This window comes from Frigoribacterium sp. SL97 (genome assembly GCF_026625765.1).
Lineage (GTDB): Bacteria > Actinomycetota > Actinomycetes > Actinomycetales > Microbacteriaceae > Frigoribacterium.
In genome coordinates, this window is sequence record NZ_CP113062.1 from 1,020,908 (window position 1) to 1,077,023 (window position 56,116).

Sequence of the window (56,116 nt, forward strand, 5' to 3'; positions counted from 1 at the left end):
AGGCGACGTTCGTCAGGCTGGCGGCTCGCGCCGGGCCGGCGTGGACGACGCGGCCTCGGTCGAGGATGACGACATCGTCAGCGATCGTCTCGATGTCGCCGAGGTGGTGGCTCGACAGCAGGACGCCGCCACCGCACCGGGCGAAAGCGACGACGAAGTCGTTCAACCAGCGGAGTCCCTCGGGGTCGAGGCCGTTGCCCGGCTCATCGAGGATCAGCGTCGTCGGCTCGCCCAGCAAGGCGACGGCGAGGCCGAGGCGCTGACGCATGCCGAGACTCAGCGAGCCGACCCGACGGGCGCCCACGCTCGACAAGCCGACGAGACCGAGACACGCGTCGACACGATGCGACGAGACGCCGATCGCCAGTGCCGAGAGGCGAGCTGTCTCATGGACGGTGCGCCCACCGTGGCCCGCGCTCGCGTCGAGCAGGACACCGACGATGCGACCCGGTCGATCGATCTCGGCGAAGGGGAGGCCGTCGAAGAGCGTGGTGCCGCTCGTCGGGCGGACCAGCCCGAGCATTGCCCGAAGCGTCGTCGATTTGCCTGCCCCGTTCGGCCCGAGCAGAGCCGTCACCCGGCCCGCTCCGGCTTCGAAGCTCACTTCGTCGATGACGACCCGTCGCCCGTAGGTTTTGCTCAGGTTGCGGACCGAGACGGCCGCGCTTTCGCGGACGAAGGCGTTCACGCGCGAGCGGCGAGGAGGACAGACGTGATGGCGCACACGCACATGATGAGGAATGCCGCGATCGGTTGCGGTGCTCTGGGTGATCGACGGGCCGCCAGGCTGAGGAACCAGACGCCAGCGGCCAGCGGGATGAATGGCATGGGCCAGTGCTCCGTCATCGCGAAGCAGGTCAGCACCGAGAGCGAGACGGCCAGAGCGGACAAAACAGTGACCCGGGCGCGGGTGGCTTTCATTGACTCGTACTGAGCAGGCAACAGGACTTCTTCTTTCGTGATGTGCGGAGACGGGGGCGGGGCCCGAGGGCCCCGTCCCCGGAGATGATCAGTGGAAGTAGTTCCAGAGTTCCCAAGCCGTCAGCAGATTCGCGATGGCCCCCAGCGCTCGCGTCACGGCAGGCCACACGGTCGACACGAACGTGGAGTAGGCCTTCTTCGCACCGTTCACGACGGCTGTGAAGAGCGACGGAATCTTCTTGAGAGCGTTGAGGAGGTTCGTGAACCTGTTGCGGCTCTCCCGTTCCCCGGACGGAGTCGAGACGGGGGATTGCTCGGAGACCCCTGCAGGCGACGACGCCGTCATCGAGATCGTCGCGATGGAGGCTCGTGTCGCCGCCTCGGTCGCAGTCGCAGTCGCAGCTGACGGTGTGGCAGCCGTGGCGCTCGTGCTGACTCCCAGAATGCCGGGGGAGACTAGGACGGCGACAGCGACTGCTTTGTGCCAGACGGTCCAGCGGTTCTTGTCCATGTGTTCATCCGTTCTGCTTCTCGAGGCCCCGCCTCTCGGGACCTCGGGATGGGGCCGGTTCGGGTGCAACCGTCCGGCTCCGACGCGGGTGGGCCTCGTGCCCACCCGCGTCACCAATATGTCGTCTTTGTCATTGCGGATGCAAGGGGAAGATGTTCCTGTGGAAACTCCGTGCCTGATCGCCGTCAGGCTCGTGTGCGGGTGCGTGCTCGCTGAACCCGCCCGGCGACACGGACGACCTGAGCCGCGTGGGCGGGCCGTCCAGACCGGGCATGTATCTTCATGTCGAGAGACTTCTGCGCGGTAGCGTAGAGGCAGCACCACCGAGCACACGCATGCCCGACAACGAGGGAGCACCTGCCGCATGGCGAAGATCATCTACACGCTGACCGACGAGGCGCCCATGCTGGCGACCTACTCGTTCCTGCCCATCATCCAGGCCTACGCCAAGACCGCGGGGGTCGACGTCGAGACCCGCGACATCTCGCTGGCGGCCCGCATCATCAGCCAGTTCCCCGAGCGCCTCACCGACGAGCAGCGCCAGGGCGACGCCCTCGCCGAGCTGGGGGCCCTGGCGAAGACGCCCGAGGCCAACATCATCAAGCTGCCGAACATCTCGGCCTCGATGCCGCAGCTCAAGGCCGCCGTGGCCGAACTCCGGTCGCAGGGCTACGACCTTCCCGACTACCCCGACTCGCCCTCGACCGACGCCGAGCGCGACGTCAAGGCCCGGTACGACAAGGTCAAGGGCAGCGCGGTCAACCCCGTGCTGCGCGAGGGCAACAGCGACCGTCGTGCTCCGCTCTCGGTCAAGAACTACGCCCGCAAGCACCCGCACCGCATGGGCGCCTGGACGGCCGACTCGAAGACGAACGTCGCGACCATGGGCGTCGACGACTTCCGTTCGAACGAGAAGACGGTCGTCATCCCGGCCGACGACACCCTGCGCATCGAGTTCGTCGGCGCCGACGGCGAGACCCGCGTGCTGCGCGAGTCGATCCCCGTGCTGGCCGGCGAGGTCGTCGACGGCACCGTGCTGCACGTCGCCGCGCTGCACGAGTTCCTCGCCGCACAGATCGCCCGGGCCGAGGCCGAGGGCGTCCTGTTCTCGGTCCACCTCAAGGCCACGATGATGAAGATCAGCGACCCGATCCTCTTCGGTCACGTGATCCGCGCCTTCTTCCCCCGCGTCTTCGAGCAGTACGGTGCCGACCTGCAGGCTGCCGGGCTCGACCCCGCCAACGGTCTCAACGGCATCCTGCAGGGCCTCGCGGCACTGCCGAACGGCGACGAGATCAAGGCCGCCTTCGACCAGGGGATCGCCGACGGGCCCGACCTCGCCATGGTCGACTCCGACAAGGGCGTCACCAACCTGCACGTGCCGAGCGACGTCATCGTCGACGCGTCGATGCCCGCGATGATCCGCACGTCGGGCCACATGTGGGGCCCCGACGGCGACGAGCACGACACCCTCGCCGTCATCCCCGACTCGAGCTACGCCGGCATCTACCAGGCCGTGCTCGACGACTGCCGCGCGAACGGCGCCTTCGACCCCGCGACCATGGGCTCGGTGCCGAACGTCGGCCTGATGGCGCAGGCCGCCGAAGAGTACGGCTCGCACGACAAGACCTTCGAGGTGCCCGGCGACGGCACCGTCCGCGTCGTGAACCAGGCGGGCGAGACGCTCATCGAGCACGAGGTCGCCACGGGCGACATCTGGCGCGCCTGCCAGACGAAGGACGTCCCGATCCGCGACTGGGTCAAGCTCGCCGTCACGCGGGCCCGCGCCAGCCAGACCCCGGCGGTCTTCTGGCTCGACGAGACCCGTGCCCACGACGCGACCCTGATCCGGCTCGTCCGCACGTACCTCGCCGAACACGACACCGAGGGCCTGCAGATCGAGATCCTCTCGCCCGTCGACGCGATGGCGTTCTCGCTCGAGCGCATCCGCCGTGGCGACGACACCATCTCGGTCACCGGCAACGTGCTGCGCGACTACCTGACCGACCTCTTCCCGATCATGGAGCTCGGCACCTCGGCCAAGATGCTCTCGGTCGTGCCGTTGATCAACGGCGGCGGCCTGTTCGAGACGGGTGCCGGCGGTTCGGCCCCGAAGCACGTCTCGCAGCTCGTCGAGCAGGACTACCTGCGCTGGGACAGCCTGGGCGAGTTCCTCGCCCTCGCGGTCAGCTTCGAGCACCTCGCGACGTCGACCGACAACGCGCGGGCGCAGATCCTCGCCGACACGCTCGACCGCGCCACCGGCACCTTCCTCGACGAGAACAAGTCGCCCGGTCGCAAGCTCGGCTCGATCGACAACCGCGGCAGCCACTTCTACCTGGCCAAGTACTGGGCCGACGAGCTCGCCGCCCAGACCGACGACGCCGAACTGGCCGCCGCCTTCGCCGGGCTGGCCGCCACCCTCGGCGGGGCCGAAGAGGCGATCGTCGCCGAACTGATCGAGCCCCAGGGCACGGCCGTCGACATCGGGGGCTACTACCACCCCGACGCCGACAAGACCGAAGCCGTGATGCGCCCGTCGCGCACGCTGAACGAGGCGCTCGCGACGCTGTAGGTCGTCGGTCGCCGGGCGCAGGTCGCTCGAGAACAGGAGGCGCGGTGCCGGTCGGCACCGCGCCTCCCGTCGTCCGTCGGGTCGGGCCGTCCTCTGGTCGGTCGTCGACTGGTCGCGAATCGTCCTTCGGGGGCGCGTGAAGGACGATTCGCGACCACTCGACCACTCGACCGGCGGGGCAGGGCGTCAGGCGGGGCAGGGCGTCAGGCGGGCAGGCGTCAGGGGTGCAGGGCGTGGCGGGCGGTGGCACGGACGGCGTCGGTGACGGCCTCGAGGAGGGGCGAGGCGAGGGTCCAGCGCTGCCAGAAGAGCGGCACGTCGACCGGGTCGCCGGCGGCCAGTTCGACCAGACGGCCGGCGTCGAGTTCGGGGCCGGCCTGCGCCTCGGGCAGCATGCCCCAGCCGAGGCCGAGCACGACGGCCCGGGCGAAGTCGGCCGAGGCGGGCACGTGGTGCCGGGGCGCGAGCGGCTCGTGACCGGTGAGCCGGCGCGCGAAGTCGTGCTGCAGGTCGTCGGCGCGGTCGAAGACCACCATCGGGGCACGATCGAGCCGACCGTGGAGGCCCCCGCGCTCGGCGGTTCCCCCCGCGCTCGGTCGGGCGGCCAGCCACCGCTCGACGAACCCCGGACTGGCGACCGCGCGGTAGCGCATGACGCCGAGCGGCTCCGAGCTGCAGCCCTGCACGGGCTCCCGGGTCGCGGTGACGGCGGCGAGCACGTCCCCTGATCGCAACAGCTCGGCCGTGTGCTGTTGGTCGGCCCGGCGCAGGTCGAACACCACGGGCACCGTGGGCGGGACGGCGGCCAGCGCGTCGAGGAACCAGGTCGCCGTCGAGTCGGCGTTGACGGCGATGGGGAGGGTGGTGGGGACGGGGTCGTCACCGTCGTCCCCTCCGTCGGGTCGGCCGGCGCCGAGCCGGGCCAGCGCGTCCGACGTGAGCAGGTCGACCTGGCGGGCGTGACGCAGCAACACGTCACCGGCCTCGGTCGTGGTGACCGGTGTCGTGCGTCGCAGCAGCACCTGCCCGGCCGCTCGTTCGAGCTGCTTGATGCGCTGTGACACCGCGGACTGCGTGACGTGCAGGCGTCTCGCCGCCGCCTCGAACGTGCCCTCGTCGACGACGGTGCGGAGGGTGTCGAGCTGGTCGAGCGCGAAACGGGCCATGAGTCGAGCTTATGCAGCATCACGAACATGAGTTGGCGTGATGGCCTGGTGCGCCCCTAGCGTGTCGCCATGACCTTCGCGACCGTGCTGCCCGCCGCCCTCTTCGGTTTCGGTACGAGCCTCGCCCTGATCGTCGCCATCGGTGCCCAGAACGCCTACGTGCTGCGCGTCGGGCTCCAGGCCGTGACCCGCGTCGTCGTGCCGGTCGTCGTGGTCTGCGCGGTGAGCGACGCCGTGCTGATCAGCGCCGGGGTGGCCGGGGTCGGCGCGCTCGTCGAGGCCGCGCCTCAGGCGGTCGTCGTCGTGCGGATCGCCGGAGCGGGGTTCCTGCTGGTCTACGGCGCCTTCGCCGCGAAGCGCGCGATCCGGCCCGTGGGCGCGCTCACGGTCGAGGCCGGCGCGCCGCCCGCGCGGGTCGTCCCGGCCGTCCTGGGCGCCCTCGCCTTCACCTGGCTGAACCCGCACACCTACCTCGACACGATCGTGTTCCTCGGCTCGGTGGCGAACCACCAGCCGCCCGAGCTGCGGTGGTGGTTCGCGGGCGGGGCCGTCACGGGCAGTCTCGTGTGGTTCTCGGCGCTGGGGTTCGGCGCGCGCCTCCTGCGTCCCCTGTTCGCGAAGCCGGTCGCGTGGCGGGTGCTCGACGCGGTGATCGCCGTCGTGATGGTCGCCCTCGGGCTGCGGCTGCTGTTCGGGCTCTGACGGCCGGCCGCCCCTCGAGGGGTCGGGACGGGCCGCTCGGTTCCGCAGGGGAGCGGCACGTCGTGACGCCTCGCCGCCGGTAGGGTCGCCGCATGGTCAGCTTCGCCGACAAGCCCGTGCTCGACGTGACGGTCGAGCAGTGGCGCGAGTACCTCGAGGGCGACCCCGACGTGGGTGGGGTGCGACTGACGCTCCGCAAGGTGCGGTCGACGAAGCCCGGCATGACCTGGTCGGAGGCCCTCGACGTCGCCCTCTGCCACGGCTGGATCGACGGCCAGACCAGCCGGCTCGACGACGACTTCACAGTCACGGCGTTCCAACCGAGGCGCAAGGACAGCCCCTGGTCCCAGGTGAACCGCGAACACGTCGCACGCCTGACCGCCGAGGGTCGGATGACCCCCGCGGGTCAGGCCGAGGTCGACCGGGCGAAGGCCGACGGCCGCTGGGACGCCGCCTACCGCCAGAAGGACGCCGTGCCTCCTGACGACCTGCAGGGAGCCCTCGACGCCGACCCGGTGGCGGCGGCGCACTTCGCGACGATGACGAAGACCGAGCGGTTCCGGGTGTACTTCCGGCTGGCCGCGCTGAAGCGGCCCGAGACCCGGGCGGCCCGCATCCGCGACGTGGTCGCGGCGGCCGCCCGCGGCGAACAGCACTACCGCTGAGCCGCCCGCAGGAGGCGCGGGTCGCGTCAGCGGCGCGAGCGCTGCTTCCAGAAGCGGCCGGCGAGGCGCGCCAGACCGACCAGCGCGACCGACAGCACGGCGAGTGCGACGAGCAGCACGACCATGTAGAGCGCCACGGGGCCGTAGCCGCCCAGCGCCTCCGGGTCGTAGAAGGGGTAGGGGTAGAACGACGTGACGGCGCCGCGGACGAGCGAGTACACGCTGTAGAGGACGGGCACGACGAGGCCGAGGCCCGCAGCGGCCCAGGGCAGGCGACGGCCGACGGGCAGCACGAGCCAGTCGACCAGCACGGCGACGGGCATCACCATGTGCACGACGACGTTGACCCAGGGCAGCACGCCGCCGGCCACCTCGGTCAGCAGCAGGTTGAAGACGAGGCCGACGAACACCATGTTCACGACCGCGATCAGCCGGACCACGTCCCAGGCCCGGCTGCCGGGACGACGGAGCAGGGTGCGGACGCCGCCGACGGTGAAGACCACGACGGCGAACAGGTTGCTCAGATTCGTGAAGAACGAGAAGAAGTTGACGACGCTGTAGTCGTTCTCGAGGGTGTCGGCGAACTGGGCGGAGACGGCCACGAGGGCGAGCGCGGCGAAGACGAACCGGTACGGGACCATGAGCTGAGCGCGCGTCATGTGCTCACCCTAGTGAGGCGGAGCCGACCCGTAGCCGCTCACGAGGTCATCGGGTCGACGCCGGCGTCCGGGTCAGGCCTGCTCGATCTTCTCGATCAGGGTCGCCTTGGTGTGACGCGACACGTTGGTGATGCCCTTGGTGCGGGCGAGGGCGCGCAGCGCGACGAGGGTCTGCGCGTGCAGGTCGACGTGGGCGTCGTGACCGTCGGACAGCTGGACGGTGGTCTCGTCGACCTCGGGCAGGGGCGGAGTGTAGATCGAGCGCGGCTCGGCCGGGGTGGGGGACGGCGTGCTCGACGACGAACCGCTCGACGCCGAACCCTTCGAGTCCTGCACGGCACCCTTGGCCGTCTTCTTGGCGTCCTTCAAGCCGGACGTGGCGTCGTCGAGGGCGTTCTCGAGCGGCTTCACCGACGGGCGGCTCTTCTTGGCGAGCTTCTTGGCGCGACGCTTGGCCTCGGCGACCGCGGCGCGGGCATCGGTGACGGCGTCCTCGGCCTTGTCGTAGGCCTTGGCGGCGGATTTCTTGAGCTTCTTCTGGTCGGCCATGGGATCGGCCCCTCTCTCGAACGTGCGGAAATCGTGCCTGTGAGCGTGGCACGCCCACCTGGGACGGCTGTCAGTCGACCGGCGTCGTCTTGCCGCTCGCGATGCGGTCCCGCTCGGCACGGAGCGACTCGATCGTCTCGGGATCGAGGAAGTCCACGAACGGGTTCGGCTGCCCCGTGCGGGCGGCCACCACCTCGGTGTAGGCGGCCGAGGCGCGGCGCACCTTCGCGGTGGCGCGACCGAGCCGTTTGGACGACGACGACTTCGCCGTGACGACCTCGGCGTGGTGCTCGAGGGCGTCGACGAGTTCGGCGAGCGCGGTGGGGATCTTCTTGGCCATGCGGGGGCCTCTCGGGTGAGGGAAACGGGTGGCGGGGCGTCCCGGACCGGTCGGGAGTGGTCACGGACGCCGACCGGATCATCACCCCACCCGGAGAACGGCAGGTGAACGGACCCGCGGCGCGGGTGCGGACGCGGCTAGGCTCGCCTGCCGTGACGGGCGCGCGGGTGTGGCTGGTCGACCTCGACCTCGACCTCGACCTCGGCCGAGAACGCGACGCCGGCGCGCCTCCGGCGAGCGAGGTCTGCGACGCGCACGAACGGGCCCGCGCGGCGGCCTTCGTGGACGCGACCGACGCGCGTCGGTACCTGGCCTCGCATCGTGCGCTGCGCCTCCTGCTCTCGTCCGTGACCGGCCGGGAGGCCGGGTCGATCGAGTTCGGACGCGAGGCCTGTCGCTCGTGCGGTGGTCCGCACGGTCGGCCGGTGCCGGTGCCGTCGGACGACCTGCACGTGAGCCTCAGCCGGAGCGGTCGCTGGGCCGCCGTGGCGGTGCGGGCCGGGGCGCCCGTCGGCGTCGACGTCGAAGGGGCCCGTCCGGCCGGTGCGCTCGATCACCTCCGGCCCGACGTGAGCCCCGAGGACGTCGACGTGGACGTGCTGCGCGCCTGGGTGCGGAAGGAGGCGCTGCTCAAGTCGACGGGGGAGGGGCTGACCACCGCGATGTCGGCGCTCCGTCTGGGGCCCGGGCCCGGGGGCACGACCACGGACGGTCGACGCGGACTGGTCCACGACCGGCGCTCGGCGACCGGGGTCCTCCTCGCCGTCGCCGGTCCGGCCCTGGACGCGGTCGAGTTCACCGACGTGACACCTGGGGTCCCTACCGTGCGGCCGTGAGCCAGACACTGCCCGGCGTGATCGCCGGTTCGCCCGCGGCCCCCGCACCCCGGACGCTCGTCGACGTCCTGCGGGCCACGGCGCTCGAGCACCCGGACGCCTCGGCCCTCGAGGACGAGCGGGGTGCGTGGAGCTACGCGGAACTCGTCGTCCGCGTCGGAGCCGCTTCGCGCGCGCTCGCCGACGCCGGGGTGCGCCGCGGCGACCGGGTGGGCGTGCGCATGCCCTCGGGCGACTCGTCGCTCTACCTGACGATCCTCGCCGTCCTGGCCGCCGGGGCCGCCTACGTGCCGGTCGACGCCGACGACCCCGACGAGCGGGCCGCCCTGGTCTTCGGCGAGGCCGGCGTCGTGGGCATCGTCTCGGCGGGGGGACGCTTCACCCCGCGTGACGCCGACCGGCCGGAGAGCCTCGTGCTCGCCGCACCGGCCGGGCACGTCAGCGGGCGGGGCACGGCGCTCGCCGACGACGACCGGTCGCCGACCCCGGACGACGACGCCTGGGTGATCTACACCTCGGGCTCGACCGGCACGCCGAAGGGCGTCGCCGCGAGTCATCGCTCGGCGGCCGCCCTGGCCGACGCCGAGGCGAGGATGTTCCTGTCGTCGCCCGGGGTCGATCCGCTGGGACCGGGCGACCGGGTGCTGGCCGGACTGTCGGTCGCGTTCGACGCCTCGTGCGAGGAGATGTGGCTGGCCTGGCGCAGTGGCGCCTGCCTGGTGCCGGCCCCTCGCAGCCTCGTCCGGTCGGGTGCCGATCTCGGGCCGTGGCTCGTCACCCACGGCATCACCGTCGTCTCGACCGTGCCGACCCTCGCGGCCCTCTGGCCGGACGAGGCCCTCGAGAGCGTCCGGTTGCTGATCTTCGGCGGAGAAGCGCTCCCGCCCGAGATCGTCGACCGCGTCGTCGGCGACGACCGTGAGGTGTGGAACACCTACGGGCCGACCGAGTCGACCGTGGTGGCCACCGGGGCGCTGGTGCGTGCCGGAGAGACGGTGAGGATCGGTCTGCCGCTCGACGGGTGGGACGTCGCCGTCGTCGACGCCGAGGGCGACCCGGTCGCCGAGGGCGAGGTGGGCGAGCTGATCATCGGCGGCGTCGGCCTGGCCCGCTACCTCGACCCCGCCAAGGACGCCGAGAAGTACGCCCCGCACGAGCATCTCGGCTGGCAGCGCGCCTATCGCAGCGGTGACCTGGTGCGGTTCGACCGGGCCGGACTCGTGTTCCAGGGGCGGGCCGACGACCAGGTCAAGGTCGGCGGGCGCCGGATCGAGCTCGGGGAGATCGAGACCGCGCTGCAGGCCCTGCCCGGGGTCGGCGGCGCCGCCGCGGCGGTGCGGACGACGGCGGCCGGCAACCAGGTGCTCGTCGGCTACCTCGCGGTCGCGTCCGCCGAGACCTTCGACCGAGGCGCCGCCCTCGCCCGCCTCCGGGACGGACTGCCGGCCGCGCTGGTGCCGCTGCTGGCGCTGGTCACCGGCGACCTGCCGACGAAGACGTCGGGCAAGATCGACCGCGACGCGCTGCCCTGGCCGTTGGTCGACTCGTCGACCGGTGGCGACGGGAGAGGTGGCCGGCCCGACGGTGCCGGTTCGATGACCCCGGTCGAGCAGCTCGTCGCCGACCGCTGGCGCGAGGTCCTCGGCGTGCCCGTCCCGGACGCCGACGCGAACTTCTTCGACCTCGGCGGGGGATCGCTGGCCGCCGCCCAGCTCGTGGCCCGGCTGCGCGAGCTCGACCCCGAGTTCACCGTCGCCGAGATCTACTCGCACCCCAGGCTCGGCGCGCTGGCCGAGGCGCTGACGGTGGCGGACGTCGACGACGAGGCCCCGCCGGCCGTGTTCCACCGGTCGGTGCCGACCCCGCGCCGCACCCAATGGCTGCAGACCCTGCTCGGGGTGCCCCTCCTCGTGCTGTCGGGTGCGCGCTGGCTGACCTACGCCCTGACCGCGAGCACCGTGCTGCGCTGGTGGAGCGGGTTCGACGCCCTGCCGGCGGTCGACGGCGGGCTGCTCGTCGTCGCGATCCTCGTGTTCGCGACCCCGCCGGGACGCAAGGCGATCTCGGTGTTGGCCTCGCGCCTCCTCCTCCGGGGGGTCGAGGCGGGCGATCATCCGCGCGGCGGCAGCGTGCACCTGAGGCTCTGGCTGGCCGAGCAGGTCGCGCACCAGATCGGGGCGGTCGGGCTCGCCGGCGCCCCGTGGATCAGTTACTACGCGCGGGCCCTCGGGGCTCGCATCGCACCCGACGTCGACCTGCACGCGCTGCCGCCCGTGACCGGCATGCTGCGCATCGGTCGCGGGGCGTCGGTCGAGCCCGAGGTCGACCTGGCCGGGCACTGGATCGACGGCGACGTCGTCCGCATCGGGGCGATCCGCATCGGTGCGGGCAGCACGATCGGCATGCGGAGCACCCTCCTGCCCGGCACCCGGATCGGCAAGGACGCCTCGATCGCGCCCGGGTCCGCGGTCTTCGGGCGGGTGCCCTCGGGTCAGCACTGGGCCGGTTCGCCGGCCGAGCGCATCGGCCGCACCCGCGCCTGGTGGCCGGAGGACCGACCCCCGGCACCCACCCGGTGGTTCGTCGCCTACGGGGCGTCGGCCGTCGTCGTCGCGTTGCTGCCGGTGGCGTCGCTGAGCGCAGGAGGCGCGGTCGTCGCGCTCGGCGTGCGGGGTGCGGGTTCGCTGACGGACGCGTGGTGGCGGGGCCTCGCCGTCCTGGTGCCGGGCACGCTCGTGGCCGGGCTGGTGGCCGCCGTGCTCGTCGTCGCGCTCACCCGCCTGTGGGCCCTCGGAGTGACCGAGGGCACCTTCGCGGTGCGGTCGAGGGTCGGCTGGCAGGTCTGGAGCACCGAACGCCTGCTCGACCTGTCGCGCACCCTGTTGTTCCCGCTCTACTCGAGCCTGTTCACGCCGGTCTGGCTGCGCCTGCTCGGGGCCGAGATCGGGCGGGACGTCGAGGCGTCGACCGTCCTGCTGCTGCCGTCGATGACGACCGTCCGCGACGGAGCCTTCCTGGCGGACGACACGCTCGTGGCGTCGTACGAGCTCGGCGGCGGCTGGCTGCGCGTGGCCCGGGCCGAGATCGGTCGGCGGGCGTTCCTGGGCAACTCGGGCATGACCGCCCCGGGCCACAAGGTGCCGAAGGACGGTCTGGTGGCCGTGCTCTCGTCGGCTCCGCGCAAGTCCAAGGCGGGGTCGTCGTGGCTCGGTTCACCCGCGGTGCGCCTGCGCCGCACGGTCGCCGTCGCCGACGAGACCCGCACCTTCCGCCCGGCCACGCACCTCCGGGTGGCCCGCATCGCGTGGGAGCTCAGCCGGGTCGTGCCCGTCGTCGTCACCTGCGGCATTGGCCTCGGCCTGGTCGTCGGACTGTGGGCGCTGGTCGACGCGATCGGGGTCGGCGCGACGGCCGCGGTCGGCGGCGTCGTGATGCTCGCCGTCGGGGCGGCGGCCGCCGGGGTCACGACGCTCGCCAAGTGGGCGCTCGTCGGGCGCATCCGGGCCGGCGAGCACCCGCTCTGGTCGTCGTTCGTCTGGCGCAGCGAGGTGTCCGACACCTTCACCGAGATGTGCGCGGCCCCCTGGTTCGCCCACGCGGCGGCCGGCACCCCGGCCCTCGTGTGGTGGCTGCGCTCGCTCGGGGCCTCGATCGGTCGCGGCGTGTGGACCGACAGCTACTGGTTGCCCGAGGCCGACCTGGTGCGACTCGACGACGCGTCGACGGTGAATCGAGGATGCGTCGTGCAGACCCACCTGTTCCATGATCGAATCATGAGCATGGACACCGTCACCCTGGCCGCCGGCTCGACCCTCGGACCCCACAGCGTCGTGCTGCCCGCGGCCCGCCTGGGCGAACACGCCACGGTCGGACCCGCGTCGCTCGTCATGCGCGGCGAGGTCGTCCCCGTCGGCAGCCGGTGGAGCGGCAACCCGATCGGCCCGTGGCGGGACGTCACGTTCGCGGACTACCACGCCGTCTCGCAGTGACCGGTCCGGCGACGACCCCGGACGGCTACACGCCCGAGAGCGGCAACACCGGGTACGGCGTGCGCTCGTACGACCTCGTCGTCGGGTACCGCGTGGCGACGAACCGACTGGACGGCGTGGCGACGCTGACGGTCGTGCCGACCGAGGCCCTCCGCACGCTCGTGTTCGACCTGCTCCGCCTCCGTGCCGCGAAGGTGCGGGTGGACGGGCGCAAGGCGCGTCACGCGCAGTCGGCGACGAAGCTGACGGTGACGCTGCCCGAGGAGACCGTGCCGGGTGAGCCGGTCGAGGTGGTCGTCGAGTACGCGGGCTCGCCCGCACCTCGCCGCACCCGCTGGGGCACCCTCGGCTGGGAGGAGCTGACCGACGGTGCACTCGTCGCCTCGCAGCCGAACGGGGCGGCGACCTGGTTCCCGTGCAACGACGACCCGGCGGACAAGGCGACCTACCGGGTGCAGGTCACGACCGAGCAGCCCTACGCCGTCGTCGCCCACGGTGAGCTGACCGACCGGCACACGCGGTCCGGCCGCACGACCTGGGTCTACGAGCAGCCCGAGCCCACGGCGACGTACCTCGCGACGGTGCAGATCGGCCGCTACGAGTTGGTGCCGGTCGTGCTCGCGGGGGTGCCCGGCGTCTTCGCCGGGGTGCCCGCGATGCGGTCCCGCATCGGTCGTGACTTCGGCGAGGTGGCCGACATGATGGCCTGCTTCGTCGAGCGGTTCGGTCCGTACCCCTTCGCGTCGTACTCGGTGGTCGTCACCGACGACGACCTCGAGATCCCGCTCGAGGCCCAGGGCCTCGCGATCTTCGGGGCGAACCACGCCGACGGGGCGGGCGGGTCGCGTCGGCTGATCGCGCACGAACTGGCGCACCAGTGGTTCGGCAACAGCGTGGGCCTGACGACCTGGCGCGACATCTGGCTGAACGAGGGCTTCGCCTGCTACGCCGAGTGGATCTGGTCCGAGGCCTCTGGCGGTCCGTCGGCCGCGCGCATCGCCGCCCAGACCCGCGCGCGGCTGGCCGGTCTGCCCCGCGACCTGCTCGTCGGCGACCCCGGCCCCGACCTCATGTTCGACGATCGCGTCTACAAGCGCGGGGCGCTCGCGGTGCACGCGCTGCGCTCGGCGGTCGGCGACGTCGCGTTCTTCGACGTGCTGCGCGCCTGGACCGCCGAGCACCGACACGGCGTGGCGACCACGGCCGACTTCGTCGCCCTCGCCACCCGCGTCTCCGGCCACCCCGTCGGACCGCTGCTGCGTCCCTGGCTCGACGAGCGGGCCCTGCCGCCGTCGCCGTGACGATAACGTGACGGCATGACCGCCCCGACGCTGTCCGCACCGCCCGTGATCGCCCTGCTCCGCGACCTCGTCGCGATCGACTCGACCAGCGGCTCACCGGGCGAGGCGGCCGTCCTGCGCCGCGTCGCCGCGGAGTTCGAGGGCGTCGAGGAGGCGCGGGTCGCCTTCGCCCCCGGGGCCGACGGTGAGCCCACGGCGCTGCTGGTCTCGCCGGTGGTCGTCGGCGCCGACAGGCCGCTGCTCGTCTTCGCGTCGCACGCCGACGTCGTGCCGGTGACCGACGCCTCGGCCTGGACCCACGATCCCTTCTCCTCGACCGTCGTGGGCGACCGCCTGTACGGGCGGGGTGCCTCGGACATGAAGTCTGGCCTGGCCGCCTCGATCGTCGCCGTGCGGGACCTCCTGCGCCAGGGTGCACCCGTCGCGCTCGCCGTCTCGACCGGTGAGGAGGTCGGCTGCCTCGGGGCTCCTGCCGTCGTCGACCTGCTCGCGGGCCTGCGCGTGGGGGCCGTGGTGATCCCCGAGTCGACCGACGGGCAGGTCGTGCTCGGTCACCGCGGCGCCCTCTGGGCGACCGTCCGCACCTCGGGCGTCGCCGCGCACGGCAGCACGCCCGAGCGGGGCCACAACGCGATCCTCGACCTGGTGACCGTGCTCGGGCGCCTGGACGACCTGCCGCTCTCGTCCCATGCCGACCTCGGGCGCGAGACGGTCAACGTCGGCGTCGTCTCGGGCGGCAGCGTGCCGAACATCGTGCCCGACGTCTGCGAGGCGCGCATCGACCTCCGCGTCGTCCGGGACGACGTCGACGAACTCGTCGACTGGTGGCGTGGCCAGCCCGAGGTGACCGACGTCCGCGTCGACCTCGACCTGGCCGCCGTGTGGACCCCGCGCGACCATCCCTGGCTCGCCGGGCTCGACGCCCCGGTCTCGGAGGCGCCCGCGTCGTACTTCACGGATGCCTCGGTCCTCGTGCGGTCGCTCGAGGACGGGGTGCCCGTCGTGGTCTGGGGCCCGGGCGACCCCACCGTCGTCCACACGGTGGACGAGTCCGTGTCGGTCGAGGCGGTCCTGCGGGCCGTCGAGCAGTTCGGCCACGTCGGCGGGCGGTGGGCCGTCGAGCACTGACCGACGCCCGACGGGGCGGACGGGCACTGACCGAGGCCCGACGGGGCGGTCGGGTCAGGCGGGTCAGGCGGGCTCGGGAGTCGACGACCGCGTGCTCTGCCGGCGGACGAGCCTCGGCGCGAACGAGACGCGCGCACCTCCGAGTCCTCCGTCGTCGGAGCCCCGCAGCGAGAGCAGTCGCAGCGCCTCGGCGGCCATGCGGTCGGTCGGCTGCGCCAGGGTCGTCAGGGCCGGGGTCACGTACGAGGCGAAGACGATGTCGTCGAAGCCCGTGACCTGCAGCTCGTCGGGCACCGACACCCCGAGCTCGCGGGCCGCCCTCAGCACGCCCATGGCGATCAGGTCGTCCGCGCAGACGATGGCGTCCGGGCGGTCGTCGGAGGTCAGCAGTCGGCGGGCCGCCGCGTCGCCGCTGTCGACCGAGTAGTCGCCGAGCACGACCCCGTCGCGCACCTCGCGGATGCCGAGTTCGGCCGCCCAGTGCCGGAAGCCCCGGAGGCGCAGGGTCGTCGACGAGTTCGTCAGCTCGGAGGTCACGAACGCGGCCGAGCGGGCACCGGTCCCGGCGAGGTGCGTCAGGACGAGCTTCATCGCCTCGGCGTCGTCGAGGCCGATCCAGTCGGTGCCGGCGACGTCGACCCGGCGGTCGAGCTGCACCAGCGGGACGGCCCGGGCGGACGCGGCGACGGCCGCCGCGCTCTCGGTGTCGTGCACGGGGCTGACCACGATGCCGTCGACGTGCCGCTCGATGAGCGACCGGAGGTGCTCGGCCTCGACGGCGGGGTCCTGCCGCGAGTCGCAGAGGAACAGCTGTTTGCCCTCGCCGTGCAGCGCGCTCTCGAGGCTGTCGACCAGGGTCGTGAAGAACGGGTTGAGGATGCTCGGGACGACCATGCCGACCGTGTCGGTGCGGCGGGTGCGCAGGGCGCGGGCGATGCCGTTGCCCGAGTAGCCCAGCTCGGCGGCCGCCAGCCGCACGCGGGCCTCGACCTCGCGGCCGACCGGGCGCGACGCCGACATGACGCGCGAGACCGTCGCGGCGGAGACGCCCGCCCGGCGGGCGACGTCCGAGATGGTGACGGCGTTCATGGGCTCCTCAGGGCGTGGCCGCCGGGGACGACGGGTGATGCCGTCATCGTATCGTCCCCTCGCGGGAAACCGATTGCCCGCCCCGGATCTCTTTTACACGTCGGAAACACAAAGGTGTTGACACTCGAAACACGAAGGCGTCACTCTTGACGCAGTTCCCGACGGAAATCGATTGCCCGTCGATCTCGACCCCACCGAGATCGCCCCCTCGCCAGTCCCGCATGCTCCACCTCGTCCTCCCCAGGAAGGCTCCTCATGCCCACGACCCGTACCGTCCTCGCCGCATTCGCCGTGGGCGCCATCGCCATCGGCACCCTCGCCGGCTGCGACTCGTCCTCGACCACCGCCTCCGGCTCCGCGTCCGGCGGCTCGACCTCGACCCGCCCGGCCCCCACCGACGTCCCCCAGGCCTGTGCCCCCGACGGCGGCGGCACCCTGCAGCTCGGCATGGTCGACATCAACGAGCAAACCGCCTTCTTCACCCAGATGAACGAGGGCGTCCAGGACGTCGCCGACGAGGCCGGTGCCGACCTGCAGATCGTCAGCGGCGACAACGACAGCGCCACTCAGGTCTCGGGCGTCGAGAACCTCGTCGCCTCGGGGGTCGACGCGCTCATCGTCGACCCGGTCGACGCGACCGCGCTGATCCCGGCGCTCACCGCGGCCAAGGCGGCCGGCATCCCGGTCGTCGCGGCCGACGGTTCGGTCGAGGACGCCTCGGCGATCGACTCGTACGTGGGCACGGCGAACGAGGACGGCGGCGCCCAGCTCGGGAAGGCCTTCCTCGACATCACCGGCGGCGAGGGCGAGGTCGGCGTCGTCGGAGCGCTCAACAGCGCGATCCAGATCCAGCGCCAGAACGGCTTCACCGACGCGGTCGAGGCCGGCGGCATGACCATCGGCACGATCGTCGACGGCCAGAACGTCAACGAGGACGCCCAGGCGGCGGCCGAGAACCTGCTGACCGGCAACCCCGACCTCGAGTACATCTACGCCACGGGCGAGCCCGCGCTGAACGGCGCCATCGCCGCGGTCAAGAGCCAGGGCGCCCAGGACCGCGTCACGATCGTCGGCTGGGACCTCTCGCCCTCGGCCGTCGAGGGTCTGCAGGACGGCTACGTGAAGGCCGTCATCCAGCAGGACACCTTCGGCTTCGGCTACGAGGCCGCGAAGGCCGCGATCAACCTGGCCTGCGGCACCGCCGACGTGCCGGCGACCGTCGACGTGCCGATCACGATCGTCACGCCCGACAACCTGGCCGACTTCTCGTACTACCTGGAGGGCTGATGACCGACGTCACCACCGGCGACCTGCTCGTCGAACTCGAGGGCATCCGCAAGTCGTACGGCGCCGTCGACGTCCTGCGCGGCGTCGACCTGCGCCTCGCGCGCGGCGAGGTGCTCGGCCTGGTCGGCGACAACGGCGCCGGCAAGTCCACCCTCATGAAGGTGCTCGCCGGTTCGGTCCAGCACGACGGCGGCCGCATCAGCATCAAGGGCAAGGAGGTGCGGTTCCAGTCCCCGAGCGACGCCCAGGCCGAGGACATCGGCATCGTCTACCAGGACCTGGCCCTCTGCGACAGCCTCAACGTCGCCGCCAACCTGTTCCTCGGCCGCGAGCCTCGGGTCGGGCCCTTCCTCAAGGTCGGGGCGATGCACGCCGAGGCCACGGCCGTGCTCAAGGAGTTCGGCGTCCGCGTCACGTCCACGCACCAGCTGATCTCGCAGCTGTCGGGTGGTCAGCGCCAGTCCGTCGCCATCGCGCGCGCCGCGTCGGTCGACCCCGACGTGCTGATCCTCGACGAGCCGACCGCCGCCCTCGCCGTCACCGAGGTCGAGTCGGTGCTGCGCCTCATCAAGGAGGTCGCGGCCCGAGGGGTCGGCGTCATCCTGATCACCCACCGGCTGCAGGACCTCTTCCGGGTCTGCGACCGCATCACCGTCATGTACGAGGGGCGCAGCGTCGACGACGCCCGCATCGACGACCTCACCATCGAGTCGCTCGTCGACATGATCACCCGTGAAGGGAGCGCTGCCGCATGACCGCGACGACCTCTGACCCCACCCGCACCGACGGCCCCGAGCCGGGTCGCGGACACGGCTCCACCGACGTGCGCGAGCGCCGCTGGGAAGCCCTGCAACGCGTCAACAAGTCCACCCTGTTGATGCTCGTCGTGACGCTGGTCGTCATCGTCGTCTTCTCGGTGGCGACCCCGACCTTCCTCACCGGCACGAACCTGCTGGAACGTCGCCGTGCAGGTCGCCCCCGCGGCGATCGTGGCCGTCGCGATGACCTTCGTCATCACGGCGGGCATGATCGACCTCTCGGTCGGGTCGACGCTCGCCCTCGTCTCGGTGATCGGGGCGGTCCTGCTGCGGGCCGGTCTCGAGTCGGTGCTGGTGATCGTCATCTGCCTGGCCGTCGGAGCCTTCTGCGGGTTGGTCAACGGCTGGTTCTCGAGTTACCAGGGCATCCCGTCGTTCATCGTCACGTTGGCCACCATGTCGATCGTGCGGGGTGTCGCCCTGCTGATCACGAAGGGCTACTCGATCGCCATCGGCTCGGGGCTGATCTTCGCCCAGGTCGGGCAGGGCCGGCTGTTCGGGCTCGGGTACCCGGCCTGGCTCGCGCTGATCATCGTCGGCGTCGGCATCGTGGGGCTGCAGCGCATGCGGTTCGGCCAGTACATCACCGGCATCGGCTCGAACGAGGAGTCGGTCCGCCGGGCGGGCGTCGACACCCGCTTCGTCAAGATGATGGCCCTCGTGCTCAGCGGCACGGCGGCCGGCGCGGCCGGCATCATCACCGCGGCCCGACTGGGGTCGGGCGACGCCAACTCGGGCGTCGACTTCGCCATGACGGTGATCACCGCCGTCGTCATCGGCGGCACGAACCTGCTCGGCGGCAAGGGCAGCGTCATCGGCACGGCGATCGGGGCGATCCTGACCGGCGTCATCACCAACGGCCTCACGCTGCTCGGCCTGAGCCCCTACATCGTGCCCATCGTGACCGGCAGCCTCCTGATCATCGTCATCTGGATCAACCTGCGGGGCGGCTCGTTCACCGACCTGGTGCGCAAGCGGGTGACCCGATGAGCCGCGTCGGAGGGTTCGGCGTCGAGACGACCACCGTCGTCGACGTGCAGACGGTCACCGGTCCGGTGCCGAGCGACCGACTCGGCTACACGCTGCCGCACGAGCACCTGATCAACAGCATCGAGGAGGGCGGGCTCGAACCCGACCCCGACTTCCCCGAGCTGTTCGACGCCCCGGTCACTCCCGAGATCGCCTGGTTGCTGCGCGACCGTCCGCTCGCCTGCCGCGACAACTGCGTGCTCGACGGCGACGACGACGCGGTCGACGAGCTCGTGGCGTTCCGCGAGCTCGGCGGCAGCACGGTCGTCGAGCTGACCTCGGACGGACAGGGGCGCGACCCCCGACGTCTCGCCGAGATCTCGCGCCGCAGCGGGGTCACCGTCGTCACCGGCGGCGGCTGGTACCTCGAGCGGTTCCACCCCGAGGCCACGGGCCGCGACACCGTCGACGACCTGGCCTCCCGCCTGGTCGCGCAGTACCGGGCCGACCCGGCCGAGACCGGGGTGCCCCGGTCGGGCGTGATCGGCGAGATCGGCGTCTCGCCCGGCTTCACCGAGCGGGAGGAGCGTTCGCTGCGCGCGGCCTGCCGCCTGCAACGCGAGACCGGCCTGCCGATGTTCGTGCACCTGCCCGGCTTCGTCCGGCACGGCGGCCGCGTGCTCGACGTCGTGCTGCGCGACGAGGGCGTCGACCCCACGGCGGTCGTCCTCTGCCACATGGACCCGTCCGGCAGCGACCCCGACTACCAGCGCAGCCTCGCCGAGCGCGGGGTCTGGCTCGAGTTCGACATGATCGGCATGCCGTACCGCTTCTCCCTGCCCGGCGAAGGGCAGTCGCCGTCGCCGGTCGAGACGGCCACGGCCATCGCCCGTCTGGCCTCGGCCGGGTTCGGCCGCCGTCTGCTCTTCAGCCACGACCTCTTCCTCAAGAGCATGTTGCGCAAGCACGGCGGCAACGGCCTCTCGTACGTCCCCGCCGTGTTCCTCGACCGGCTGACCGACCTCGGCGTCGACGCCGAGATCGTGCACGGCGTCGGCACTAGCAACGTCCGCGACCTCTTCGAGGGCGCCGCCCTGACCCGCTGAGGGGCGACGACGCGGCACCGAGCCGCTCGCGCCTCCTCGTCCCGAACCGTCCCGTCACCACCGGAAGGCCCCACCATGTCCCGCATCCTCATCGCCGGCGAGAGCTGGATCACCGCGACCACCCACACCAAGGGCGTCGACGAGTTCACCGCCCACTCGTACACCGAGGGCGTCGCGCAGCTGCGCACGGCCCTGCAGGCCGGCGGCCACGAGGTCGTCCACCTGCCCGCCCACCTCGTCGCCACCGGCTTCCCCGAGACGCAGGAGGCGCTGGACGCCTACGACGTCGTGGTGCTGTCCGACATCGGCGTCAACTCGCTGCAGCTCGCGCCCGCCGTCTTCGAGAAGAGCATCCCGGGTCGGGACCGCGTCCGCGAGCTCGCCCGCTGGGTCGAGGCCGGAGGCGCGCTGCTGATGATCGGCGGCTACCTGTCGTTCTCGGGCTGGCAGGGTCGTGCGGGCTACGCCCGCACCGAGATCGCCGACGTGCTGCCGGTCGAGATGCTGATCGGGGACGACCGCGTCGAGCGCCCGGCCGGCGTCGTCGCCACCGTGCTCGACGCCGAGCACCCCGCCCTCGGCGGCGCGGGCACCGAGTGGCCGCTGCTGCTCGGCTACAACCGCACCGTCGTGAAGCCGGGCGCGGTCGAGCTCGCCCGCCTCGACGGCGACCCGCTCGTCGTCGTCGGCGAGGCCGGCGCGGGGCGCACGGCGGTCTTCACGAGCGACTGCTCGCCGCACTGGGCGCCGCCGGCGTTCTGCGAGGAGTGGGACGGCTACGCCCGGGTGTTCAACGGCATCGTGTCGTGGCTGACCGGCCGCTGACGGTGGCGGGCACGACCCGGCCCGAGGGCGTCGGCACGGGCCGGGCGGCGGCGCTGGTCGCCCGCTGCTCGGCCGAGCTGGACGCCTCGGCGTCGGTGCCGCTGCTGGCCCGGATGGCCGACGGCACGCTCGACGACCCCGCCTTCGGTCGCTACCTCGCGATCGAGCAGGCGTTCGTCCGGACGGCGGCCCGTCTCGCCGGCTACTGCCTCTGGCAGCAGCCGGAGTGGTCCCGCGCCGAGCGCCACGCCGAGGCCGTCGCCGACCTCGTCGGTCCGCAGAGCCGGTACTTCGAGCGGTTGCTCTCGACGCGACCGGTCGACGACGTGACCTCGACCGACCTGCTGCGCCGCGCCTCCGTCCTCGAGGGGGCGGTGACGGCGGCACTCGCCGAGGGCGGCTACGCCGGGGTCGTCACCAGCCTCGCCGCGGCCGAGACGCTCTACCTGCGGTGGTGCACGCGGGCGGTCGAGCGTGCCGTGCCCCGACCGGACGACGTGCAACGGTGGATCGAGCTGCACGTCACCGACGGCTTCCGCGCCCAGGTGGCCTTCTTGCACCAGCTGGTCGACGAGCTGCCCGCCGACGTGACCGACGCACGACTGGCCGCCTGGTTCGTCGGCATGCTGCGCGCCGAGGACGCGTTCCACGCGAGCGCCCTCGTCGAGGTGGCCGCGTGACCGGGCCCACTGTCGACCCGGTCGGCCCGGTCGCGATCGACCTGCGCGCCGTCGAGGCCCGTCTCGCCGCGGCCGGCATCGCCTCCGAACGGGTGGTCGTCGGAGCCGACGCCGTCGTGGTCGTCTCGTCCTACGGCGGACGCGTCTACGGCCCCTTCTTCGCCGAGGGCGAGGCCGAGAACTGGCTGCCCGACGCGTTCGCCGACGACGACGCGTTCGGCGCGTTGGTCGGCTCCGGCGACTGGAACGTCGGCGGCGACCGGGTCTGGATCGGACCCGAGATCGCCTACATGATCCGCGACCGCAGCGACTACTGGGGCAGCTACGAGATGCCGCCGTCGCTCGACCCCGGCCGCCACGACCTCGGCCGCACGGGCGACCGCGTGACGCTGTCGCGGGTCGCCGAGCTCGAGGCGTTCGCGGAGCCGACCGGGCTCGTGCGGGCCGACCTGACGCTCGTCGTGCGGCCGGCGGCCCACCCGCTGCGACACCTGCGCGGGGCGTCGGCCGGGGGCCCCGGCGGCGCACCGCTCGTCGACGCCGTCGAGTACGGCGGCTACGTGACGGAGGTGCGGCTCGGCATCACCTCGGACGGCGCGCACGAGGCCGAGTCGTGGATGCTCGACCAGGTGCGGGCGGGCGGCACGGCGTTCGTCGCGGCCGTGCCCGACACCCAGGTGACCGACTACTACGAGCCGGTCGGCGACCTGCTCGCCGAGGTGCCCGGCGGCGTCGCCGTGTCGCTGACCGGTGCCGACCGCTTCAAGATCGGATTCGCGGCACCGCACGTCACCGGACGCGTCGGGTACGTGCGCGCGGTCGGCGACCCGGCCGACGACCGTGCCGTGCTCTTCGTGCGCGGCAGCCACAGCGACCCGTCGGCCGAGTACTCGGAGGAGCCCGACCCGTCCCCGGGGGTCCGGGGCGACTCGCTGCACCTGTACGACGACGACGGCGGGCCCGGCGGGTTCGCCGAGATCGAGGCCCGGGGCACGCCCGTCCTCGGCCCGCGACCCGAGGCGGTCACCGACCGGTTCGCCAGCTGGTGGTTCCGGGGGAGGACGGACGACGTCGCCCGCGTGGCCCAGCACCTGCTCGGGGTGCCCGCCACGACGGTGGCGCAGGCCGCCCGGGGGGCCGCGCCGCGCCTCCTCGGTCCGTCGGCCGCGTCGTCGACCGCCACCACGTCCCCGTCCCCGTCCCCGTCACCCACCCCAGAGCCGTCCCCGAGAGGCACGACATGACCCACGACACCGACCCGGCCGCGGCGCAGCGCGCGGAACGCGCCTACGACGACCTCGTCGCCCTGGTCCAGCACGGCCCGCGGTTCCACGGCACCGCCGGGATCGCGGCCGCGGCCGACTGGCTCGAGCAGCGACTGACCGCGGTCGGGTGGCCGGTCGCCCGGCAGCCCGTGACGCTGCCCGGCTGGCAGCCGGGCACCGTGCACCGGGTCGCGGTGCAGCAGCCGATCGCCCGTGAGCTGCCCGCCTGGCCGATGCTCTGGAGCGGATCGACCGGCGGTGCGCGCCGGGGCACGGTCGAGGCCGTCGGCCCGCAGGGGCTCTGGGGCGACTCGATGGTCTGGCAGAAGTTCGTCGTGCGGGCGGACGACGGCGACGTCGTGGCCTACCTGCACGCGCGGGACGACGGACCCGCCGCACCGCAGCCGCTGCCCTCCGGGTCGGACCACGACGTGGCCCACCTCGCGATCGGCCGCGTCGACGGTCTGCAGCTGACCGAGTGGATCGCCGACGGCAAGCCCGTCGAGGTCGAGATCGAGGCCGACGGCGGCCCGGTCGACGCCGCGACCAGCGACAACCTGGTCGTCGACGTGCCCGGCACGGGCGACGGGTCGGTGCTGCTCTGCGCGCACTACGACACGTTCTTCAACACGGTCGGCGCCTACGACAACGGCAGCGGCACGATCGCCCTGCTGCAGCTGGCCGAGCGGTGGGCGGCGGCCCGGCCGGTCGCGTCGGTCCGCCTCGTCTTCTTCACCGCCGAGGAGTGGCACCTGGGCGGGTCCCGGCACTTCGTCGACAGCGCCTCGTCCGACGAACTCGACGCCATCGACTACGTGCTCAACGTCGACGGGCTCGGGCGCGGAAATTTCGTGGAGGCGTTCGGCGCCCCCGAGGCGTTCTCGACGGCGTTCCGCGGGGCGCTGCTGGAGCACGCCGCGGCCACCCGGCCCGACCTCGAGCTGGTCACCCGGTTCCCGCCGACGACCGGCACCGACGACGCGTCGTTCTACCGGGCGGGCGTGCCCAGCGCGTTCCTGACCTTCAACGACCTGCACCGCCTGCACCAGCCCGACGACGAACCGAACCGCGGCATCGCGGCGAACGTCGCGTGGACCGTGCCGCTCGTCGAGCACCTCGTGGCGACCCTGGCGCGACCGACGCGGGCCGCGCCTCCCGGGGTGTTGTAGACCAGGCGGCACGGCACGGCACGTCGTGGCGTCGCAGCGTGCCCGGGTGCCGGGTGACGGGTGCCGGGCTCAGGCCACCGGCTCGGCGAAGACGATCCGGTTCTGGTCGTAGTGGCCCGAGCCGCGGTCGAAGACGCCGCCGCAGGTGATCAGCCGCAGCTGGTCGGTCGGCTGCGCCCCGAAGACCCGGGCGGTCGGGAACTCAGCCTTCGGCGCGTCGACGACCTCGGTGACGGCGTAGCCGACGACGTCCCCGTCGACCGTGGTCACGTCGACCCGGTCGCCGACGACGAGCTCGTCGAGGCGGGCGAAGACCGCGGGGCCCGACGCCGAGTCGACGTGGGCGGCGATCACGGTCGGCCCGCGGCCGCCGGGTCGTCCCCCGCCGGTGAACCACCCGACGTCGTCCGCGTCCACCGGTACCTCCATGGCACCGTCGTCGGCGATGCCGAGATCGATCAGCGGGGCGTCCAGCCCGATGGCCGGCACCGAGACGGCCGCCGGAGCGACGCCCTCGCCGACCACCTCGCCGCTGCCGTCGACCCCGCCGCTGCCGTCGACCCCGCCCACCGCAGGAGGTGCGGTGCCCGTCGCCGACGGAGCCGCGGTCGCCGAGGGGCTCGCCCCCGCCCCCGGGGCCGGCGTCACCGTCGGTGCGACCACCCCGGGTGACGCGCACCCGGCGAGGGCCAGCACGACGCCGACGACGACCACCGGGCGGAGGGAGCGGAGCACGTCAGGCTCGGGCCGCGCGCTGACGACGGGTCAGGACGTACGCACCCGCACCGAGCAGGGCGAGGGCCCCGGCGCCACCGGCCGCGAGGCCGAGACCGCCGGCCGACGCGCTCTCGGCGGCCGCGCCTCCGAGTCCGGTGTCGACGCCACCGACGGGCACCTGCGTCAGCTGGCCGCGGACGACGCCGGCCGCGAACGTGGCCGTGTGCGAGTCGCCCGTGAAGCCGGCCGGGTTCGCCTCGAGCTGCTTCAGGCTGAAGCCGGTGCCCGTGTCGGCCCCGGCGGCGCTCATGACGCCGGTCGTGAAGGGCCCCTGCAGGCAGCCGCTGCTCGTGCGCGTGCCGTCACCGCGGTCGACCGGGTTCGGGAACGCGATGCGCGGCGGGCCGGCCTGGCCCTTCGCCGCCTCGTGGATGTGCGTCGCGGTCTTCGCCGGGCTCTGGTACTCGCCCGTGACGCCGCGCAGGGTGATGTCGTAGCAGATCACCTCGGTGTCGCTGTTGACGCGGAAGTCGAACGTCCCCGTGGCACCGGCCTCGCCCGGGGTGGCGACCCCGTCGTTGTTGATCACCTGGTCGGGCGTCGCCATCACCGTGTAGGCGCTGGTGAAGGTCGCGGGCTCGGGCACCTCGGTCTCGGCGAACGCGGGCGTCACGCCGAACAGGGTGACGGCGGTGGCGGCGGCGCCACCGATCGTCAGGGTGCGGATGGCGGTCTTCTTGGTCGTGCGCGTCATCTTCGGCATGCTCCGGGTCCTCTCGACGGGGCGGCGCCCGGGCGGGTGCCGCTCGACAGGGCCTACGTCGTCGGGCCTCGATGCGTTCACCAGGTGCCGAGAAAGTTTTCTCGACGGTGCGGTGAACGCCGGAGGCGCAGCGGACGTAGACCCCGTCGGCATCCGCGAACGGCGTGGATAGGCTGGAGGGCAGGCGGATGATCGCCGTCATGGGTCGCGCGGGGCCCGTCCCGGGCCGCGTCGCAGATCGGAGCCCGATGAGCGAGGGGTCGTCCGGTCTCGACGTCCGGGCCGCGTTCGTCGAACACGGCTCGTCGCTGCTCGGTTTCGCCGTCAACGCCCTCCGCGACCGGGCGCTCGCCGAGGACTGCGTGCAAGAGACCTTCGTGCGGGCCTGGCGCGCCCGCGACTCGTTCGACGCCGACCGCGGCAGCGTCCGCACCTGGCTGTTCGCGATCGAACGCCGCGTCGTGCTCGACGTGTACCGGGCACGCACGCGCACGCCGTCGGTCGTGCCGCTCGAGCACGCCCCCGACCCCGTGGCGACCGTCGCCGACCCGCTCGAGCGCCTGGGCATGGCCGAGGGGCTCGCCCGCCTGAGCGACGACCACCGGGCGGCCGTGGTGGCCGTCCACCTCGAGGGCCTGAGCTACCGCGAGGTCTCCGAGCGCACGGGCGTGCCCGTCGCGACCCTCCGCACCCGCGTGTTCCACGCGCTGCGTGCCCTCCGCACCCACCTCGACGACCAGGAGACGACCGATGACTGACCGCACGCCAGGGGTGGGGGCCGGTGACGGAGCCGGTGCCGGTGCCGGTGCCGGGGACGGCGGGGGCGCCGACGGTGTCGGGGGCTCCGATGCCCGTCGTGACGAGTTGACGGCCGCGGCGCTCGCGGACGACCTCTCGCCGAGCGAACGCGTCGAGTTCGACGCGTTGCGGGCCGCCGACCCGTCGATCGACGCCGAGTTGGCGTCGCTGGGCGTCGTCGTCGGAGGGCTGTCGGACTTCGGTCGTTGGGACGAGGTCGCCCCGAGCGACGGACTCCGCGAGCGCGTCGACGCCGTCGGACGGGCCGGAGACGACCCGGCCGCGGGGCGGGCGACCGATGACGGCATCGCCCCGGGCACCGGCACCGCCTCGGGCGTCGGCACCGCCTCCGACGTCGGCGTCGTCTCCGATGCCGGCGCCCTGTCCGGCGCCGGCACGACGGGGGACGACCCGACGCTCCCGCGCATCGGTCCGCACGTCGCCACCGCCCGCTCGGGCCGGGGCCGTCGCCCGCTGCTGATCGCCGTCGCCGCCGCCGCATGCTTGGCGATCGGGGCCGGGGGCGGGGTCCTGCTCGCGATGCCTCGCGACACGGTGGTGGCCGGCCCGGCCGGCACCCTCGGCGCCGTCGAGCACGTGGACTTCGTCGGTCAGCCCGCCGGGGTCGACCTCGACGGAGACCTCGTCGCCCACACCTGGGGCACCGAGACCGTCCTCAGCATCGACGGCCTGCCGACGGGCTCGGCGTTCACGGTCGTGGTGGTCGGGGGCGACGGGCGTGAGTACGAGTCCGGTGCGTTCCTCGGGTCGGACGTGCGCGTCGACTGTCGGTTGAACGCCGCCGTGCTGCGGCCCGACGTGGCGTCCGTCGAGATCCGTGCCGCGGACGGCCACGACATCGCCGTCGCGTCGGTGCCCCCGGTCGCGAGTTGAGCCGCGCCTCCCGGCCGTGTCGACTCGCGCCTCCTGCTCTCGTCCGTCGAGATGTCACGACGTGCCGCTCACCTCGGGACGTGAGCCGCGAGTCGTGATGTCTCGGCGGGGTCAGACGACGGTCAAGGACGCGCGGGTCGCCTCGATCGTCGCGAGCAGCGACCTCGAGTCGGCCAGCGAGTGCAGAGGCGAGTCGCGCAGCCCGGCATCGACGTAGGACGCCAGGGCCGTCGCCTGGTAGGCCAGGCCCTGGCGGCCGGTCGGGACGGTCGGGTCGTTCCAGACGGCCGAACCGCGGCACGTGGTCAGCTCGAACGTCGCGGGGAAGACCAGGTTCTGCAGGGTGCGGATCGAGCCGGTCGTGCCCGAGATCGTGCCGAGTCCGGGCGAGGTCGTGAGCAGGCTGGTCGCCGCGGTGGCCAGCACCCCGTCGGCCGTGCGGGTGACGACGGCCGCGTCGAGGTCGACGCCGTCGGCCCGGGTCGAGCCGGTGGCGTGCCACTCGACGGGGTGACCGGTGGCGAACTGGGTGAACCAGAAGGCGTAGACGCCGATGTCGAGCAGGGCGCCGCCGCCGAGGGCCGGGTCCGTCATGCGTCCGCCGGCCGAGAGGTCGTTCGCCCAGGCGACGTCGGCGGTCGCCAGTCGCACGTCTCCGAACGCCCCCTCGGCGAGCAGTTCGGCGATGACGGTGGTGTGCGGCAGGTAGCGCGTCCACAGCGCTTCCATCGCGAGGACCCCCGCGGCGCTCGCCGCGGCCACGATCTCGTCGGCTTCGGCCGTGCTGGTCGCCATCGGCTTCTCGATCAGGACGTGCTTCCCGGCACGGATCGCGGTCAGGGCGTCCGGCAGGTGCCGGGTGTGAGGCGTGGCCACGTAGACGACGTCGACGTCGGGGGAGGCGACCAGCGCCTCCGCGTCCCCGTAGGCGGTGTCGACGCCGTGGGCGCGGGCGAACGCCTCGGCCCGGTCGAGGCTGCGCGAGGCCACGGCGACCACGCGCTGGTCGGTGTGCGCGTGCAGGGCGTCGGTGAAGTCGCCGGCGATCTCGCCCGGGCCGATCACGCCCCAGCGGAGGACCGGCCCGCCCCGCAACGGGACGGCCGTCGAAGCGGGGAAGCTCGGGGTGCTCTGGGTGCTCGGGGTCTGCGGGGACATGCGTTCTCCTCGGGGTCACGTCGTCGTGGGTGCATCCATCTTCGCGGGTGCGGGTGCGGGTGCGGGCGCGGGTGCGGGCGGCTGCCAGTGTGCGTGTGCGGCTGCGGGTGTCTGACGGTCGCCCCTCGCCCTCACTCGTGTTCGGCGAACCGCCCGATGCCGATCACGTCGAGCAAGCGCAGCTTGGCGTCGTCGTCGGACCCGGGCGTCGCCGTCAGCACGAGGAGCGTCTGCGACTGGTCCTCGGTGAAGAGGGCCTGGCAGTCCACCTCGATGCGGCCGAGCTCGGGATGCAACAGCGTCTTGCGGTCGTCGAAACGTTGGTGGACCGCGTGACGGCTCCAGATCGTCGCGAACTCGTCGCTCGAGGCGAGCAGCGCCTCCACCAGTTCGCGCGGTCGCCCGCGGCCGCCCGCCAGGCTGAGCGCCGCCCGCAGCCCGGACGCCTGCAGCTCGAGCTGGTGCGCGTGGTCCTCGACCGGGTAGGAGGCGCGCTCGGCCGGGTCGGTGAACCACCGGTGGAACGCGCTGCGGTCGAGACCCTCGTGCCGCATCTGGTCGCCGAGCAGGGCGACCGCGAGCCGGTTCTGCGCGAGCGTCTCGGCCAGGTCGCTGAGGACGAGCGCGGGGGTGTCGTCCAGACGGTCGAGCACCCGCAGCAGGGCGGGACTGACGTGGTCGCCGCCGCGTGTGCGGCGCGGCGGGTGGTGACCGGTCAGGCGGTAGAGATGGTCGCGCTCGTCGAGGCTCAGCCGCAGAGCCCGGGTGAGCGCGACCAGCATCTGCTCGGACGGCTGGGGGCCGCGCTGCTGCTCGAGCCGCGCGTAGTAGTCGGTCGACATGCCGACGAGCCCCGCCACCTCTTCACGACGCAGTCCCGCGGTTCGCCGACGCACGCCCTCGGGCAGCCCGACGTCGGACGGCCGGAGCGCCTCGCGGCGGTGGCGGAGGAAGTCGGCGAGTTCGGCGCGGTCCATCGCCCCATGCTGTCAGCCCCGTCGGCCGCCGACCAGGGAGTGGCGATCCCTGGACGAGCGCTCTCTGCCGCCGCGCGCCTCCCCGGGTCAGAGTGGGGTCGTCGCCCCGACCACCCTCGGCCCGGCGACCACCACCGGCCGCGCCGAGCGCGGCACACCCGAAGGAGCAACCGTGAAGATCAGCGGCAACACCGTGTTCATCCCCGGAGCCACGTCCGGCATCGGCCTGGGCCTCGCCCTGCGCCTGCAGGCCGCCGGCAACACCGTCGTCGTGGCGGGCCGACGCCGGGCCCTGCTCGACCAGATCGTCCGCGACTACCCGGGCCTCGAGGCCGTCGAGCTCGACACCACCGACCCGCAGGCCGTCGTCGACGTCTCGGCCGAGGTGCAGCGCCGTTGGCCCGAGACCAACGTCGTGGTCGCGATGGCCGGCATCATGCAGACCGAGGACGTCACGACAGGCGAGTTCCTCCCGACCGCCGAGGCGATCGTCACGACGAACCTGCTCGGGCCGATCCGCCTGATCGCCGCGTGGACGTCGTTCCTGCAGTCTCGGCCGGCGGCGTCGATCGTGACCGTGTCGTCCGGGCTCGCGAGCGTGCCGCTGCCGATCACGCCGACCTACAACGCGACCAAGGCGGCGATCCACTCGTTCAGCGAGGGCATCCGCGTGCAGCTCGCCGACACGAGCGTCCAGGTCGTCGAACTCGTGCCGCCGGCCGTGCAGACCACCCTGCTCGGCCAGCAGGACGACCCCTCGGCCATGCCGCTCGACGAGTACCTCGACGAGACCATGGCGCTGCTCGAGGCCCAGCCCGACGCCCACGAGATCCTGGTCGAGCGGGTCAAGTTCCTGCGCAACGCCGAGGCCGAGGGGCGCTACGACGAGGTGCTGGCGCGGCTCAGAGGTCACTGAGGCGGGCTGGGGGCCGCACCCTAGGCTGGGTGGATGAGCACATGGGGTGACTGGGGTCCGGCGGTGGTGGCGATCGTCGTGGCGGTCGTGTACCTCGTGATCGTCGTCAGCATCGTGCGTGCCGTCCGACGGCGTGCCGACACGACGCAGCTCGAGCGCACGGTCTGGACGGTCGCCGCCGTCCTCTTCCCGCTCGGTGCCGGTGCGGTCTGGCTGCTGCTCGGGCCGCACCCGCTCGGGCTGCGCATCGACCACGAGCACGACTGAGCCGGGCCCGGCCGGGTGTCGGTGGCCGCACCTAGCCTGCGGGGGTGACCAGCCCGACGCCCCGACCCGACGACACCTGCCGAGGAGGCACGGGGCGACTCGGCGGCGACTCCTGCGGTCGTCCGGTCGATCCGTCGTCCCCCGTGCCGCTCTGCGATCGGCACCTCGCGCTCGCTGCCGACTGGGCCGCCTCGCTCGAGGGGTCGGGCGAGGGAGTGACCGACCTGCTGCCGTCGCCGTGCCTCGCGTGCGGGTCGCGGCTCGGCGTGCACTGGCCGTCGGGGTGGCTCTGCGCCGTCTGCGAGTGGCGTCAGGGCGACGTGCCCGACGGCGAGCTCGGGGTCGTGCGGGTCGACGTCGTCTACTACATCCGCTTCGAGGACCGCATCAAGATCGGCACCTCGTCGAACCCCCGACAGCGGCTGAGGACGCTCTGGCACGACGAACTCCTGGCCTTCGAGCGCGGCGATCGCCTGGTCGAACGGCGCCGGCACGGCCAGTTCGCGACGTCCCGGTACGGTCGCACCGAATGGTTCGCCCGGAGTGCCGAGCTCGACGCCCACGTCGCGGCGCTCGCCGAGGGCATCGACGACCCGTGGCAGCGCTACGCCCGTTGGCGCAGCGAGGCGCTGGCCCTCCGCGGCTGAGTCCGCCTCGCATGGCTGGCCCACCTGGCCCGGCCGGCCCGCCTGGCCTGGCTGGCGCGCCTGGCCTGGCCTGGCTTGACTGGTTGGTCCGCCTGGCCTGGCTGGCGCGGCTGGCTCGGCTGCAGGTTCGTCCGGGGGTCGCGTCACACCACGTTCTGAACGTCGCACCGTGTTTCGTGCAGCGCACCGCAACGAGATCGGGTGCCGTGCACGAAACGCGGTGCGGTGTCGTGGTCCCGCCCGGCCCTGCCGTGCCGGGGGGCGCGCCGTACTCAGCGGCGCAGGTAGGCGTCGACGAGCAGCGGGCCGCGGATGTCACGCAGCTCGTCGAGCAGCAGGGGCACCGTCTGCCGCGTCAGCCCCGAGAGTTGCAGGTCGTGGGGGCCGAGCGGGGGCAGCTTTCCGGTCCGGAGCCGTACGACCTCCCAGCCGGCGGCCCGCAGCGCGGCGTCCTTGCGGCGGTCGGCGGTCTCGCGGTGCCCGACGTGCTCGAGCCCGTGCCGCCCGGTCGAGTCGTACTCGATCGCGACCCGCAGCTCGCTCAGCACGATGTCGGGCCACACCTCGACGTGGTCGAAGAAGGGACGCCCGACCCGCACCGCGTTCAGACCGGGCTCGAACTCGAGCCGGGCCGTCAGTCCGGCTCGCAGCTCGGCCTCGACCGCCGACGCCGGCTTGGGGGCACACGCGCTGACGAAGGGCGTACCGGTCGGCAGGGCCGGCGTCTTGTCGCACACCGGCCGGGAGGCGCGGGTCGGCCGAGGGGCGCGGGCCGGCCGGGACGCGCGTTCGGTGAGGGAGGTGCTGATGGGCAGGGAGGCGCGCTCGGTGCGGGAGCCGCTGATGGGCGGGGAGGCGCGAGCGGTGCGGGAGGCGCCGGTGGACGGGGAGGCATGCTCGGTGCGGATGTCGCTGACCGGCGGCGAGGTGGGGGAGGCGCGGGAGGGCTCGGGACTGCGGCTCGCCTCCGCGCGCGGCGTCGTCGACGGCAGACCCGTGCTCGAGTCGCGGCGACGCCGGGGCGGGGGTGACGTGGCCGCCGGCACCGCGCCTCCTGCGGTCTGGGCCGCCCAGGCCTGGCCGGACGCCGTCCCGGCATCGCCCGGTGCCGGCCGGGCCTGGCCCGGCGCACTCGCGCCCTGCGTCGGCATGCCCTCGGCCTGTGCGCGGACCGCCGCCGCCGGTGCCATCGGCGGTCTCATCGGCAGGGCGCGCGGAGCGGCGAGCTCGCTGCACTCGGGGCACCACGACGACCGCCGGCGCTCGCGCCCGGGCCGGTGCCGCTGTTCGTCGGGGGTGGCGACGAAGACGTGGCCCGCGTCGCAGAGCCAGCACAGCCACACGTCGGCCGCGGGCGGGATCTGGCTGAGCACGATGCCGCCGTTGTGTTCGGGCCGGTACTGCCGCACGAGCACCGGGTACGACGCCCAGGCCTCGCGGTAGCTGCCCACGGGGTAGGGCACGGCGAGGCCGCGCGACGACCGGCGTCGCGCCCACCAGGCGGCGATCGGCTCGGGCACGCGCACACGCTACGACGGGCCACCGACACTCGGCCCGCAGCCCCGCAGCCCCGCAGCCCGCCGACACCCCGCCGACGCCCCCGCCGACGCCGCACCGGCACCCCGACGGGCCACCGGCACCCGGGCCGAGTCCGTCGGACACCCGTAGCATCGACCGGATGCCCGACACCGCCCCTCCCGATGTGCCCGACGTGCCCGCCGACGCCCCCGCGGACGTCCACGCCCGCGGTTTCGTCCGCGTCCGCGGCGCTCGCGAGAACAACCTGCGTGCGGTCGACGTCGACGTCCCGCGCGACAGCATCGTCGCGTTCACGGGAGTCTCGGGCTCGGGCAAGTCGTCGCTGGCCTTCGGCACGATCTTCGCCGAGGCGCAGCGCCGCTTCTTCGAGTCCGTCGCCCCCTACGCGCGGCGGCTGATCGCCCAGGGCGGCGCCCCTCACGTCGACGAGATCACCGGCCTGCCCCCGGCGGTCGCCCTGCAGCAGCGCCGCGGCGCGCCGAGCTCGCGGTCGACCGTCGGCACCCTGACCACCCTGTCGAACTCGATGCGGATGCTCTACTCGCGGGCCGGCAGCTACCCCGCGGGGGCCGACCGGCTCGAGTCCGACTCGTTCTCGCCGAACACGGTCGCGGGGGCCTGCCCGCGCTGCCACGGGCTCGGCGTCGCGCACGAGGTGACCGAGGCGTCCGCCGTCCTCGACCCCGACCTGAGCATCCGCGACGGCGCGATCACCGCCTGGCCGGGAGCCTGGCAGGGCAAGAACCTCCGCGACGTCACGAGCGTGCTCGGCTACGACATCGACCGCCCCTGGCGTGACCTGCCGCAGGCCGATCGCGACTGGCTGCTCTACACCGAGGAGCAGCCCGTCGTCGAGGTGACCCCCCAGCGCGACCGCGTCGCCAAGCCGTACAAGGGCCGCTTCTGGAGCGCCCGCGCCTTCGTCCTGCACACCCTCGCCGACTCGCAGAGCGAGACCCAGCGGACGAAGGTGCTGCAGTACGTCGAGAGCGGTCCCTGCTCGCTCTGCGGCGGCAGCGGCCTGACCCGGGCGGCGCTCGCCGTGACCTTCGCCGGCCGGACGATCGCCGAGCTCAACGCCCTGCCGATCGCCGAGCTGGGCGACGTCCTGCGGCCGACGGCGACCCTGACGAGTGCGTCGGCGGCGGTGTCGAACGCGTCGTCGGGCGAGGTCACCGAGGTCGCCGTCCGCATCGCCTCCGACCTGCTGGCCCGGACGACCGTGCTCGCCGACCTCGGGCTCGGCTACCTCAGCCTCGGCCGTGCGACGCCGACCCTGTCGCCGGGCGAGATGCAGCGGCTCCGCATCGCGACGCAGCTGCGCTCGGGCCTGTTCGGCGTCGTCTACGTGCTCGACGAGCCGAGCGCCGGCCTGCACCCCGCCGACGCCGAATCCCTCGTCGAGGTGCTCGAGCGGCTGCGGGCGAGCGGCAACTCGGTGTTCGTCGTCGAGCACGACATGAGCATCGTGCGTCGCGCCGACTGGGTCGTCGACGTCGGCCCGGGGGCCGGCAGCCAAGGAGGCGCGGTGCTCTACAGCGGGCCCGTCGCCGGGCTCGCCGGGGTCGCCGACTCCGTCACGAGGCGGTTCCTCGACCCCTCCGCCGACGGTCGCGCCCAGGGCGGGTCGCCCGTCCGCCGCGAACCGACCGCCACCCTCGAACTGCGTGGCGTCACCCGGCACAACCTCGACGGCGTCGACGTCGACCTGCCGCTGGGCGTCCTGACCGCGGTCACGGGGGTGTCGGGCTCGGGCAAGTCGACGCTGGTCGGCGGCGTGCTGGCCGAGACGGCGACGAGCCACGAGCGGGTCGACCGCGTCGTGCAGGTCGACCAGAAGCCGATCGGCCGGACTCCGCGGTCGAACCTCGCGACGTACACGGGCCTGTTCGACGCGGTGCGCCAGGCCTTCGCCGCGACCGACGAGGCACGGGCCCGGGGCTACGGCGCCGGACGCTTCTCGTTCAACGTCGCCGGGGGCCGCTGCGAGGTCTGCCAGGGCGAGGGCTTCGTCTCGGTCGAGCTGCTCTTCCTGCCCGGCAGCTACTCGCCGTGCCCCGAGTGCCACGGAGCCCGCTACAACGCCGAGACGCTCGAGGTCACCTGGCACGGCGCGACCGTGGCGGACGTGCTCGCGATGACGGTCGACGAGGCGGCGACGTTCCTCGCCGAGGTGACCAGCGCCTCCCGGGCCCTCGAGACGTTACGGGAGGTCGGGCTCGGCTACCTGCGACTCGGTCAGCCGGCCACCGAACTCTCGGGTGGCGAGGCGCAGCGCATCAAGCTCGCGACCGAACTGCAGCGGGCACGCTCGGGCCACACGCTCTACCTGCTCGACGAGCCCACGACGGGCCTGCACCCCGCCGACGTCGAGCTGCTCGTCACCCAGTTGCAGCTGCTCGTCGACGCGGGCAACACGGTCGTCGTGGTGGAGCACCACATGGGCGTCGTGGCGGCGTCCGACCACGTCATCGACCTGGGCCCCGGCGGAGGGGACGCCGGTGGGCGCGTGCTCGCCGTCGGGACTCCCGAACGGGTGGCCGGGGCGACCGGTAGTCGCACCGCGCCGTACCTCGCGGCGGCGCTGCCCGCCTGAGCCGCCGGGGCCGCTGACCCGAGGAGCCGAGGAGGCGCGGTCAAGCCGACCCGCACCTCCTCGGTTCCGTCGTCGGTCGGGCTACGGCGAGACCATGCCGCCGTTGACGTTGAGCGTCTCGCCCGAGACGAAGCTCGACTCGGCCGAGGCGAGGAACACGTAGGCCGGTGCCTGCTCGGCGGGCTGGCCGGCGCGACCGAGCGGGGCCTCGCTCGAGCCGAACTCGGGCAGCGACTCGGGGTCGACGCCGTCGGTCACCTGCAGCACGGTCCAGGTCGGGCCGGGCGCGACGACGTTGACGCGGATGCCCTTCGTGATGAGCTGCTGCGCCATGCCCTTCGACAGGTTGTTGACCGCACCCTTGGTGGCGGCGTAGTCGAGGCGGTCGGGCGCGGGCGTGTGGGCCTCGGCCGAGGCGGTGTTGATGATCGTCGAGCCGGGGGCGAGGTGCGGCACGGCGGCCTTGACGATCCAGAACGGGGCGTAGACGTTGGTGCGGAAGGTCAGGTCGAACTGCTCGTCGGTGATGTCGGCGATGTCCTCGTGCCAGACCTGCTTGCCGGCGACGTTGACGACGGCGTCGAGGCCGCCGAGTCCGTCGACCGCCTTCTGCACCAGTTCGCGACAGAAGGAGGCACTGGTCAGGTCCCCGGGGAGGGCCACGGCCTTCTGCCCCGCGGCCTCGACGAGCGCGATGACGTGGTCGGCGTCGGACTGTTCGCTCGGCAGGTAGTTCAGGGCGACGTCGGCACCCTCGCGGGCGTAGGCGATCGCGACGGCGGCGCCGATGCCCGAGTCGGCACCCGTGATGAGGGCCTTGCGACCTTGCAGGCGTCCCGTGCCGCGGTAGGTCTCCTCGCCGAGGTCGGGGACGGGCGTCATCTGCGACTGCAGGCCGGGCTCGTCCTGGTGCTGCACCTCGGGGCTGATCGTGGGGTAGAGCGTGCGCGGGTCGGAGAAGGTGTACTGGTCGCGGGTCATGCGGGGTCCTCTCTGGTTCGGGGGTGCCCTGGACGCTACGCCGGGCCGCCTCCGCCGACGCGGCGCGTTCGGGGTACGGGCCCGGACGCAGCGGACGAGCGGCCGCGGATCGTGCCCGCCATCGTGGCGGAGGACGATCGGCGACCACTCGTCCGGATCGTCGGCGGAGTGCGGGGGCCCGTCGGCGGGGTGCGGGGGACCCGTCAGCGGGTGACGGCGAACGCCGGGGGAGGGGCGTCCACGATCGTCGCCGCGCCGCACGCGATCGCGCGGCTGATCCGCTCGACCAGCTGGTCGGGGACGGGGCGGCCCCAGCCGAAGGCGACGGTGTCCTTGGCGCGTCGGTGAGGGGAGACGTCGCCTTCGAGGGCTTCGTCGAACCGGGGCACGGGGTAGATGCCGAGGTGGCGCGTCCATGCCGCGAAGTAGAGCGTCTGCCCGTCCTCGAAGCGGATGGCCGGCATGCCGTACCGCAGGCTCTCGACGCCGTCTGTGCACCCGGCGTGGATGGCCCGCCTCACCCGTTCGAGCGCTTCGCGTCTCTCGGGCGGGAACCCCGCGATGTACTGATCGACCACGGTGTCGCTCATGACGAGTCCTCTCGTTCGCTGGGCACCAGTGTGCGACGGAACGAGCGCGGGCGCCAGCCCCCGGGCCGAGCGTTCGTGTGCGGCGTCGAGGTCTGCATCGGATCACATCGCTTCTTTCACGCCCGACCTGATGAGGAGCCAGTTGACGGGGTAGGAGGTCGCGAACCCGGCGAGCATGGCGATCTGCATGACGAACCAGAATTCCGGACTGACGACGTCCGCGCGCCCGCCGAAGAGTGAGGGCAGGACGAGGAACTGGGCCAGCGCCATGACCCCGTACATTCCGACCTGCCACGCCGAGATCGACAGGGCGTCGGCCTTGAGGGCGGCCACGATGCCGGCTCGGAGGCCGAGGCCGCGCATCGGGGCGATGGAGAAGTACTGGAACACGATCCCGAGAGCGAAGGCGAGGACGAAGTCGATGATCCAGCCGGCGAAGATCTCGTCGTCGTACAGGGTGCCCCGGCCGACGACGACGCCGATGACGGGGAAGGCGACGAGGGCGAACTCCGCGACGAGGTCGCCGATCGCGCAACCCGCGCCGCAGTGGCTGGTGCCCGTGGCGACGGAGACCGCCATCGAACTCCCGCGCTCGTCCCGGCTCAGTCCTCGCGGGGCGGCGCGCGCGGTCCGGCGATAGAACAGCAGCCACGCGACCCCGCCGAACAGCATCGTCACGGGCCACACCACGTTCATCACGGCCATCGGCTGAGGGCGACGGGCCACGTCTACCGCGACGCCGACCGCGCAGACGACACCGATGGCGATGAAGGTCCACGAGAGGAACGTGAACCCGACGGGGAACGCGCCGACGGTCAGGACAGGTGAGGCGGCGACCATCCATCGACCCAACACCCTGACGATGCCGAGCGTCGACGTCGACGAGAACGTCGTGAGGCCCGCTGTTCGACGCCGATCTGCTCGGCACGTGCCTCCGGCCCGATCCCGGGGGATGAATCGGTCAGGCCGCTTCCGTTTCTGCGATCAGTCGACGGAGGGTGATCAGGGAATCGCGGATGCGGGTCTTCATCGTCCCGATGGCGACGCCGGCCTCACGGGCAGCCTCGCTGTGGCTCAGCCCGCCGAAGTACACCAGCTCGAGGGCTTGCTGCTGCAGGTCGGTCAAGGTGCGCATGGCCTTCGTCACTCGCTCGTGCTCGACCCGGGTCTCGGCCGTCTCCGCCACGTCGTCCCGTGCGTCGACGAATTCCTTGGCACCGACCGCGAGGTCGCGGTCGCGTGAGGACTGGGAGGCGCGCACCCGGTCGACGGCGCGGCGGTGCGCCATCGTGAGCAACCACGACGATGCCTTGCCACGCGCGGGATCGAAGCGCCCGGCGGTCTGCCAGGCCTCCAGGAAGATCTCCTGCGTGACCTCCTCGGACTGCGCCGGATCGACCAGGATGCGACGGACCAGTCCGAGGACACGGGCAGCCGTCCGGTCGTAGAAGACCGCGAAGGCTTGCTGGTTGCCTTCGGCGACGAGGACGAGGAGGTCGTCGTCGGAGCGCTCGGTCCCCACGGGTGGCGCAGGTGCAAGAGACATGGCGTCCAGTCCGGGGGGCTCGGGATCGAGGTTTCGTGCCATCGACGGCACCCCTCGAACTCTATGCGCCGGAATTGAAAGCGGTGACCCCAGACCGAGGGTCACGAGTCGTGTCTGCGGTGGTCGTCAGCTGCCGGGCAGACGCGGAGGTGACGGGCGCGGTGAGCACGGCGCTCGTCACCCCCGCCGCGCCTCCTGACCCCCGGCCGTCAGTGCGCGAAGAACCCGGTTCCGAACGATGCACCCCGATTCTTCTGGGTGCGTCGTTCGAAACCGGGTTCACGGCCGCCTGACCCCGGGCCGGCCCCGGGCGGCAACGGAAAAACCCCGCCCCGTGCGTGAGCACGAGGCGGGGTCCACCGGGATCGCCGACCCCGTCGAGCAGGGCGGGGCCGGTGCGTCGTCACGGAGACGACCCGGGTTCCAGGCCGCACCTCGCGAGGCGGGGTGCGGCCCTGGGGCCGGGCCGGCGGGTAGCCGGCCAGACAGGTACTACTCCGTGGCGGCGGTGATCTTCGCGACGCCGACGAGCATCTCGTCCTGGACGGCGTCGGTCTTGAAGGTCTGGTTCAGCAGCGACGCGGCGTCGGGGCTGATGTGCACCGTGGTGCCCTCGAGGACGGCGTTGGAGCCCTCCATCTGGATCGGCTTGAGCGTGCCACCCCAGAGGTTGAACAGGTAGGCGTCTTCGGCGGCGACGGTGCCGTTGGCGGTCACGGTGCCGTAGAGCTTGCTCTCACCCGGGTCGATGCGGAAGTCGGTCAGTTCGACGACGGTGCCGTCGGCCGAGGTCAGCGACAGGCCGGAGCCGTCGTGGTCGATCTCACCCTGGACGTAAGGTCGCACGTCGCTGTCGGGGCCGTAGTAGTCGACGTTTCCGCCCGTGATCGGGAAGGCGAACGTGCCGTCGGTGAAGGTCGCGGTGCCGACGACGCCGGGGGTCAGGCCGAGCGAGGTGATCGCGTCGACGAAGGACTGGTCGACGGCGACCTGGGTGTCGACGCCGTTGCTGAGGTCGGCGATCGACGCAGCGGGCGTCGAGGCGGCGCTGGGCTCGGAGGACGTCGAGCTCGACGAGGAGGACGTGTCGGTCGAGGTGCCGGAGTCCATCGAGCACGCGGCGAGGGAGAAGATCAGGGCGCCCGAGGCGACGAGGCCGAGGGTGGTCTTGGTGATGTTCTTGCGAGTGAAAGCGTTCATGGTGAAGCTCCTTGTCAGTTGGTCCCGGTGGGGATGTACTGGGTTCGCCACCGGGCCCGAAAAGGATTGGAACGCATCTACTTCGTTACCCGGCCGTGACCTCCACCGCCGCGTTCAGCAGATCCGACGTGTCCTAGTCTCGGTCCGTGCTCTCGACCGTGCTCGCCCTGGTGCCGTGGCTCGCCTTCTCGGTCCTGGTCGGCGTCGTCGTCGTCGGTCCGGTCGCCGGACTGTGGCTCGTGGGACGCCGACGGACGACCGGCGTTCTCCTCGGCCTGGCAGTGCTCGCGGTCCTGGCGCTCACGCTGTACCCGGATGGCGCGCCCTACCCGGGCATCACGTGCAACCCGGGCCTGCCGTACCTCTCGCCCACTGCGGTGGAGTCGACCGCGAACGTCCTCTTGTTCGTCCCGGTCTCGTTCTTCGCGGGGGTGCTCTGGCGACGACCGGTGGTGGCAGTTCTCGGTGCCGTCGCACTGTCGGGTGCCATCGAGCTGCTCCAGGCGCTGGTGGTGGTGATCGGTCGGGCCTGCGACACGAGTGACTGGATCACCAACACCGTCGGTGCCGTCGTGGGGGGCGTGCTCGCGGCGAGTGCCCTCACCTGGCATCGACGCCGCACGCCCGGTGCGCGAGGCCGCCTCGGCGGCTAGTCGGTGGGGACCACGTCCCAGTGCTCGCGGATGAGGCCGCCGTCGATGCGGAACAGGTCGGCCGCGAGCAGCGGGTCCCCGGGCTTCGCGCCGACCGCCTGCGAGAAGGTCCAGACGATGTCGCCGTCCGAGAGCGAGATGACGGACTGCTGCGCCGGGAACTGCGCACCGCTTCCGAACAGCTGCTTCAGCGCTGCCGTCCCGTTCGGAGCCACCGGGTTGTGCTGCAGGTACGCGGGGTCGAACGCGCGGTCGAGGATCGACGGGTCGTGGTCCCGGAACAGCGTGTCGTACGCCGACACCGCGAGGACGCGATTGCGTTCTTCCTGACGTTCCGACGGCGCGGCGGTCGGACGCGCCGGCCGGTAGAGGTCGCTGAACATCGAGTTCGTGTTCCCGCTGGCCGGTGTGCCGGTCGGAACGGGCTGCTCGAGCGACCAGTGCTCGACGATCCGGCCGTGCTCGAGGCGGAACAGGTCGACGGCGGCGTCACCGCGTCGTTCGTCGCCGGGGTCCGGCGTGATCTGCCAGTGCACCGCGACGAGGTCGCCGTCGGCTGCGACGTGTTTGATCACGGCGTGGGCACCGGGAACGCGGATGCGGTCCGCCGCGAACTGGGCGAGGAGTCCCTCCGGCCCCGCGGCGGTCCCTGCTCCGTGCGCGACCGCGGTCGGGGAGACGAGCCGGGCTGCGAGCTCGCGGGAGGACGTGCCGTCCGGGTCGGCGAAGGTCTGGGTGAGGAGCGTCCGCACGGAGCAGGCGTTGCGGTGTTCGGTGGTGCTGTCCCGCCGGTCCGCGGCAGCCGTCACGGTCGACTTCGGTGGGGTCCCGGGAGCAGCGGCCGCCGGCGTGGCGACGCCGAGTCCGGTGAGGAGGGCGACTCCGGCGAGGACGGCCGTGCCGCGGGCGAGGCGGCGGGAGGGGCTGCGCGTGGTCAGGTCGTTCGTCATGTGTTCTCCTGCTCGTGTGGTCGGCGGGTGATCGCAGCATCGCAGGAAGCCCCGTCGTCGGCAGGTACGCACTTTCTCGTAAGCCACTCACGTGGAGGTCGGAATCGTGGAACCGCCTGCGCCGACCGCGCAGGATCGTGGCGCACTCGTTCGCGTCCCTGCGGCGTGTCCGACGCGAGTCGTGCTCACACCCGTCGCGAGTCGGCGGGGCGTGCTCCTGGCGTGCGGGCCGCCGGCACGCGCCGGCGCTGTCGTCCACGACGATCACGCCGTCTCTGCCGGCGCTCGCTCACGGGTCAGAAGGGCAGGGGCGTCAGCAGCCAGAGAAGCAGCAGACACCCGCTGACCGCCAGCCCGAGAAGGCCGAGCGCCATCCCGGCCGTGACGAAGCGCGGTCGGTCGTCAGGAGCCGACTCGACGTCGTCGCGGGCGAAGGCGACGGCGGCGACTCCGAAGAACACGGACACGACCGCCCAGAGGTCCAGCAGGATGCTCGCCCAGGGCACGAGTGGGGTGCCGATCAGCGAGGGGGCGTTGCCCGCGACCAGCAGGACCGGGCCGGACAGGCTCAGCCAGCCCAGGGCCCAGGCCCAAGACCGCGGCTCCGACGTCCTTCCCGGTGATGTCACGACGATCCCTCTCTCCCTCGACGACGACCCGTCCGCCTCCTCGTGACCCTCTCAGCATCGAGCCGCGGGCGCGTCCTCCCGACGGATGACACCCCCGGCGGGGTCGCGTGCTGCGGAGCCGCCGAGAGCGTTCCGCGGCAGTTGCCGTGCGACGGACGTCCCCGCCCGCCCGCCCCCTCGGCAGGAGGGGTGGGCGGACGGGGACGTCGGCGCGTCGGGGGCTACTCGGCCCGGCGACGGCCTCGGATCGGGCCGACCACGCGACGGCCGCGACGCGAGAGCGCCAGGCCGAGCGCGACCCCGAGCAGGGCCATGGCGGCGATGCCGAGCACCGACGCGCTGCCGGTGAAGGCCAGCTGCGTCGCCGACAGGATCATCGGGAACGACACCGTGACGACCGCCTGGACCGTCTCGCCGGCCGTGTCGGTCACGCGGTACTGCACCGACGCCTTGGAGTCGAAGCCCTTCGCGGGGGTGAAGACGACGGTTCCGTCGACGACCGTCCAGGTGCCCTGCTCGGGCACGGTCAGCGTGCTGACTCCGTCACCGGTGGCCGGGTCGACGATCACGACGGTGCCGCGGTCGAAGGTCGCACCCTCGGTGGGGGCGTCGTTCGCCGTGACGTCGACGGCGACCGGGTGGTCCGTCGTGCCGCGCTGCTCGTCGTCGACCGCGACGGCCGCGCCCAGAACCGTGATGGTCACCGTCGCCCGGGACGTCTGCCCCGAGGCGTCGGTCGCCGTGTAGTCGAACGAGTCTGCTCCCACGAAACCGGCGTCCGGCACGTACTCGTACGAGCCGTCGCGCGTCATCGTCACGGTGCCGTGGGAGGGCTTCGAGGCCAGGGCGACCCAGAGGGCCGACCCGTCGTCGTTGCCCAGCACGCCGCCGACCTTGCCCGAGACCAGGCGCTGACCGGCGATCGTCGTGCCCTCGTCGTCGATGGCCTTGACGCCCACGGTGATGCGGACCGTTGCGGTGGCGGTGCCGCCGTCACGGTCGGCGACCGCGTAGGTCACGGCGTCCGGGCCGGAGTAGCCGGTCGTCGGCGCGTAGACCAGGCGACCACCGGCGTCGATGGTGACCGTGCCGTGGGTGGCGGTGCCCGTCCCGGTGACGCACAGTCCCGTACCCAGGTCGTTGCCCAGCACGCCCGGGGCGGCCACGGTCAGCGTCGTGTCGGCCGGGGTCGAGGCCCCGTCGTCGACCGCCGTCGGCAGCACCGTGATGGTGACCGTGCCCGTGCGGATCTGACCCTCGGCGTCGGTGGCCGTGTAGGTGAAGGCGTCGACACCCGAGAAGCCGGGCTTTGGCGCGTAGACGTACGAACCATCCTTCGCCAGGTCGACCGTGCCGTGGGCGGGGCGCCCGTCGATCGTCGCGGTCAGCGAACTGCCCGAGTCGTTCGCGAGGACGCCGTGCGTGGCATCGACGGTCAGCGGCGTACCGGCGCGGGTGGCGCCGGCGTCGTCGACGGCGAGGGCGCCGACGACGATCGTGGCGACGGCCTTCGTGCCGCGGCCCGACGCGTCGGTCGCGGTGTACTCGACGTGGTCGGTGCCCGAGAAGCCCGCCTCCGGCGTGTAGGCGGCCGAACCGTCCGGCTGGGTGACGATCGTGCCGTGCGCCGGGGTGCCGACGCTCGTCACGGTCAGGCCGGTGCCGAGGTCGTTCACGAGCAGGCCGGGGGCCGGCACGGAGAGCGTGGTCGCCGCGGGCGTCGTGTAACGGTCGTCGATCGCGCGGGGCGTCACGGTGACGGTGACCGTCGCGGCGTCGGTTCCGCCGTCACGGTCGGTGACCGTGTAGACCACGATGTCGTCGCCCGAGAACCCGGGGGCCGGCGTGTAGTCGAACGTGCCGTCCGGCGCGACCGTCACGGTGCCGTGCGGCGCCGGAGTGACCGCGGTGACGGTCAGGCCGGAGCCGACGTCGTTTCCGAGCACGCCGGGGGCGGCGACCGTCACGTGACCGTCGGCCACGACGGTGGCGACGTCGTCGACGGCCTTCGGGGCGACCACGATGGTCACGGTGCCCGTGCCCTTCTGGCCGTTGCCGTCGGTGACCTCGTAGCCGAAGGTGTCCTTGCCCGAGGTGCCGGGCTTCGGGGTGTACGTGTACGAACCGTCGGGGCCCGTGGTCACGGTGCCGGCCTTCGGCTGGTCGGTGACCTTCGCCGTCAGGTCGGTGCCCTTGTCGTTCGAGAGCACCCCGTGCGCGGCGTCCACGACGAGGGGCTGGTCGGCCACGGTGCCACCGACGGGCGAGTCGTCGACCACGATCGGACCGACGTGGATCGTCACCGTCGCGACGTCCGAACCGCCGGATGCGTCGGCGGCGCGGTAGGTCAGCTGATCGGTGCCCGAGAAGCCGTCGGCAGGCGTGTAGGTGATGGTGCCGCCGGCCGCGATCGTGGCCGTGCCGTGGGTCGGGGCGTCGACGATCTCCGCGCGCAGGTCGGTGCCGAGATCGTTGCCGAGCACGCCGGGCTCCGCGACGGTGACCGCGGTGCCGGCCTTCGTCGACGTGACGTCGTCGACGGCGTCGGGCACGACGACGACGGTCACGATGCCCGTGCTCTTCTGCCCCTCGGCGTCGGTCGCCGTGTAGGTGAAGGTGTCGGTGCCCGAGAAGCCCGTCGCAGGGGTGTAGACGTACGAGCCGTCCTTCGCGACGGTCACGTCACCGTGGCGGGGGGCGCCGTCGAGGGCGCCGGAGAGGCCGGTGCCGCTGTCGTTCGACAGCAGGCCCTTCGCGGCGTCGACCGACAGCGGTCGGCCCGCGGTGGCGGTGCCCTGGTCGGCCGCGGCGAGGTCGCCGACGATCACCCAGGCGCGAGCCGTCGCGGTCTGACCCGAGGCGTCGGTCACCTGGTACTCGAACGAGTCGGTGCCCGAGGTGCCGGCGTCCGGCGTGTAGCTCCAGCTGCCGTCGGCGTCGACCGTCACGGCGCCGTGGGCGGGCGTGCCGTGGTCGGTCACGCGCAGCCCGGTGCCGAGGTCGTTGGCGAGCAGTCCGGCCGAGGCGGGCGTGGTCACCGTGGTGCCGTTCGGCGTGGTCGCCGCGTCGTCGACGGCCACCGGCTTCACGGTGATCGTCACCGTCGCGGTCGAGGTGCGACCCGCGGCGTCGGTGACCTGGTAGGTCACGGTGTCGGTGCCCGAGAAGCCGGGCGCCGGCGTGTAGTCGAACTCGCCGTTCGTGGCGACGGTCGCCGTGCCGTGCTGCGGCCCGGTCTCGACCGCGGCCGTCAGGCCGGTTCCGAAGTCGTTGCCCAGCACGCCGGGGCCGTCGAGGTGGGCGTTGCCGCCCGCCGTGACCTGAACCGCGTCGTCGACGGCCTCGGGGGCGACCGCCACGCTGGCCGTCGCGGTGCTCGTGACCCCGTTGCCGTCGGTCAGGGTGTATGTGAACGAGTCGGTCCCCGAGAAGCCCTTCTCCGGCGTGTAGACGAACGAGCCGTCCGGCGACACCACCACGGTGCCGTGCGAGGGGGCGGTGGCGACCGCGGCGGTCAGGGGGCCGGTGCCGCCGTCGTTCGCCAGCAGGCCACGGCCGGCCGGGACGTCGAGGGGAGCACCCGCCACGGCGTCGACCGAGTCGTCGGAGGCGCGGGGGGCGACCGTCACGGTGACCGTGGCGGTGTCGGTGCCGCCTTGGCCGTCGGTGACGGTGTAGTCGAAGGCGTCGGTGCCCGAGAAGTCGTCCGCGGGCGTGTAGACGACGTCGCCGGAGGGCGTCACCGAGGCGGTGCCGTGCCCGGGCGTCGAGACCGCGGTCACCGTCGTGTCGAGGCCGTCGTCGTTGCTCGTCAGGTCGCTGCCGGCGATGGTCGTCGGGGTGCCCGAGGCGGCGGTCGCCGTGTCGTCGACGGCGGAGGGCAGCACGGTGACGGTCACCGTGCTCGTGGTGCTCGCGCCCTCGGAGTCCGTGGCCGTGTAGGTGAAGGTGTCGGTGCCCGAGAACCCGTCGGCCGGGACGTAGCGGTACGAGCCGTCACGACCGAGCACGAGGGAGCCGTGCGAGGGTCCGGTCGCCACGGCGGCGGTCAGACCGGTGCCCGAGTCGTTCGCCAGGACGCCCGAGGCCGCGTCGACCACGAGGGCCTGGCCGGCACGGGCGGTCGCGACGTCGTCGCTGCTCACCGGGGTGACGGTGATCGTGACCGTCGAGGTCGACGTGCCACCGCCTCCGTCGGTCGTCGTGTACTGGAAGGTGTCGGTTCCCGAGAAGCCCGTCGCGGGCGTGTAGACGTACGAGCCGTCGGCCGCGACGGTGGCCTGCCCGTGCGCCGGCTGCGTGTTCGACGTCACGGTCAGGTCGGTGCCCGCGTCGTCGGCGAGGACGCCGGGCGCGCCGACCCTCAGCGAGGTTCCGGAGGCGGTGGTCCCGGTGTCGTCGGAGGCTGCGGCCGAGATCGCCGCCACGGTGTTCGCGAAGGTGCACACGACGTCGGTGCCGTCGGCGCTGGTCGCGGCCGGGAAGGTGAACTGCGCGGTGTTGCCCGAGCCCGACGCGACGGTCGCGTCGTCGGTGACGTTCGCGCAGCGGTACGTCGTCGAGTAGTCGGCGAGGCGCGTCGAGCTGTTGCCCGCCGTCTGCGAGACGGTGTACGTCCGGGCCGGGATCGCGAGCGCGGCGCCGGCCTTCTGGGCCTGGACTCCGTTCGCGGTGCCGGAGGTCGTCGCGGTGGACGGCGACGACAGGTTGCCGCCGTCGACCTTGAGGGCGAACTGGTCGCCGGACTTCCAGCGGCCCGTGACGTCCGCCTTGCCCGTCAGGGTGTTGGCGTAGTTGCAGCTCGCGAGGTCGGAGTACGAGGTGATGTTGCTGATGGCCGGGGTCGTCATGCGGCTGACCTCGGTACCCGAACTCGAGTCGAGCTTGATGATCTGCATGCCCGACGAGACGTACAGGTAGCCGTCGGACGAGAAGGCGATGCCGGGGCTGTTGGTGCCCGTGGGCAGGTCGGTCAGCTTGGTGGCGGCGAGGGAGGTGGTGCCGGCCGTGGTCGGGATCGTCTCGTCGTTCAGTCGGTAGACCGCGTTGCTCGCCACGACGAAGAGCAGCCCCTGCGTGCTGAAGGCGAAGTCGCCGTTGCCGGCCTGCAGGCCGGGGATGCGGCCGACGACGCCGATCTTGTCCCCGGTCTTCGGGTCGTACGCCGAGATCGTCGACGGGTCGCCACCGGTCGCGTAGTAGTAGATCCCGGTCACCGGGTTGACGGCGCCCCGCAGGGTCGAGGCGGGTGCGCCCGACGGGTTCGCGTTGGCGACCGTCGTGACGGCCCCGGCCGCCGAGTCGTAGCGCGCGAGCGTGTTGCCGTTCGAGTTGTTGGCCGCGCCGTTGGTGAAGGCGTAGGCGTCGAGGCCGTTCCGTCCGACGCCGAGACCGTTGTTGGCCGGTGAGAACGGGTTCGCCGTCCCCGCGATCACGTCGGACACCGTGTTGGCCGCGACGTTGATGGCGACGAACTGACCCTGACCGGCCGTCGCGTAGATCGTGTTCTGGTCGCACGAGAGCGCTGCGGCGGCCTGGGCCGGCGCCGGCGAGACGGCCTGGGTCACGGCGACGGCCGCCAGCAGGGAGGCGGTGGCGAAGGCCGCGAACGAGAGGGCGCGACGACGGGGGCGCACGGAGGCGCGGAGAAGCGACATGGGGGTGTCCTCGGGTGGGGGCGTCCGGCCGGGTCGGATCCGGTCGGACGTCGGTCCTGCTCGACACGCGGGGGTTCAGGTGCCCGCGTGTCGCCCCCACGGGTACGGGGGCTCCACGGAAGTGGATGCTTCGACAATAAAGCTTCTCGTTTGTCGAGTGGAGTCCCCAGAGCAGGGGTGATTTCGTCCGCCTTGTGGGGGACATCGGGGTACAGGGTGGCGGATGGCGGTGCCGAGGACGCGACCCGCGCCTCCTGCGTCCTACCGGCGGGGGCGCCGCCCGCCGCGGCCCTGGCCCACGGTCGGGATCGACGTCGTGACGACCGCCACCGACGAGGTGATGACCGCGAGCGACGAGGTCGACAGGGTCGCCTGCGCGTGACCGGTCAGCGGGAACCCGCGTCGGCCCGCCACGATCACGACGAGGCTGATCGCGACGATGGCCGCGGCGGCGAACGGCACCGTGGCGAGGCCCGACATGCCGTAGACCTGCCCGCCGATCGCGGCACCGGCGGCGATGCCGACGTTCGAGCCGGCGTTGATCAGCGCGCCCGCGATGTCGGGGCTGACCCCGCCGGTGCGGATCGCGGCCGCCATGAAGAGCGTCCCGGTCGTGCCGTTGGCGGCCATCCACAGCCCCGCGACGACGAAGGTGCCGACGAGCGAACCGTGCACGAACGGCAGGGCCGCGAGGGCGCCGATCATCACCGCGACCGCGACGATCAGCGTCTGCCGGGGTGCCCGGTCGACGAACGCGCCGGCCGCGAGCAGGCCGACCACGCCCGTGCCGCCGAGCACGAGCAGGGCGCCGCCGACGAGGTCCTCGCCGAGGCCGGCCCCGGTCAGGTACGGGCCGATGAACGTGTAGACGACGTAGTGGCCGGCGAAGAGCATGAGGTCGGCCACGACCACGGCGAGCAGCCCCGAGCGTGCCCACGAGCGGACCGAGCCGACGTGCGGCGACGACTCGCCCTGGACGTGCGGCAGGAACAGCGCGGCCACGACGGCCAGCACCGCGGTGGCGACGGCGACCGCGCCCACGGCGGGACGCCAGCCGAGCTGGTCGCCGACCGTCGTCGCGAGCGGCACGCCGACGACGAAGCCCAGCGAGCTGCCCGAGTAGACGAAGGCGATGGCGCGGCCCGCCAGGCGCGGCGGCACGATGCGCGTCGCGTAGGCCGAGGCCACCGAGAAGAACAGGGCGTGCGCGATGCCACCGACCACGCGGCCGGTCAGCAGCACGCCGAAGCTCGGGGCGAGCGCGACCATCAGGTTCGAGGCCGTGTAGCCGACCAGGGTCGTGACGAGCACGGCCTTGCGGGGGAAGCGTGCGGTGGCCCAGGTGAGGGGCAGGGCCAACGCGGCGACGGCCACGGCGTACACCGTGACGACGACGCCCATGCGCGCCTCACTGACGCCGAGGTCGGTGCTCATGGTCGAGAGGAGGCCGACCGGGCTCAGTTCGGTGGTGATCGCGAAGAACGTCGCGAGGCCGAGCACGGCGATGCCGACGACGCCCGAGGGGGTCAGGCGGTGCGGCTGGGGCGTGGGGCGGGTGTCGCGCGGATGCGTCGACGACGAGCGCGGGGGAGGTGCGGCGGCGGGCGTGCGCACGGCGGGCGTGCTCGAGGTCTGGGGCGGGCGCTGAAGGGTGTCGGTCACGGGAATGCCTCCGGGCCCGGGGCGCGTGCGCACGACGATCATCTCGTCGGGGGCATCGTGGACCTCGGCGGCCGACTCGTGGTCGACCCCGGTCTGCACGATGCAGCACACTCGTCGCGGGCCATGCTGCTGGCGGGTGGATTGGGGGGATTGCCACTCCACGACGAGGGCGCTCCTCCAGTGTGACATGCCACCCCCGGGGGCTCGCAAGGCCCCCGAACGAGAAACCGAACGACGTTCGCTCGCGGCGAGCGAACCGGGCGGCGATCCGGCGTCCGGCCGGATTCCCGGACCGGATCTCGAGACCGGTCGGGGACGAGGAGGCGCGGGTGGCGTGCCCGCGTCCCGTCACCGCGCGTACCCTGGTCGCCATGAGCACCGACGCCGCCCCCGACCGCATCCTGATGTTCGGCGCCGAGTGGTGCCGTGACTGCCGCCGCTCGAAGGCGCTGCTCGACCGTGAGGGCGTGGCCTACGACTACGTCGACCTCGAGGCCGTCGCCGACGGTGCCGACCGCGCCTACGCCGTCAGCGGTCGCACGCAGATCCCCGTCGTGGTCTTCCCCGACGGCAGCCACCTGGTCGAGCCGACCGACGCCGAGCTCGCCGCCAAGCTCTAGCGCGGCACCGCGGCACCGCGGCACCGCGGCACGCGCCGACCCTCCACCGCGCCACGAAGTGAACAACCCGCCACGCGAACGTGTGGCGGGTCGTTCACTTCGTGGCGGGATGCCCGGCGACGCGCTCGTACGTCGTGAGCGCGTCGTACGACTTCGCCGGCCCGCGCACCGTCCACCGCTCCTCGAACGACGTCGGCGAGAGCACGAGGGTCTCGACCAGGTAGGCGTCCGGGGCGCAGGGGTGGTGCGCCTCCCAGGCCCCCGACCGTAGGTCGAGGTCGACGAAGTGCCGGCCGTCGGCGAAGCGCACGTCGAGCGACCCGTCACCCCGGGCCGCGTAGCCGAGCCGCCGGGTGGCGGGTGTCCGCCGGTCGGCCACGACCAGCACGCCGGCCTCGTCGTACGTCGCCACGAGGTCGGAGCCCGCCCGCGCCTCCTCGATCGTGGCTGTCCCGTCGAACCGGGCGTGCTCGCCGGTGCGGTGGTCGTCGATCTCGCGCGTGACGGACCACCGGCCGAGCAGCAGCGCCAGCGTCTCAGCCGGCATGTCGATCGACGACCACGGAGAACCCCTCTCAGGCGGTCCCCCTCGACGACCGCGGGAGGACACCCGATCTTCGCGCACGGCCGTCGACGGACCAAGTCGCGGTGGCGTGGCGGCGTGGTGCCGCGCGCTCGTGACACACCACACCGCGTTTCGTGCACCGCACCCCGACTAGTGGTGGTGCGGTGGACGAAACGCGGTGCAGTGCGAGCGGGTGCCTAGTGGCGGGTAGGGTCGTCCGAGTCCTTGGCGACCGTGACCTTCTCGCCGTCGACCTCGTCGCGCTTGGCCTTCTGGGCGTCGCCGCGGGTCTTGGCGAGGCTGGCGATCGTGGCCACGGTGATGGTCGCGCCGATGAAGAGCAGCGAGAACCAGATCGGGATCTCGGGCACCCACAGCAGCGGTTCGCCGCCGTTGATGAACGGCACCTCGTTGACGTGAAGGGCGTGGAAGACGAGCTTGACGCCGATGAACGCGAGGATGATCGCGAGGCCCTGCGACAGGTACACGAGGCGCTCGAGCAGCCCGCCGATCAAGAAGTAGAGCTGGCGCAGACCCATCAGGGCGAAGGCGTTGGCCGTGAAGACGATGTACGCCTCGTTGGTCAGGCCGTAGATCGCGGGGATCGAGTCGAGGGCGAAGACCAGGTCGACGAAGCCGATCGCGATCACGCAGAGCAGCAGCGGCGTCACGAAGCGCTTGCCGCCCTTCTTGACGGTGAACTTGTCCTCGTGGAACTCGTCATCGACGGGCAGGACGCGGCGGGCGATCTTGACGAAGGCGTTGTCGGCCGCGTTGCCGCCGTGGTCGCCCTTGATCTGCTGGTAGGCCAGCACGAAGAGCAGGGCGCCGAAGAGGTAGAAGACCCACGAGAAGTTCTCGATCAGCGCGGCGCCGGCGGCGATGAAGCCCGCACGCATGATGAGCGCGATGACGATGCCGATCATCAGCACCTTCTGCTGGTACATGCGCGGCACGGCGAACCCGGTCATGATCAGCAGGAAGACGAACAGGTTGTCGATCGACAACGCCTTCTCGGTGAGGTAGCCGGCGAAGTACTCGCCGCCGAAGCCCCAGCCGCTCACGAAGCCGATGCCGACGCCGAACAGCAGCGCGAGGCCGATGTAGAACGCCGACCAGCGGGCGGACTCGCCGATCGTCGGCTCGTGCGGCTTGCGCACGTGGGTGAAGAACTCGAACACGAAGAACGCGATGGTGACGGCGATCGTGATGAGCCAGGTGGTCAGTGAGACGTCCACGGGGATGCTCCGGGTGGGTCGGGCTGATGAGGCGGGTCGGGCTGAGCGGCGCGAACGGCCGGACAGCGGAGAAGGCTCGTGACGAGCGGAAAGGCTCCTGAGACGACGGTACGTGGGGGTCCGCTGGGGGCGTGCCCTCAAGCGACCGTGACAGTGCTGAGAAGCTGCAGTGCGTGCAAGGCCCGCACCCGCGTCACCGGGGCGGCCGATGCCCCGGCCGGCACCGAGGCAGGAGGCGCCCCGGCTACGACCGGGGCGGCCGATGCCCCGGCCGGCACCGAGGCAGGAGGCGCCCCGGCTACGACCGGGACGGCAGGTGCACCCCGGCGAGCATGCAGCGCACGGACCCGCCGGCGAGCTCGATCGTCGGCACCTCGAGCGGCAGTGGCCGGGCGTGCCGCGACACGGTGCGGCGTTGCGACGGGGTGAGGGACGCCCATCCTCGTGCCGAGATCGCCAGCACGGGCCCGTCGGCCCCCGCCAGTTCGAGCGCGTTGCCCGCGAACTCGCCGAGCTGGGCGCGGGTCAGGGCGACCACCTCGCGTCCGGAGGCCGACAGGCGCTCGACCACGCGCCTCCGTTCGCTCGGGGACGCGATCGACTCGAGACCGACCAGGGCGAACCGCGACGCCACGCTCATCATGACGTTCGTGTGGTAGATCGGCACGCCCGTCGCGTCGGTCGCGGTGAAGGTCACGGGCTCGTAGCCGAGGTCGGAGCAGACCAGGGCGACGGCAGCCCGTTCGGCCCGGTGCGAGAGCGCGACGTAGGCGACGCGCCCGACGTGGTCGAGGACGAGCGCCCCGGTGCCCTCGACGACGATCCCGCGCCGTTCGAGCGGGGAACGGTCGAGCACCTCGGTGACGCGGTACCGGTCGCGCAGCAGGTCGACGACGTCCGTGCGTCGCTCGCCCCGACGGTTGGGCGAGTGCATCGGGTAGAGCACCACCCGGCCGTCGTCGTGGGTCGAGAACCAGTTGTTCGGGAACACCCCGTCGGGCCGGTCGGTCCGCTCGTCGTCGACGAGGTGCACCGTGACGCCCGCCGCGCGCAGTGCCTCGGCCGCCCGGGTCACCTCGTCGAACGCGCGCGCCGCGAGCTGGGCCCGGGTCGCGTCGACCTCGGCCGGGTCGGTCTGGAACGCGTTGTCGGCCGCGGTCTGCGGGTTCGGCGTGAAGTGGTGCGGCCGCACCATCACGACCGCGGCGGGCGACTGGAGGGCCGTCCGCGCCTCCTCGTCGGCGCTTCGGGTGCGCGAGGAGGCGCGGAGTGCGGGGACGCCGGCGGCGTCACCACGGCGGTCGCCGGGGACGAGGAGGCGAGGGGCGGGGGAGCGACGGTCGTCACGACGGTCTCGGCGCGGCTTCTGCGGTGGGTGCGGTCCGGGGCGGTCGGGGACTCAGGCGCCGACGGGTCGGCGGGCGGCGACGAGGCCGAACAGGTCCTTCGGGTCGTCGGGGTCGGCGACGAGGTCGATCTCGACGGCGTAGTCGGTGCCGACGACGTCCTGTCGGAGGTACTTCAGGGCGCACACGTCCTCGATGGCGAAGCCGACCGAGTCGAAGATCGTGATCTGCTCGTCGCTCGTGCGCCCGGGGCGCTGCCCGGCGACGACCTGCCACAGCTCGGTGACGGCGAAGTCGGCCGGCTGGTGCTGGATCTCGCCCTCGACGCGGGTCTGCTCGGGGTACTCGACGAAGACGTCGGCCCGGCGCAGCGTCGCGGGGTCGAGCTCGGTCTTGCCCGGGCAGTCGCCGCCGATCGCGTTGACGTGGACGCCGGGGCGGACGGCCTCGTCGGGCAGGACGACCGCGTTCTGCTTGTCGGCCGTGCAGGTCGTGATCACGTCGGCGCCGTCGGCCGCCTCACCGGGGCTCGCGCAGACCGTGATGTCGAAGCCGAGCGGTTCGAGGTTGCGGACGAACTTCGCCGTGGCGCCGGGGTCGACGTCGAACACGCGGACCGTGTCGAGCCCGAGGGTCGAGCGCATCGCGAGGGCCTGGAACTCGGCCTGCGAGCCGGCGCCGATCAGGGCGAGCACGCGCGAGTCGGCCCGGGCGAGACGCTTGGCGGCCATCGCGCTCGTGGCGGCGGTCCGCAGCGCGGTGAGGATCGTCATCTCGGCGAGGAAGGTCGGGTAGCCCGTGTCGACGTCGGCGAGCACGCCGAACGCGGTGACGGTCTGGTAGCCGCGGCCCGGGTTCGACGGGTGGCCGTTGACGTACTTGAAGCCGTAGGTCTCGCTGTCGCTGGCCGGCATCAGCTCGATGACGCCGATGGGGCTGTGGGAGGCGACGCGGGGCGACTTGTCGAAGGCGGGCCACCGGGCGAAGTCGCGCTCGAGGGCGGTCACCATGCCGCTGGTGATCGGGCCGACCCCGCGGTCGGTGACCCATCGGATCATGTTCTGCACGTCCACGAAGCGCACCACGGCGACCTCCTCCTGCTCGGCCCGGCTCGGTCGTCGCGTCCGGGTGGCACCACGTTAGGACTGGGCGATGTGCAGCCACAATCACCATCGAGCGCCATTCCGCACGCCCGATCACCCGTTGTGCGCGGTCGTGCTGTACGTTTCGATCCATGGCGGATCTCGACGAACTCGACCGGCGCCTCCTGGCGGCCCTGCGGGTCGACGCGCGCGAGTCGGCGGCGAGCCTCGCGCGGCGGTTGGGCGTGACGCGGGCGACGATCACCTCACGGCTCGACCGACTCGAGGCGTCGGGAACGGTGCTCGGCTACACCGTGCGGGTGCGCGAGGCCGACGATCCCGACCTCATCCGTGCGATCGGCTTCATCGAGATCGAGGGGCGGTCGACCGACCACGTCATCCGGCAGCTGCGCGGGTTCCCCGAGGTGGCGTCGCTCCACACGACGAACGGCGGCTGGGACCTCGTCGCCGAGCTGCGCACGTCGTCGCTCGGCGAGTTCGACCGCGTGCTCGCCCGCATCCGCAGCGTCGAGGGCGTCGTCAACAGCGAGACCAGCCTGCTGCTCAGCTCCGTCCTCCGCTGACCGGCACCTGCGCGGCGCCGCCGTCCTCGGTCGGGTCGCACCAGGGGTGCTCAGGCCGCGCCGCGCCTCCCGGCGACGATGGTCTTCAGGGCCTCGTCGAGATGCGGGTGGACGAACTCGTACCCGCCGTCGATAAGGCGCTCGGGCAGCACCCACCGGCTCTTGAGCACGAGCTCGGTCTCGGTGCGGAGCACGGCCGTGCCGAGCTCGAGCATCCAGCGCCAGGCCGGCAGGCCGAACGGCACGCCCAGCACGCGGCGGAGGGTGCGCATCACGGTGCGGTTGTCGCTCGGGTTCGGGGACGACAGGTTGAGCGGGCCCTCGACGGACGAGTCCTCACGGGCGAACCGGATCGCCCCGAGCACGTCGTCGACGTGGATCCAGCTGAACTTCTGCCGTCCACCGCCGCGACCCTCGTGGTGGTACGTGCCGGCCGCGAGCCGCGCCCGGGTGGCCGGCCACGGTCCGTCGAACTGCGGCCCGCCGAGGCCGACCCGCACCAGGTTCATCAGGGGGACGAGGGCGCTGCCGTCGCCCAGCACGATGGCCATGCGCAGGGCGACGCGGCGGGTGGCGGGCAGCTCGCCCGAGAAGAACTCGGCCTCCCACGCGGTGGCCACGTCGACCGAGAACCCCGACCCGATCTCGCCGTCCGACTCGGTCATCGGGCGGTCCTCGGCGTGGCGGTAGATCGTCGCCGTCGACGAGTTCATCCAGACCCGAGGAGGCGCGGCGCACGCGAGCACCGCCTCCTTCAGTTCGCGCGTGGTCTCGACGCGCGAGCGCACGATCTCGGCGCGGTTCTCCGGGCCGTAGCGGCAGTTCACGCTCTTCCCCGCGAGGTTGACGAGCAGGTCGGCGCCCTCGAGCAGGGCGGTGATGCCGGCGGTGTCACCCCACGACGCGTCGGGCCCGTGGCGGCCGATCAGGCTGACGCGGGCACCCTCGGCGCGGAACGCGGCCGCGAGGTGCTGCCCGATGAAGCCGCTGG

The 56,116-nt window shown here is 72.7% G+C and carries 51 protein-coding genes (2 of these 51 cut by a window edge); 24 read left to right on the forward strand and 27 right to left on the reverse strand.

What is annotated here, in order from left to right; translation table 11 throughout:
• From OVA02_RS04975 to OVA02_RS04985, 3 genes are all read right to left on the reverse strand, one after another.
• Window positions 1-730, reverse strand: partial view of an ATP-binding cassette domain-containing protein gene (locus tag OVA02_RS04975; protein WP_324289770.1) — the 5' portion only. Its footprint begins 311 nt before the window's first position; only the first 730 of its 1,041 coding nucleotides appear in the window; its start codon is at window positions 728-730; its stop codon lies beyond the left edge, outside the window.
• Window positions 685-921, reverse strand: a complete 237-nt coding sequence (locus tag OVA02_RS04980) for a hypothetical protein (protein WP_267659350.1) — start codon at window positions 919-921, stop codon at window positions 685-687. The genes OVA02_RS04975 and OVA02_RS04980 overlap by 46 nt, the downstream gene beginning before the upstream one ends.
• Before the next feature lie 88 nt (window positions 922-1,009).
• Complete coding sequence (locus OVA02_RS04985) at window positions 1,010-1,432, reverse strand: hypothetical protein (protein WP_267659351.1); 423 nt, start codon at window positions 1,430-1,432, stop codon at window positions 1,010-1,012.
• Between the two features lie 364 nt (window positions 1,433-1,796).
• On the opposite strand from OVA02_RS04985, the gene OVA02_RS04990 reads away from it, so the two are divergent.
• Window positions 1,797-4,007: an NADP-dependent isocitrate dehydrogenase gene (locus OVA02_RS04990; protein ID WP_267659352.1), complete on the forward strand. Its 2,211-nt coding sequence runs from the start codon at window positions 1,797-1,799 to the stop codon at window positions 4,005-4,007.
• 218 nt (window positions 4,008-4,225) lie between these two features.
• On the opposite strand, the gene OVA02_RS04995 is transcribed toward OVA02_RS04990, so the two are convergent.
• A complete protein-coding gene (locus OVA02_RS04995; RefSeq protein WP_123571681.1) occupies window positions 4,226-5,173 on the reverse strand; it encodes a LysR family transcriptional regulator ArgP in 948 nt (315 codons plus the stop codon).
• Between the two features lie 69 nt (window positions 5,174-5,242).
• Between OVA02_RS04995 and OVA02_RS05000 the strand changes: the two genes are divergently transcribed.
• Both OVA02_RS05000 and OVA02_RS05005 read left to right on the forward strand, forming a co-directional pair.
• Window positions 5,243-5,875 carry a LysE/ArgO family amino acid transporter gene (locus OVA02_RS05000; RefSeq protein ID WP_267659353.1) on the forward strand — a complete coding sequence of 211 codons (633 nt, stop codon included), beginning with the start codon at window positions 5,243-5,245 and terminating at the stop codon, window positions 5,873-5,875.
• A 92-nt stretch (window positions 5,876-5,967) separates the two neighbouring features.
• Window positions 5,968-6,540, forward strand: coding sequence for a YdeI/OmpD-associated family protein (locus tag OVA02_RS05005; protein WP_267659354.1), 573 nt, complete (start codon window positions 5,968-5,970; stop codon window positions 6,538-6,540).
• 26 nt (window positions 6,541-6,566) lie between these two features.
• Here OVA02_RS05005 and OVA02_RS05010 read toward each other — a convergent pair whose 3' ends face one another.
• The 3 genes from OVA02_RS05010 to OVA02_RS05020 form a co-directional block, all read right to left on the reverse strand.
• On the reverse strand, window positions 6,567-7,199 hold the full coding sequence (locus OVA02_RS05010) for a Pr6Pr family membrane protein (RefSeq protein WP_267659355.1): 633 nt from the start codon (window positions 7,197-7,199) through the stop codon (window positions 6,567-6,569).
• 72 nt (window positions 7,200-7,271) lie between these two features.
• Window positions 7,272-7,748, reverse strand: coding sequence for a Rho termination factor N-terminal domain-containing protein (locus tag OVA02_RS05015; RefSeq protein WP_267659356.1), 477 nt, complete (start codon window positions 7,746-7,748; stop codon window positions 7,272-7,274).
• Between the two features lie 70 nt (window positions 7,749-7,818).
• Window positions 7,819-8,088, reverse strand: a complete 270-nt coding sequence (locus OVA02_RS05020; protein WP_123571676.1) for a hypothetical protein — start codon at window positions 8,086-8,088, stop codon at window positions 7,819-7,821.
• A gap of 152 nt (window positions 8,089-8,240) precedes the next feature.
• Between OVA02_RS05020 and OVA02_RS05025 the strand changes: the two genes are divergently transcribed.
• The 4 genes from OVA02_RS05025 to OVA02_RS05040 are packed head-to-tail and all read left to right on the forward strand — an operon-like array spanning window position 8,241 to window position 15,342.
• On the forward strand, window positions 8,241-8,924 hold the full coding sequence (locus OVA02_RS05025; protein ID WP_267659357.1) for a 4'-phosphopantetheinyl transferase family protein: 684 nt from the start codon (window positions 8,241-8,243) through the stop codon (window positions 8,922-8,924).
• The gene (locus OVA02_RS05030; protein ID WP_267659358.1) at window positions 8,921-12,913 is read left to right on the forward strand and encodes a Pls/PosA family non-ribosomal peptide synthetase; all 3,993 of its coding nucleotides are present in this window, start codon (window positions 8,921-8,923) and stop codon (window positions 12,911-12,913) included. The genes OVA02_RS05025 and OVA02_RS05030 overlap by 4 nt, the downstream gene beginning before the upstream one ends.
• On the forward strand, window positions 12,910-14,214 hold the full coding sequence (locus OVA02_RS05035) for a M1 family metallopeptidase (RefSeq protein ID WP_267659359.1): 1,305 nt from the start codon (window positions 12,910-12,912) through the stop codon (window positions 14,212-14,214). The genes OVA02_RS05030 and OVA02_RS05035 overlap by 4 nt, the downstream gene beginning before the upstream one ends.
• A gap of 15 nt (window positions 14,215-14,229) precedes the next feature.
• Complete coding sequence (locus OVA02_RS05040; RefSeq protein ID WP_267659360.1) at window positions 14,230-15,342, forward strand: M20 family metallopeptidase; 1,113 nt, start codon at window positions 14,230-14,232, stop codon at window positions 15,340-15,342.
• A 63-nt stretch (window positions 15,343-15,405) separates the two neighbouring features.
• On the opposite strand, the gene OVA02_RS05045 is transcribed toward OVA02_RS05040, so the two are convergent.
• The gene (locus OVA02_RS05045; protein ID WP_123571673.1) at window positions 15,406-16,431 is read right to left on the reverse strand and encodes a LacI family DNA-binding transcriptional regulator; all 1,026 of its coding nucleotides are present in this window, start codon (window positions 16,429-16,431) and stop codon (window positions 15,406-15,408) included.
• A 255-nt stretch (window positions 16,432-16,686) separates the two neighbouring features.
• On the opposite strand from OVA02_RS05045, the gene OVA02_RS05050 reads away from it, so the two are divergent.
• From OVA02_RS05050 to OVA02_RS05085, 8 genes are all read left to right on the forward strand, one after another.
• Window positions 16,687-17,718 (forward strand): substrate-binding domain-containing protein, encoded by a 1,032-nt coding sequence (locus tag OVA02_RS05050; RefSeq protein ID WP_159827362.1) that lies wholly within the window; start codon window positions 16,687-16,689, stop codon window positions 17,716-17,718.
• On the forward strand, window positions 17,718-18,473 hold the full coding sequence (locus tag OVA02_RS05055) for an ATP-binding cassette domain-containing protein (RefSeq protein WP_056043006.1): 756 nt from the start codon (window positions 17,718-17,720) through the stop codon (window positions 18,471-18,473). The genes OVA02_RS05050 and OVA02_RS05055 overlap by 1 nt, the downstream gene beginning before the upstream one ends.
• A 210-nt stretch (window positions 18,474-18,683) precedes the next feature.
• The gene (locus tag OVA02_RS05060) at window positions 18,684-19,526 is read left to right on the forward strand and encodes an ABC transporter permease (RefSeq protein WP_267659361.1); all 843 of its coding nucleotides are present in this window, start codon (window positions 18,684-18,686) and stop codon (window positions 19,524-19,526) included.
• Entirely contained in the window at window positions 19,523-20,611 is a 1,089-nt protein-coding gene (locus tag OVA02_RS05065; protein ID WP_056043004.1) for a phosphotriesterase family protein, read from the forward strand. Before OVA02_RS05060 ends, OVA02_RS05065 begins: the two co-directional genes overlap by 4 nt.
• Window positions 20,612-20,686: 75 nt before the next feature.
• A complete protein-coding gene (locus tag OVA02_RS05070) occupies window positions 20,687-21,436 on the forward strand; it encodes a glutamine amidotransferase (RefSeq protein ID WP_056043001.1) in 750 nt (249 codons plus the stop codon).
• The gene (locus tag OVA02_RS05075; protein ID WP_267659363.1) at window positions 21,418-22,116 is read left to right on the forward strand and encodes a TenA family protein; all 699 of its coding nucleotides are present in this window, start codon (window positions 21,418-21,420) and stop codon (window positions 22,114-22,116) included. The genes OVA02_RS05070 and OVA02_RS05075 overlap by 19 nt, the downstream gene beginning before the upstream one ends.
• Window positions 22,113-23,360, forward strand: a complete 1,248-nt coding sequence (locus OVA02_RS05080) for a hypothetical protein (RefSeq protein ID WP_267659364.1) — start codon at window positions 22,113-22,115, stop codon at window positions 23,358-23,360. Before OVA02_RS05075 ends, OVA02_RS05080 begins: the two co-directional genes overlap by 4 nt.
• Window positions 23,357-24,550, forward strand: a complete 1,194-nt coding sequence (locus OVA02_RS05085) for a M28 family metallopeptidase (protein ID WP_200413040.1) — start codon at window positions 23,357-23,359, stop codon at window positions 24,548-24,550. The genes OVA02_RS05080 and OVA02_RS05085 overlap by 4 nt, the downstream gene beginning before the upstream one ends.
• Window positions 24,551-24,619: 69 nt before the next feature.
• On the opposite strand, the gene OVA02_RS05090 is transcribed toward OVA02_RS05085, so the two are convergent.
• Window positions 24,620-25,285: a class F sortase gene (locus tag OVA02_RS05090; RefSeq protein WP_267659365.1), complete on the reverse strand. Its 666-nt coding sequence runs from the start codon at window positions 25,283-25,285 to the stop codon at window positions 24,620-24,622.
• 1 nt (window position 25,286) lies between these two features.
• Window positions 25,287-26,030 (reverse strand): CHRD domain-containing protein, encoded by a 744-nt coding sequence (locus OVA02_RS05095; protein WP_267659366.1) that lies wholly within the window; start codon window positions 26,028-26,030, stop codon window positions 25,287-25,289.
• A gap of 248 nt (window positions 26,031-26,278) precedes the next feature.
• On the opposite strand from OVA02_RS05095, the gene OVA02_RS05100 reads away from it, so the two are divergent.
• Together OVA02_RS05100 and OVA02_RS05105 are read left to right on the forward strand one after the other, a co-directional pair.
• Window positions 26,279-26,788: an RNA polymerase sigma factor gene (locus OVA02_RS05100; RefSeq protein WP_043594763.1), complete on the forward strand. Its 510-nt coding sequence runs from the start codon at window positions 26,279-26,281 to the stop codon at window positions 26,786-26,788.
• Window positions 26,781-27,722 carry a hypothetical protein gene (locus OVA02_RS05105; protein ID WP_267659367.1) on the forward strand — a complete coding sequence of 314 codons (942 nt, stop codon included), beginning with the start codon at window positions 26,781-26,783 and terminating at the stop codon, window positions 27,720-27,722. Before OVA02_RS05100 ends, OVA02_RS05105 begins: the two co-directional genes overlap by 8 nt.
• A 111-nt stretch (window positions 27,723-27,833) precedes the next feature.
• Here the strand turns inward: OVA02_RS05105 and OVA02_RS05110 are convergent, their stop codons facing one another.
• Together OVA02_RS05110 and OVA02_RS05115 are read right to left on the reverse strand one after the other, a co-directional pair.
• Window positions 27,834-28,880 (reverse strand): Gfo/Idh/MocA family protein, encoded by a 1,047-nt coding sequence (locus OVA02_RS05110; RefSeq protein ID WP_267659368.1) that lies wholly within the window; start codon window positions 28,878-28,880, stop codon window positions 27,834-27,836.
• Between the two features lie 131 nt (window positions 28,881-29,011).
• On the reverse strand, window positions 29,012-29,857 hold the full coding sequence (locus tag OVA02_RS05115; protein ID WP_056042983.1) for a helix-turn-helix transcriptional regulator: 846 nt from the start codon (window positions 29,855-29,857) through the stop codon (window positions 29,012-29,014).
• Between the two features lie 172 nt (window positions 29,858-30,029).
• Between OVA02_RS05115 and OVA02_RS05120 the strand changes: the two genes are divergently transcribed.
• The 3 genes from OVA02_RS05120 to OVA02_RS05130 all read left to right on the forward strand — a co-directional run bounded on the left by OVA02_RS05120 (window position 30,030) and on the right by OVA02_RS05130 (window position 31,687).
• Window positions 30,030-30,773, forward strand: a complete 744-nt coding sequence (locus tag OVA02_RS05120; RefSeq protein ID WP_267659369.1) for an SDR family oxidoreductase — start codon at window positions 30,030-30,032, stop codon at window positions 30,771-30,773.
• 33 nt (window positions 30,774-30,806) lie between these two features.
• Window positions 30,807-31,040: a PLDc N-terminal domain-containing protein gene (locus tag OVA02_RS05125; protein ID WP_159827332.1), complete on the forward strand. Its 234-nt coding sequence runs from the start codon at window positions 30,807-30,809 to the stop codon at window positions 31,038-31,040.
• Window positions 31,041-31,183: 143 nt separating this feature from the next.
• Window positions 31,184-31,687, forward strand: a complete 504-nt coding sequence (locus tag OVA02_RS05130; protein ID WP_267659680.1) for a GIY-YIG nuclease family protein — start codon at window positions 31,184-31,186, stop codon at window positions 31,685-31,687.
• A 272-nt stretch (window positions 31,688-31,959) separates the two neighbouring features.
• On the opposite strand, the gene OVA02_RS05135 is transcribed toward OVA02_RS05130, so the two are convergent.
• Window positions 31,960-33,207: a hypothetical protein gene (locus OVA02_RS05135; protein ID WP_324289771.1), complete on the reverse strand. Its 1,248-nt coding sequence runs from the start codon at window positions 33,205-33,207 to the stop codon at window positions 31,960-31,962.
• A gap of 158 nt (window positions 33,208-33,365) precedes the next feature.
• Between OVA02_RS05135 and OVA02_RS05140 the strand changes: the two genes are divergently transcribed.
• Window positions 33,366-35,822, forward strand: coding sequence for an excinuclease ABC subunit UvrA (locus OVA02_RS05140; RefSeq protein ID WP_267659370.1), 2,457 nt, complete (start codon window positions 33,366-33,368; stop codon window positions 35,820-35,822).
• Window positions 35,823-35,903: 81 nt separating this feature from the next.
• Here the strand turns inward: OVA02_RS05140 and OVA02_RS05145 are convergent, their stop codons facing one another.
• The 5 genes from OVA02_RS05145 to OVA02_RS05165 form a co-directional block, all read right to left on the reverse strand.
• Window positions 35,904-36,803, reverse strand: coding sequence for an SDR family oxidoreductase (locus OVA02_RS05145; RefSeq protein WP_056042968.1), 900 nt, complete (start codon window positions 36,801-36,803; stop codon window positions 35,904-35,906).
• Window positions 36,804-37,006: 203 nt separating this feature from the next.
• A complete protein-coding gene (locus OVA02_RS05150) occupies window positions 37,007-37,393 on the reverse strand; it encodes an iron chaperone (protein WP_267659371.1) in 387 nt (128 codons plus the stop codon).
• A gap of 102 nt (window positions 37,394-37,495) precedes the next feature.
• On the reverse strand, window positions 37,496-38,233 hold the full coding sequence (locus OVA02_RS05155; RefSeq protein WP_267659372.1) for a DUF4396 domain-containing protein: 738 nt from the start codon (window positions 38,231-38,233) through the stop codon (window positions 37,496-37,498).
• Between the two features lie 121 nt (window positions 38,234-38,354).
• The gene (gene sigK, locus OVA02_RS05160) at window positions 38,355-38,939 is read right to left on the reverse strand and encodes an ECF RNA polymerase sigma factor SigK (protein WP_056044464.1); all 585 of its coding nucleotides are present in this window, start codon (window positions 38,937-38,939) and stop codon (window positions 38,355-38,357) included.
• A gap of 492 nt (window positions 38,940-39,431) precedes the next feature.
• Window positions 39,432-40,139 carry a hypothetical protein gene (locus tag OVA02_RS05165; protein ID WP_267659373.1) on the reverse strand — a complete coding sequence of 236 codons (708 nt, stop codon included), beginning with the start codon at window positions 40,137-40,139 and terminating at the stop codon, window positions 39,432-39,434.
• Between the two features lie 146 nt (window positions 40,140-40,285).
• Here OVA02_RS05165 and OVA02_RS05170 point away from each other — a divergent pair, with 146 nt between their 5' ends.
• Entirely contained in the window at window positions 40,286-40,792 is a 507-nt protein-coding gene (locus OVA02_RS05170) for a VanZ family protein (RefSeq protein ID WP_123571659.1), read from the forward strand.
• Here OVA02_RS05170 and OVA02_RS05175 read toward each other — a convergent pair.
• The 4 genes from OVA02_RS05175 to OVA02_RS05190 all read right to left on the reverse strand — a co-directional run bounded on the left by OVA02_RS05175 (window position 40,789) and on the right by OVA02_RS05190 (window position 49,789).
• Entirely contained in the window at window positions 40,789-41,742 is a 954-nt protein-coding gene (locus tag OVA02_RS05175) for a nuclear transport factor 2 family protein (RefSeq protein WP_267659374.1), read from the reverse strand. The genes OVA02_RS05170 and OVA02_RS05175 overlap by 4 nt on opposite strands.
• 296 nt (window positions 41,743-42,038) lie before the next feature.
• A complete protein-coding gene (locus OVA02_RS05180; RefSeq protein WP_148053709.1) occupies window positions 42,039-42,371 on the reverse strand; it encodes a hypothetical protein in 333 nt (110 codons plus the stop codon).
• Between the two features lie 221 nt (window positions 42,372-42,592).
• Complete coding sequence (locus tag OVA02_RS05185; RefSeq protein WP_267659375.1) at window positions 42,593-48,028, reverse strand: Ig-like domain-containing protein; 5,436 nt, start codon at window positions 48,026-48,028, stop codon at window positions 42,593-42,595.
• Window positions 48,029-48,289: 261 nt separating this feature from the next.
• Window positions 48,290-49,789 (reverse strand): MFS transporter, encoded by a 1,500-nt coding sequence (locus OVA02_RS05190; protein ID WP_159827305.1) that lies wholly within the window; start codon window positions 49,787-49,789, stop codon window positions 48,290-48,292.
• 272 nt (window positions 49,790-50,061) lie between these two features.
• On the opposite strand from OVA02_RS05190, the gene OVA02_RS05195 reads away from it, so the two are divergent.
• Window positions 50,062-50,310: a glutaredoxin family protein gene (locus OVA02_RS05195; RefSeq protein ID WP_267659376.1), complete on the forward strand. Its 249-nt coding sequence runs from the start codon at window positions 50,062-50,064 to the stop codon at window positions 50,308-50,310.
• Window positions 50,311-50,404: 94 nt separating this feature from the next.
• Here the strand turns inward: OVA02_RS05195 and OVA02_RS05200 are convergent, their stop codons facing one another.
• The 4 genes from OVA02_RS05200 to OVA02_RS05215 all read right to left on the reverse strand — a co-directional run bounded on the left by OVA02_RS05200 (window position 50,405) and on the right by OVA02_RS05215 (window position 54,544).
• Window positions 50,405-50,857, reverse strand: coding sequence for a DUF6314 family protein (locus OVA02_RS05200; RefSeq protein ID WP_267659377.1), 453 nt, complete (start codon window positions 50,855-50,857; stop codon window positions 50,405-50,407).
• A gap of 215 nt (window positions 50,858-51,072) precedes the next feature.
• Window positions 51,073-52,113 carry a TerC family protein gene (locus tag OVA02_RS05205; RefSeq protein ID WP_056049019.1) on the reverse strand — a complete coding sequence of 347 codons (1,041 nt, stop codon included), beginning with the start codon at window positions 52,111-52,113 and terminating at the stop codon, window positions 51,073-51,075.
• 298 nt (window positions 52,114-52,411) lie between these two features.
• The gene (gene ctlX, locus OVA02_RS05210; RefSeq protein WP_267659682.1) at window positions 52,412-53,308 is read right to left on the reverse strand and encodes a citrulline utilization hydrolase CtlX; all 897 of its coding nucleotides are present in this window, start codon (window positions 53,306-53,308) and stop codon (window positions 52,412-52,414) included.
• A 204-nt stretch (window positions 53,309-53,512) separates the two neighbouring features.
• Window positions 53,513-54,544 carry an ornithine cyclodeaminase gene (locus tag OVA02_RS05215; RefSeq protein ID WP_173153009.1) on the reverse strand — a complete coding sequence of 344 codons (1,032 nt, stop codon included), beginning with the start codon at window positions 54,542-54,544 and terminating at the stop codon, window positions 53,513-53,515.
• Window positions 54,545-54,693: 149 nt separating this feature from the next.
• On the opposite strand from OVA02_RS05215, the gene OVA02_RS05220 reads away from it, so the two are divergent.
• Entirely contained in the window at window positions 54,694-55,125 is a 432-nt protein-coding gene (locus OVA02_RS05220; RefSeq protein WP_056049014.1) for an Lrp/AsnC family transcriptional regulator, read from the forward strand.
• Between the two features lie 50 nt (window positions 55,126-55,175).
• Here OVA02_RS05220 and OVA02_RS05225 read toward each other — a convergent pair whose 3' ends face one another.
• Window positions 55,176-56,116: the 3' portion of an epimerase gene (locus OVA02_RS05225; protein ID WP_267659379.1), read on the reverse strand. 28 nt of this gene lie beyond the right edge of the window; 941 of the gene's 969 nt are visible here — the last part of the coding sequence; its start codon lies off the right edge, out of view — the gene reads right to left on this strand; its stop codon occupies window positions 55,176-55,178.

Bases quoted from the DNA above. Each gene is read 5' to 3' on its own strand.
- OVA02_RS04980 (WP_267659350.1), bottom strand. From the start codon at position 921: ATGAAAGCCACCCGCGCCCGGGTCACTGTTTTGTCCGCTCTGGCCGTC.
- OVA02_RS04985 (WP_267659351.1), bottom strand. From the start codon at position 1,432: ATGGACAAGAACCGCTGGACCGTCTGGCACAAAGCAGTCGCTGTCGCC.
- OVA02_RS04990 (WP_267659352.1), top strand. From the start codon at position 1,797: ATGGCGAAGATCATCTACACGCTGACCGACGAGGCGCCCATGCTGGCG.
- OVA02_RS04995 (WP_123571681.1), bottom strand. From the start codon at position 5,173: ATGGCCCGTTTCGCGCTCGACCAGCTCGACACCCTCCGCACCGTCGTC.
- OVA02_RS05000 (WP_267659353.1), top strand. From the start codon at position 5,243: ATGACCTTCGCGACCGTGCTGCCCGCCGCCCTCTTCGGTTTCGGTACG.
- OVA02_RS05005 (WP_267659354.1), top strand. From the start codon at position 5,968: ATGGTCAGCTTCGCCGACAAGCCCGTGCTCGACGTGACGGTCGAGCAG.
- OVA02_RS05010 (WP_267659355.1), bottom strand. From the start codon at position 7,199: ATGACGCGCGCTCAGCTCATGGTCCCGTACCGGTTCGTCTTCGCCGCG.
- OVA02_RS05015 (WP_267659356.1), bottom strand. From the start codon at position 7,748: ATGGCCGACCAGAAGAAGCTCAAGAAATCCGCCGCCAAGGCCTACGAC.
- OVA02_RS05020 (WP_123571676.1), bottom strand. From the start codon at position 8,088: ATGGCCAAGAAGATCCCCACCGCGCTCGCCGAACTCGTCGACGCCCTC.
- OVA02_RS05040 (WP_267659360.1), top strand. From the start codon at position 14,230: ATGACCGCCCCGACGCTGTCCGCACCGCCCGTGATCGCCCTGCTCCGC.
- OVA02_RS05045 (WP_123571673.1), bottom strand. From the start codon at position 16,431: ATGAACGCCGTCACCATCTCGGACGTCGCCCGCCGGGCGGGCGTCTCC.
- OVA02_RS05050 (WP_159827362.1), top strand. From the start codon at position 16,687: ATGCCCACGACCCGTACCGTCCTCGCCGCATTCGCCGTGGGCGCCATC.
- OVA02_RS05055 (WP_056043006.1), top strand. From the start codon at position 17,718: ATGACCGACGTCACCACCGGCGACCTGCTCGTCGAACTCGAGGGCATC.
- OVA02_RS05065 (WP_056043004.1), top strand. From the start codon at position 19,523: ATGAGCCGCGTCGGAGGGTTCGGCGTCGAGACGACCACCGTCGTCGAC.
- OVA02_RS05070 (WP_056043001.1), top strand. From the start codon at position 20,687: ATGTCCCGCATCCTCATCGCCGGCGAGAGCTGGATCACCGCGACCACC.
- OVA02_RS05085 (WP_200413040.1), top strand. From the start codon at position 23,357: ATGACCCACGACACCGACCCGGCCGCGGCGCAGCGCGCGGAACGCGCC.
- OVA02_RS05095 (WP_267659366.1), bottom strand. From the start codon at position 26,030: ATGCCGAAGATGACGCGCACGACCAAGAAGACCGCCATCCGCACCCTG.
- OVA02_RS05100 (WP_043594763.1), top strand. From the start codon at position 26,279: ATGAGCGAGGGGTCGTCCGGTCTCGACGTCCGGGCCGCGTTCGTCGAA.
- OVA02_RS05105 (WP_267659367.1), top strand. From the start codon at position 26,781: ATGACTGACCGCACGCCAGGGGTGGGGGCCGGTGACGGAGCCGGTGCC.
- OVA02_RS05110 (WP_267659368.1), bottom strand. From the start codon at position 28,880: ATGTCCCCGCAGACCCCGAGCACCCAGAGCACCCCGAGCTTCCCCGCT.
- OVA02_RS05115 (WP_056042983.1), bottom strand. From the start codon at position 29,857: ATGGACCGCGCCGAACTCGCCGACTTCCTCCGCCACCGCCGCGAGGCG.
- OVA02_RS05125 (WP_159827332.1), top strand. From the start codon at position 30,807: ATGAGCACATGGGGTGACTGGGGTCCGGCGGTGGTGGCGATCGTCGTG.
- OVA02_RS05140 (WP_267659370.1), top strand. From the start codon at position 33,366: ATGCCCGACACCGCCCCTCCCGATGTGCCCGACGTGCCCGCCGACGCC.
- OVA02_RS05145 (WP_056042968.1), bottom strand. From the start codon at position 36,803: ATGACCCGCGACCAGTACACCTTCTCCGACCCGCGCACGCTCTACCCC.
- OVA02_RS05150 (WP_267659371.1), bottom strand. From the start codon at position 37,393: ATGAGCGACACCGTGGTCGATCAGTACATCGCGGGGTTCCCGCCCGAG.
- OVA02_RS05155 (WP_267659372.1), bottom strand. From the start codon at position 38,233: ATGGTCGCCGCCTCACCTGTCCTGACCGTCGGCGCGTTCCCCGTCGGG.
- sigK (WP_056044464.1), bottom strand. From the start codon at position 38,939: ATGTCTCTTGCACCTGCGCCACCCGTGGGGACCGAGCGCTCCGACGAC.
- OVA02_RS05165 (WP_267659373.1), bottom strand. From the start codon at position 40,139: ATGAACGCTTTCACTCGCAAGAACATCACCAAGACCACCCTCGGCCTC.
- OVA02_RS05175 (WP_267659374.1), bottom strand. From the start codon at position 41,742: ATGACGAACGACCTGACCACGCGCAGCCCCTCCCGCCGCCTCGCCCGC.
- OVA02_RS05185 (WP_267659375.1), bottom strand. From the start codon at position 48,028: ATGTCGCTTCTCCGCGCCTCCGTGCGCCCCCGTCGTCGCGCCCTCTCG.
- OVA02_RS05195 (WP_267659376.1), top strand. From the start codon at position 50,062: ATGAGCACCGACGCCGCCCCCGACCGCATCCTGATGTTCGGCGCCGAG.
- OVA02_RS05200 (WP_267659377.1), bottom strand. From the start codon at position 50,857: ATGCCGGCTGAGACGCTGGCGCTGCTGCTCGGCCGGTGGTCCGTCACG.
- ctlX (WP_267659682.1), bottom strand. From the start codon at position 53,308: ATGGTGCGGCCGCACCACTTCACGCCGAACCCGCAGACCGCGGCCGAC.
- OVA02_RS05220 (WP_056049014.1), top strand. From the start codon at position 54,694: ATGGCGGATCTCGACGAACTCGACCGGCGCCTCCTGGCGGCCCTGCGG.